At 36.7% G+C, this 48,918-nt stretch carries 52 protein-coding genes, 1 pseudogene and 1 riboswitch; of the genes and pseudogenes, 15 read left to right on the top strand and 38 right to left on the bottom strand.

Annotated elements, in window-relative coordinates; all coding sequences use genetic code 11:
• Nucleotides 1–152 precede the first annotated feature (152 nt).
• The 7 genes from PZE06_RS17355 to ku form a co-directional block, all read right to left on the bottom strand.
• Nucleotides 153–353 (bottom strand): cold-shock protein, encoded by a 201-nt coding sequence (locus tag PZE06_RS17355; protein WP_095306380.1) that lies wholly within the window; start codon nucleotides 351–353, stop codon nucleotides 153–155.
• A gap of 134 nt (nucleotides 354–487) precedes the next feature.
• Complete coding sequence (locus PZE06_RS17350) at nucleotides 488–1,342, bottom strand: bifunctional 5,10-methylenetetrahydrofolate dehydrogenase/5,10-methenyltetrahydrofolate cyclohydrolase (RefSeq protein ID WP_150917089.1); 855 nt, start codon at nucleotides 1,340–1,342, stop codon at nucleotides 488–490.
• Nucleotides 1,343–1,374: 32 nt separating this feature from the next.
• Nucleotides 1,375–1,458, bottom strand: a riboswitch (ZMP/ZTP riboswitch).
• Between the two features lie 490 nt (nucleotides 1,459–1,948).
• Nucleotides 1,949–2,308 carry a DUF4181 domain-containing protein gene (locus PZE06_RS17345; RefSeq protein WP_150917092.1) on the bottom strand — a complete coding sequence of 120 codons (360 nt, stop codon included), beginning with the start codon at nucleotides 2,306–2,308 and terminating at the stop codon, nucleotides 1,949–1,951.
• A 1,499-nt stretch (nucleotides 2,309–3,807) separates the two neighbouring features.
• Entirely contained in the window at nucleotides 3,808–5,472 is a 1,665-nt protein-coding gene (locus tag PZE06_RS17340; protein WP_150917094.1) for a glycerol-3-phosphate dehydrogenase/oxidase, read from the bottom strand.
• Between the two features lie 229 nt (nucleotides 5,473–5,701).
• Nucleotides 5,702–6,250 (bottom strand): glycerol-3-phosphate responsive antiterminator, encoded by a 549-nt coding sequence (locus tag PZE06_RS17335; RefSeq protein ID WP_150917096.1) that lies wholly within the window; start codon nucleotides 6,248–6,250, stop codon nucleotides 5,702–5,704.
• The gene (locus PZE06_RS17330) at nucleotides 6,247–7,176 is read right to left on the bottom strand and encodes a ketopantoate reductase family protein (protein ID WP_150917098.1); all 930 of its coding nucleotides are present in this window, start codon (nucleotides 7,174–7,176) and stop codon (nucleotides 6,247–6,249) included. The genes PZE06_RS17335 and PZE06_RS17330 overlap by 4 nt, the downstream gene beginning before the upstream one ends.
• Before the next feature lie 108 nt (nucleotides 7,177–7,284).
• A complete protein-coding gene (gene ku, locus PZE06_RS17325) occupies nucleotides 7,285–8,115 on the bottom strand; it encodes a non-homologous end joining protein Ku (protein WP_150917100.1) in 831 nt (276 codons plus the stop codon).
• Nucleotides 8,116–8,255: 140 nt separating this feature from the next.
• Here ku and PZE06_RS17320 point away from each other — a divergent pair, with 140 nt between their 5' ends.
• On the top strand, nucleotides 8,256–10,082 hold the full coding sequence (locus PZE06_RS17320) for a DNA ligase D (RefSeq protein ID WP_150917101.1): 1,827 nt from the start codon (nucleotides 8,256–8,258) through the stop codon (nucleotides 10,080–10,082).
• Between the two features lie 228 nt (nucleotides 10,083–10,310).
• Here PZE06_RS17320 and dapF read toward each other — a convergent pair whose 3' ends face one another.
• From dapF to PZE06_RS17290, 6 genes are all read right to left on the bottom strand, one after another.
• A complete protein-coding gene (gene dapF / locus PZE06_RS17315) occupies nucleotides 10,311–11,294 on the bottom strand; it encodes a diaminopimelate epimerase (protein ID WP_150917104.1) in 984 nt (327 codons plus the stop codon).
• 326 nt (nucleotides 11,295–11,620) lie between these two features.
• On the bottom strand, nucleotides 11,621–12,868 hold the full coding sequence (locus tag PZE06_RS17310; protein ID WP_150917106.1) for an EAL and HDOD domain-containing protein: 1,248 nt from the start codon (nucleotides 12,866–12,868) through the stop codon (nucleotides 11,621–11,623).
• Nucleotides 12,869–13,082: 214 nt separating this feature from the next.
• Nucleotides 13,083–13,658: a TlpA disulfide reductase family protein gene (locus PZE06_RS17305; RefSeq protein ID WP_150917108.1), complete on the bottom strand. Its 576-nt coding sequence runs from the start codon at nucleotides 13,656–13,658 to the stop codon at nucleotides 13,083–13,085.
• A gap of 198 nt (nucleotides 13,659–13,856) precedes the next feature.
• Nucleotides 13,857–14,639, bottom strand: a complete 783-nt coding sequence (locus PZE06_RS17300; protein WP_150917110.1) for an LURP-one-related/scramblase family protein — start codon at nucleotides 14,637–14,639, stop codon at nucleotides 13,857–13,859.
• Nucleotides 14,640–14,718: 79 nt separating this feature from the next.
• The gene (locus PZE06_RS17295; RefSeq protein ID WP_151025768.1) at nucleotides 14,719–14,907 is read right to left on the bottom strand and encodes a hypothetical protein; all 189 of its coding nucleotides are present in this window, start codon (nucleotides 14,905–14,907) and stop codon (nucleotides 14,719–14,721) included.
• 157 nt (nucleotides 14,908–15,064) lie between these two features.
• Nucleotides 15,065–15,388 (bottom strand): DUF4870 domain-containing protein, encoded by a 324-nt coding sequence (locus PZE06_RS17290; protein WP_150917112.1) that lies wholly within the window; start codon nucleotides 15,386–15,388, stop codon nucleotides 15,065–15,067.
• A 304-nt stretch (nucleotides 15,389–15,692) separates the two neighbouring features.
• Between PZE06_RS17290 and PZE06_RS17285 the strand changes: the two genes are divergently transcribed.
• From PZE06_RS17285 to PZE06_RS17275, 3 genes are all read left to right on the top strand, one after another.
• Complete coding sequence (locus tag PZE06_RS17285) at nucleotides 15,693–16,472, top strand: undecaprenyl-diphosphate phosphatase (protein ID WP_150917172.1); 780 nt, start codon at nucleotides 15,693–15,695, stop codon at nucleotides 16,470–16,472.
• A 12-nt stretch (nucleotides 16,473–16,484) separates the two neighbouring features.
• Nucleotides 16,485–17,084 (top strand): undecaprenyl phosphate transporter UptA, encoded by a 600-nt coding sequence (gene uptA, locus PZE06_RS17280; RefSeq protein ID WP_150917114.1) that lies wholly within the window; start codon nucleotides 16,485–16,487, stop codon nucleotides 17,082–17,084.
• A gap of 318 nt (nucleotides 17,085–17,402) precedes the next feature.
• Nucleotides 17,403–17,963 carry a GNAT family N-acetyltransferase gene (locus PZE06_RS17275; RefSeq protein ID WP_150917116.1) on the top strand — a complete coding sequence of 187 codons (561 nt, stop codon included), beginning with the start codon at nucleotides 17,403–17,405 and terminating at the stop codon, nucleotides 17,961–17,963.
• 688 nt (nucleotides 17,964–18,651) lie between these two features.
• Here the strand turns inward: PZE06_RS17275 and PZE06_RS17270 are convergent.
• Nucleotides 18,652–18,807 (bottom strand): DUF2639 domain-containing protein, encoded by a 156-nt coding sequence (locus PZE06_RS17270; RefSeq protein WP_306421245.1) that lies wholly within the window; start codon nucleotides 18,805–18,807, stop codon nucleotides 18,652–18,654.
• A 149-nt stretch (nucleotides 18,808–18,956) separates the two neighbouring features.
• On the opposite strand from PZE06_RS17270, the gene PZE06_RS17265 reads away from it, so the two are divergent.
• On the top strand, nucleotides 18,957–20,318 hold the full coding sequence (locus tag PZE06_RS17265) for an MATE family efflux transporter (RefSeq protein WP_150917120.1): 1,362 nt from the start codon (nucleotides 18,957–18,959) through the stop codon (nucleotides 20,316–20,318).
• A gap of 71 nt (nucleotides 20,319–20,389) precedes the next feature.
• A pseudogene (locus PZE06_RS17260) lies at nucleotides 20,390–21,795 on the top strand (IS3 family transposase).
• A gap of 211 nt (nucleotides 21,796–22,006) precedes the next feature.
• Here the strand turns inward: PZE06_RS17260 and PZE06_RS17255 are convergent.
• A complete protein-coding gene (locus PZE06_RS17255) occupies nucleotides 22,007–22,783 on the bottom strand; it encodes an SDR family oxidoreductase (protein ID WP_150917122.1) in 777 nt (258 codons plus the stop codon).
• 248 nt (nucleotides 22,784–23,031) lie between these two features.
• Between PZE06_RS17255 and PZE06_RS17250 the strand changes: the two genes are divergently transcribed.
• A complete protein-coding gene (locus tag PZE06_RS17250; protein ID WP_150917124.1) occupies nucleotides 23,032–23,505 on the top strand; it encodes an Hsp20/alpha crystallin family protein in 474 nt (157 codons plus the stop codon).
• Between the two features lie 57 nt (nucleotides 23,506–23,562).
• On the opposite strand, the gene PZE06_RS17245 is transcribed toward PZE06_RS17250, so the two are convergent.
• Together PZE06_RS17245 and PZE06_RS17240 are read right to left on the bottom strand one after the other, a co-directional pair.
• Entirely contained in the window at nucleotides 23,563–24,051 is a 489-nt protein-coding gene (locus tag PZE06_RS17245) for a FixH family protein (RefSeq protein ID WP_150917126.1), read from the bottom strand.
• A gap of 145 nt (nucleotides 24,052–24,196) precedes the next feature.
• Nucleotides 24,197–24,469, bottom strand: coding sequence for a hypothetical protein (locus tag PZE06_RS17240; protein ID WP_150917128.1), 273 nt, complete (start codon nucleotides 24,467–24,469; stop codon nucleotides 24,197–24,199).
• Between the two features lie 227 nt (nucleotides 24,470–24,696).
• Between PZE06_RS17240 and PZE06_RS17235 the strand changes: the two genes are divergently transcribed.
• Entirely contained in the window at nucleotides 24,697–24,945 is a 249-nt protein-coding gene (locus PZE06_RS17235) for a DNA alkylation repair protein (RefSeq protein ID WP_150917130.1), read from the top strand.
• Between the two features lie 26 nt (nucleotides 24,946–24,971).
• Here PZE06_RS17235 and PZE06_RS17230 read toward each other — a convergent pair whose 3' ends face one another.
• The 5 genes from PZE06_RS17230 to deoD all read right to left on the bottom strand — a co-directional run bounded on the left by PZE06_RS17230 (nucleotide 24,972) and on the right by deoD (nucleotide 29,741).
• The gene (locus PZE06_RS17230) at nucleotides 24,972–25,805 is read right to left on the bottom strand and encodes a hypothetical protein (protein ID WP_150917132.1); all 834 of its coding nucleotides are present in this window, start codon (nucleotides 25,803–25,805) and stop codon (nucleotides 24,972–24,974) included.
• Nucleotides 25,806–25,870: 65 nt separating this feature from the next.
• Complete coding sequence (locus PZE06_RS17225; protein ID WP_150917134.1) at nucleotides 25,871–26,269, bottom strand: hypothetical protein; 399 nt, start codon at nucleotides 26,267–26,269, stop codon at nucleotides 25,871–25,873.
• Between the two features lie 127 nt (nucleotides 26,270–26,396).
• Nucleotides 26,397–27,872 (bottom strand): lmo1851 family serine protease, encoded by a 1,476-nt coding sequence (locus tag PZE06_RS17220; protein ID WP_483314070.1) that lies wholly within the window; start codon nucleotides 27,870–27,872, stop codon nucleotides 26,397–26,399.
• Between the two features lie 189 nt (nucleotides 27,873–28,061).
• The gene (locus PZE06_RS17215; RefSeq protein ID WP_150917136.1) at nucleotides 28,062–28,907 is read right to left on the bottom strand and encodes a M15 family metallopeptidase; all 846 of its coding nucleotides are present in this window, start codon (nucleotides 28,905–28,907) and stop codon (nucleotides 28,062–28,064) included.
• A 132-nt stretch (nucleotides 28,908–29,039) separates the two neighbouring features.
• Nucleotides 29,040–29,741 carry a purine-nucleoside phosphorylase gene (gene deoD / locus PZE06_RS17210; protein ID WP_150917138.1) on the bottom strand — a complete coding sequence of 234 codons (702 nt, stop codon included), beginning with the start codon at nucleotides 29,739–29,741 and terminating at the stop codon, nucleotides 29,040–29,042.
• Nucleotides 29,742–29,908: 167 nt separating this feature from the next.
• On the opposite strand from deoD, the gene PZE06_RS17205 reads away from it, so the two are divergent.
• Both PZE06_RS17205 and PZE06_RS17200 read left to right on the top strand, forming a co-directional pair.
• Nucleotides 29,909–30,037, top strand: a complete 129-nt coding sequence (locus PZE06_RS17205; protein WP_263641567.1) for a hypothetical protein — start codon at nucleotides 29,909–29,911, stop codon at nucleotides 30,035–30,037.
• A 16-nt stretch (nucleotides 30,038–30,053) separates the two neighbouring features.
• Nucleotides 30,054–30,182, top strand: coding sequence for a hypothetical protein (locus PZE06_RS17200; RefSeq protein WP_095306406.1), 129 nt, complete (start codon nucleotides 30,054–30,056; stop codon nucleotides 30,180–30,182).
• A 135-nt stretch (nucleotides 30,183–30,317) separates the two neighbouring features.
• Here the strand turns inward: PZE06_RS17200 and PZE06_RS17195 are convergent, their stop codons facing one another.
• Nucleotides 30,318–30,491, bottom strand: coding sequence for a YozD family protein (locus PZE06_RS17195; RefSeq protein ID WP_150917140.1), 174 nt, complete (start codon nucleotides 30,489–30,491; stop codon nucleotides 30,318–30,320).
• Nucleotides 30,492–30,657: 166 nt separating this feature from the next.
• Between PZE06_RS17195 and PZE06_RS17190 the strand changes: the two genes are divergently transcribed.
• Nucleotides 30,658–30,813: a hypothetical protein gene (locus PZE06_RS17190; protein ID WP_191963268.1), complete on the top strand. Its 156-nt coding sequence runs from the start codon at nucleotides 30,658–30,660 to the stop codon at nucleotides 30,811–30,813.
• On the opposite strand, the gene PZE06_RS17185 is transcribed toward PZE06_RS17190, so the two are convergent.
• Nucleotides 30,814–31,518 (bottom strand): hypothetical protein, encoded by a 705-nt coding sequence (locus PZE06_RS17185; protein ID WP_150917142.1) that lies wholly within the window; start codon nucleotides 31,516–31,518, stop codon nucleotides 30,814–30,816.
• 191 nt (nucleotides 31,519–31,709) lie between these two features.
• Between PZE06_RS17185 and PZE06_RS17180 the strand changes: the two genes are divergently transcribed.
• Nucleotides 31,710–32,117, top strand: coding sequence for a ClpX C4-type zinc finger protein (locus PZE06_RS17180; protein WP_150917143.1), 408 nt, complete (start codon nucleotides 31,710–31,712; stop codon nucleotides 32,115–32,117).
• Nucleotides 32,118–32,161: 44 nt separating this feature from the next.
• On the opposite strand, the gene PZE06_RS17175 is transcribed toward PZE06_RS17180, so the two are convergent.
• Entirely contained in the window at nucleotides 32,162–32,383 is a 222-nt protein-coding gene (locus tag PZE06_RS17175) for a YozE family protein (protein ID WP_150917176.1), read from the bottom strand.
• Between the two features lie 279 nt (nucleotides 32,384–32,662).
• Between PZE06_RS17175 and PZE06_RS17170 the strand changes: the two genes are divergently transcribed.
• The gene (locus tag PZE06_RS17170) at nucleotides 32,663–33,007 is read left to right on the top strand and encodes a hypothetical protein (protein WP_150917144.1); all 345 of its coding nucleotides are present in this window, start codon (nucleotides 32,663–32,665) and stop codon (nucleotides 33,005–33,007) included.
• Nucleotides 33,008–33,435: 428 nt separating this feature from the next.
• Here PZE06_RS17170 and PZE06_RS17165 read toward each other — a convergent pair whose 3' ends face one another.
• The 5 genes from PZE06_RS17165 to PZE06_RS17145 form a co-directional block, all read right to left on the bottom strand.
• On the bottom strand, nucleotides 33,436–33,720 hold the full coding sequence (locus PZE06_RS17165) for a YokU family protein (RefSeq protein ID WP_150917146.1): 285 nt from the start codon (nucleotides 33,718–33,720) through the stop codon (nucleotides 33,436–33,438).
• Nucleotides 33,721–33,722: 2 nt separating this feature from the next.
• Nucleotides 33,723–35,138: a lysine 2,3-aminomutase gene (gene kamA, locus PZE06_RS17160; protein WP_150917148.1), complete on the bottom strand. Its 1,416-nt coding sequence runs from the start codon at nucleotides 35,136–35,138 to the stop codon at nucleotides 33,723–33,725.
• Between the two features lie 336 nt (nucleotides 35,139–35,474).
• Nucleotides 35,475–36,878: a sigma-54 interaction domain-containing protein gene (locus tag PZE06_RS17155; protein ID WP_150917150.1), complete on the bottom strand. Its 1,404-nt coding sequence runs from the start codon at nucleotides 36,876–36,878 to the stop codon at nucleotides 35,475–35,477.
• Nucleotides 36,879–36,984: 106 nt separating this feature from the next.
• A complete protein-coding gene (ablB, locus tag PZE06_RS17150; protein WP_150917152.1) occupies nucleotides 36,985–37,824 on the bottom strand; it encodes a putative beta-lysine N-acetyltransferase in 840 nt (279 codons plus the stop codon).
• A 29-nt stretch (nucleotides 37,825–37,853) separates the two neighbouring features.
• On the bottom strand, nucleotides 37,854–39,284 hold the full coding sequence (locus tag PZE06_RS17145) for an aldehyde dehydrogenase family protein (RefSeq protein WP_150917154.1): 1,431 nt from the start codon (nucleotides 39,282–39,284) through the stop codon (nucleotides 37,854–37,856).
• A 551-nt stretch (nucleotides 39,285–39,835) separates the two neighbouring features.
• Between PZE06_RS17145 and PZE06_RS17140 the strand changes: the two genes are divergently transcribed.
• Nucleotides 39,836–40,171, top strand: a complete 336-nt coding sequence (locus PZE06_RS17140; protein ID WP_150917156.1) for an ArsR/SmtB family transcription factor — start codon at nucleotides 39,836–39,838, stop codon at nucleotides 40,169–40,171.
• A gap of 16 nt (nucleotides 40,172–40,187) precedes the next feature.
• A complete protein-coding gene (locus PZE06_RS17135) occupies nucleotides 40,188–41,141 on the top strand; it encodes a cation diffusion facilitator family transporter (RefSeq protein ID WP_150917158.1) in 954 nt (317 codons plus the stop codon).
• Between the two features lie 846 nt (nucleotides 41,142–41,987).
• On the opposite strand, the gene PZE06_RS17130 is transcribed toward PZE06_RS17135, so the two are convergent.
• The 8 genes from PZE06_RS17130 to PZE06_RS29875 all read right to left on the bottom strand — a co-directional run bounded on the left by PZE06_RS17130 (nucleotide 41,988) and on the right by PZE06_RS29875 (nucleotide 48,741).
• Nucleotides 41,988–43,454 (bottom strand): NAD(P)/FAD-dependent oxidoreductase, encoded by a 1,467-nt coding sequence (locus tag PZE06_RS17130; RefSeq protein WP_150917160.1) that lies wholly within the window; start codon nucleotides 43,452–43,454, stop codon nucleotides 41,988–41,990.
• 289 nt (nucleotides 43,455–43,743) lie between these two features.
• Nucleotides 43,744–43,923 (bottom strand): YjcZ family sporulation protein, encoded by a 180-nt coding sequence (locus PZE06_RS17125; protein ID WP_150917162.1) that lies wholly within the window; start codon nucleotides 43,921–43,923, stop codon nucleotides 43,744–43,746.
• Nucleotides 43,924–44,172: 249 nt separating this feature from the next.
• Nucleotides 44,173–44,604 carry a peptide-methionine (R)-S-oxide reductase MsrB gene (gene msrB, locus PZE06_RS17120; protein ID WP_225310720.1) on the bottom strand — a complete coding sequence of 144 codons (432 nt, stop codon included), beginning with the start codon at nucleotides 44,602–44,604 and terminating at the stop codon, nucleotides 44,173–44,175.
• Nucleotides 44,594–45,139, bottom strand: a complete 546-nt coding sequence (gene msrA, locus PZE06_RS17115) for a peptide-methionine (S)-S-oxide reductase MsrA (protein ID WP_150917164.1) — start codon at nucleotides 45,137–45,139, stop codon at nucleotides 44,594–44,596. The genes msrB and msrA overlap by 11 nt, the downstream gene beginning before the upstream one ends.
• 436 nt (nucleotides 45,140–45,575) lie before the next feature.
• Nucleotides 45,576–46,154 carry a YpmS family protein gene (locus PZE06_RS17110; protein ID WP_150917166.1) on the bottom strand — a complete coding sequence of 193 codons (579 nt, stop codon included), beginning with the start codon at nucleotides 46,152–46,154 and terminating at the stop codon, nucleotides 45,576–45,578.
• On the bottom strand, nucleotides 46,147–46,977 hold the full coding sequence (locus tag PZE06_RS17105) for an SGNH/GDSL hydrolase family protein (protein ID WP_150917168.1): 831 nt from the start codon (nucleotides 46,975–46,977) through the stop codon (nucleotides 46,147–46,149). The genes PZE06_RS17110 and PZE06_RS17105 overlap by 8 nt, the downstream gene beginning before the upstream one ends.
• A gap of 117 nt (nucleotides 46,978–47,094) precedes the next feature.
• Nucleotides 47,095–47,673 (bottom strand): SCO family protein, encoded by a 579-nt coding sequence (locus tag PZE06_RS17100; RefSeq protein WP_150917170.1) that lies wholly within the window; start codon nucleotides 47,671–47,673, stop codon nucleotides 47,095–47,097.
• A gap of 87 nt (nucleotides 47,674–47,760) precedes the next feature.
• Nucleotides 47,761–48,741 carry an ATP-binding protein gene (locus PZE06_RS29875; protein ID WP_225310721.1) on the bottom strand — a complete coding sequence of 327 codons (981 nt, stop codon included), beginning with the start codon at nucleotides 48,739–48,741 and terminating at the stop codon, nucleotides 47,761–47,763.
• Between the last annotated feature and the right edge of the window lie 177 nt (nucleotides 48,742–48,918).

The following is a 48,918-nucleotide window of genomic DNA, read 5'->3' as shown; positions in this document are numbered from 1 at the left end:
AAGAAATGGGAAGGCGGACATATCCAACAATGGGCTATGGTCATGAATCAACTGTTAATTCATGACCACCTGAAGAATCGTGTAAAGAAGTATCTAGAATAACTTACACACTTTTCTTGACAAACCCGTATGGACTCCTCCATATTTAACTGTTAAGCTTTAGTAACGTTAACAGCTTGTGGTCCGCGTTGACCTTCTTCAATGTCGAAAGTAACCTCTTGACCCTCTTCTAGGGTTTTAAACCCTTCGCTTTGGATAGCAGAGTAATGAACGAATACATCTTCTCCACCTTCTACTTCAATAAATCCAAAGCCTTTTTCTGAGTTAAACCATTTTACTTTACCAGTTGCCATTCTAATCCTCCTAAAAATTCAAAAGCATTTGATGATAACTAACGTATCACATCTATAGTTTGCCTAAAAAATAGATTTTAAATCCTTTTTTTATAAATTTTTCAGGATTATTTTTCTCTGCCTTTCTTAAACAGTTAAGATGTGCGACGTTCTATTGAGCGTTCGGCTGCATCAACCGTATGCTTTAACAGCATCGAAATTGTAACAGGGCCCACGCCGCCTGGAACAGGTGTAATCGCTGACGATTTCTGAAAACATGATTCATATTCTACATCGCCAACATTACCTGGGTTATAACCTGCATCCAATACAACCGCGCCCTTTTTTAACCAATCTCCTTTAATAAATTCAGGTTTACCGACGGCAGCAACGACAATATCAGCTTGCTTGACGATTTCCGGCAAATTAACTGTGCGAGAATGACATGTAGTAACCGTTGCGTTCATATTCAGAAGCAACGCAGAAACCGGCTTTCCAAGGATCGGACTTCTTCCAACAACAACGGCATGCTTACCTTCTGCCTCGATATTATAATATTCCATGATTCGAACGATAGCTGCAGGGGTGCAGGATGGATAGAGCCCAAAACCTAATGCAGTTTGTCCGTAACCCCAGCTTGTTACCCCATCTACGTCTTTTTCAAGTGCGATAGCTTCAAACGCTGCTCTTTCATCTATATGGGATGGAACAGGATGCTGCAGCAGAATTCCATGAACAGTCGAATCATTATTTAGTTCATGTATCGTTTGCAGTAATTCATCCGTGGTGGTTTCTTTCGGAAGGTGGATTCTTCGAGAGTGAATACCTAATCGCTCACATGCGTTTCCTTTCATTCTTACATATGTAGCAGAAGACGGATCATCTCCAACTAATATGGTCGCTAAGCTGGGTATAATACCTTCTTCCTTTAATACAGCAATTCTAGGCTTAAGTCCTTCTTTCACATCGTTTGCCACTTTTTGTCCGTCTAAAATCAATTTTTCATCCATGTATATACCTCCTCTGAGATAAAGATTATGTAATTTATTGCCCAGACGACCGGCTATACATAGACGTAGCTCCCTTGTGGTTGATTCCACCTTTGTCGTCAGTCACCACGATTTATAAGAAAAAAACTAGTTCATGAAGATAATTCTCCTAAATCCCCCTTTATTATAGCAGAAAACACATATATTACAATGAGGTTCTTATTACATTGTTCGGTTAATAACATTAACACTCTTAAAATGTTACTAAGTGGAAAAATTTACTCACCTTCTAGGCATAATGTATGCAAATATCATCGAAAAAATTAGAAAATACAACAACGATTCGTTGTTGCCAGACTGAAAGAAAAAAGCTTGTCCTTATGCGGTAATGCTGGATAAAAGTAAACACAAAGACCGATAGCCTTCACCAGCTATCGGTCTTTTTTCTATTTTGAAAGAGGGTTTTTATTCACACTTATGCTGGCGTAATTGTCTTACAAATTATGTATCATGATAATCATCATAAAGACGACCTCAAAGTGGAGCATCTTTTACGCCCCGTTATTTTTTCTATGTTATCCATTTCACCCAGCAACGTTTCCATATGTGCTAACCGCTAAACCCTCGTCAAAAAAAAGGATATCTATTTAAATTAAACACAACTACAAGAACGATGATAAGTAATATCGTTGTACTAATGTATTGCCTTGAGCTCTTTATAAAAATAAATTCCATCACTGCCTGATATCCAAATAATAGCGCCAAATAGGTTGTGAAATAAAACAAACCTTGGATATCTGAACTTTCTATCATAAACCATAGTAGGAATAAAAGGAGGATAAATAAAACCGTTTGACCCAAACGGTTAATACGGCTACCAGAGGTTTCCGATATTTTTTTCTTCTCAATAGAAAGAATCTTATTTGTTATTTTTTCTATCACGAACAACAAAATGAGCAAACCAATCACAGTTGCGATAAATTCCATCTAGGTCACCTCTTATTTAAAAAATCACCTTACTATTTCATCATAAGACCACTATTAGAGCTCGCACAAGTTTTTTTATATTTAATTATAAGAAGGATATGCTGCTATGGTTAGATGGGGATTCCTATTATGGAGGAACTTAAAGGTAAGGGATAAAAAGAAAAAACTATGTATGGGTTTTTAACCTTAGCTCAGTAATAATTGCTCATCACTTTCTCGTCCAACTTCAGACAAGTTCTCTTTTTCAAGCAACTCGTTGTACAGTTGATTTGATGCTTCAATTAAACTCTTGTGATATTCTCAATCGACTTTTTCCACACGAATGCAAATCTAGATACATTCCACTAAGTGATATATGGAAGACAATATTATTTTTAGTAATTTTACTTCTAAATTTAAACGCAAGTTGGATTCTAGCTTTCTGTATGATTTTTGTTTTATAAATGACTTAATTTTATCAAAAATGACCTTTATTTTATTCAAACAATGATCAAAGCCGATGAAAATTTATTTGTCGTAAAAATTTCACCGGCTTTTTATCTCAGAGATAGATTTGTCTCAGTCTCTTGAATGATATATTTAAGGTTCTATCTGACGATCTAGATTAACCTTTTTAATGATAGTTTCTGAATCATCATGTTTATCTGAACTAACTACTTTATGTCTCACAACTAGCAGCCATAGGTTTAACAAAAGCTTTGACCTAAAACAACGAAAGCCCTGCCTCTCTTCCATCAATACGGTTCCTTGACCGCGCCTTTAAGAATTAGGATTTCAAAAGTTCAAGTGCAAAGATAATAGTATTCAATTTCACATCTCCTAAATTTGTCCAATTCTATTTTCTGAACAATGGGTAATATCATAATTCGGAAAAATCTTGTTGTATCCACTTCATAACACTTCAAGTGAAATGACCAGTTTAACAATCAAATAACACTTGACTCAACTTAGTGTAGATAATTTAACGAAAGAAGTGAAGCTTAAAAGAAGGAAGTTTTGAGGGTAACCTTGCAGCCATAGGTTCGATGTTCTTCTTTAAAAACTTGTTGGATAAAATCTCTTACCCACTAAGGGAAATTCCATTTCTAAAGGAATTGTACTTATTCGTATTACCTTTTCACTCAATACCTCAAAATATATCGAAATACCATCATATAATGATATACAATTTTTGTCAACCTTTCATAATGAAGAACTGTTACATGACGATGTTGATTTTCCGTACATTTAGTAGGAAACCATATTTTTTAACAAAATAATAATAATAAAGACTCATATCTGAATGCCCTTTAAGAGGAGAAAACAAAGGATTTTTTCGCAATGTTCTCACCTATTTAATCACACTATATTCTAGTTGCCAAAAGTGCAGCGAAGAGAAGACCGCAGTTAGTCTTTAGAAAGCTTACGATAGGGAAAACTATACGTATAAAAGCATTTCTCTAGAGATTCTCAATAAAAAACAAGACAATTCCGCAAAATTGTCTTGTTTTAAACGGTTGTTATTTTTGTAAATCAACAGGAACTGCTGCATCTATTAAAGCTGCATCCAGTTCACTCTGATAAATTTCCTTTTCCTCATCTGTCCATGTAAAATAATTCGCCATATAATCAATCACATTTTGTTTGTGCGTATGAACTAATGAAATATCGAACAAAATTGCTCCTGTTCTTCGGTTAAAGAAATCGACCGGTGTAAAGATCATTTCTTGTTCAAGAGCATAATGCAGCTTGGCAAAGAGAGTAATAGGTAAACGGTATTCTTGTGCTTTCTCAGCATTCTGCGCAATAATTTCATACAGATATTTCACATTTGAACCGTATTTTGATGCTAAATGCCTTGCTTCTTCCGCAGATAATCCAACTTTTTCTCCTGCTTCAACTTGTTCAGATACAAATTGTTCAAAGCGAGCTGCACCACCTACATCGCCACCAGAAATCGGCAAGTGCTTCGTTTGACAGCTAGCAAAAGCTTGGTTGTATTCATCATGTAACTTCCTCGCAAGTACATCGGTAATCATTTCAGCCATTTTACGATAACCAGTCAGCTTTCCTCCCGCAATTGTAATCAACCCAGATGGAGATTCCCAAATCTCATCCTTTCGAGAAATTTCGGAAGGGTCCTTCCCTTCTTCCCAGATTAAAGGACGAACTCCTGCCCAACTTGACTCAATATCATTTTCAGTAATCTTCACATCAGGAAACATATAGTGAATCGATTTCAAAATATAGTCTCGATCTTCAGAACTCATTTTTGGAATGGCAGCGTCTTGATCATAAAAAGTATCCGTTGTCCCGACATACGCCTTCCCTTCTCTAGGAATCGCAAAAACCATTCTTCCATCTGGTGTATCAAAGTAAACAGCTTGTTTTAATGGGAATTTTGATTGATCGATAACAACGTGGACACCTTTCGTAAGACGCAATACCTTGCCTGTTTTGGATTGGTCTTTTTCGCGAATTTGATCCACCCACGGTCCTGCTGCATTGACGATTTTTTTTGCCATAATTTCATACTCTTCTCCAGTAATTCTATCCTGCACAACAACACCGGAGACTTTACCATCTTTATATAACAAATTTTCCACTTTAGAATAATTAAGCGCCATTGCTCCTTTTTGAATGGCAGCTTTCATAACTTCAATCGTTAATCTCGCATCATCCGTGCGATATTCTACATAAACACCGCCGCCTTTTAAATCTTCCTTCTTAACTAGCGGTTCTTTTTGCAACGTTTCATTTGCGTCCAACATCACTCGACGTTCGCTTCTTTTCACTCCTGCTAAAAAGTCATATACCCTTAGTCCAATTGAAGTTGAAAACTTGCCAAACGTCCCCCCTTTATGAAATGGCAATAACATCCATTCAGGAGTTGTCACATGTGGTCCATTTTCATAAACAACTGCCCTTTCTTTCCCAACTTCAGCTACCATTTTCACTTCAAACTGCTTTAAATAACGCAAGCCACCATGGACAAGTTTGGTAGAACGACTTGAAGTTCCAGCTGCAAAATCCTGCATCTCTACAAGAGCAATTTTCATTCCGCGGGTAGCGGCATCAAGCGCAATACCGGCACCAGTAATTCCCCCACCAATAACGAGAACATCAAACTCCGTATTCTTTAACTGGGCTACCATACTTGCTCTGTTCTTGTTTGAAAAATTCATCACATTATCCCCTTTATGATCGTATTATCGTTCATCATTAATACATTGGCACGCTTTCTATAGTATTAATTCCTGTTAAAAAATTGAAAACTCGAACTTTGGTACAAAAAAAGAGAGACCACAAGCAACACTATCGTAGACGATAATGTTTCGTGGTCTCTCCATTTCTCCTACCGAACTATTAACTTAATCCCATCTTACCATAGATCACTTTTTTTTGCACCTGTTTTTACTTTAGCCAATTTTGCCATAACTCTATTTTTGAAGTTGTAATTGCTGTTGCCCCTGCCTCAAGTGCATTCTCAACCTCTTTCCGTGTACGGATTAATCCTCCAGCAAAAATCGGTGTATTTAATCGCTCTTTTACTTCTTTAATCATCCACGGCATTGCACCAGGTAACACTTCTATGTAGTCTGGCTTCGTCTTTTCAACTAAACGATAGCTCTTTTCGAGGGCATGGGAGTCCAATAAAAATACTCGTTGCACTGCTAAAACACCTTTTTGCTTTGCTTTTAATATCACGTTTGACTTCGTTGAAATAATTCCAAATGGTTTATATTCCTGACAAATATACTCGGTAGCATAATCATCATTTTTAATTCCATGAATCATATCGATATGGTAAATCATCTGCTTCCCTTTTTGCCTTGCCATTTGGCTGATATTTTTCAATTGCGCGATATGAACTTCGAGCATGACCCCAATTTCATAAGGGCTTTTCAAAAATAATTCAAATTCTTTCATACTTGTTGAAGCCGGTAAAATTTTTTGATTCACGATTCTATCCCCAATGCTGCTTTTTCATATACTTTAAGGTTTGCGTAAACGATTTCTAAAATAGGGGTATTAATGTTTTCGGCCTGCGCTCGCTTAAGCAAATACAAAAAGAAATGGTCTGCTTCGGTTTGAAGTCCTTTTTCCATGTCTCTCTGCATGGATGATTTCATTTCATACCCCATTTCTTTAATTCTCGCTAACTGTAATGGTATTTGTTCCTGGCCTATAGGCGCTCCCATTTTTTCCATAATTGCCACTACTTCAGTCACAATTCCTTCCAGCGCGGCTAAGCCACTTTTCGTCGCACGAATAGGCCCAATAGGTGCTCTCATTAATGTTGTTGCCCCAGAAAAAGTAGAAATGAACAAGTATTTTTGCCACATCTCTTTTAAAATTTCCTCACTGTATATAAAATTAGCTTTCGTATTGGAAAAGCTTTGACATAAACGTTGGATTCTCTCTGTATTTTTTCCTGTCCGCTCTCCAAACACTAAATTATGTATTGGACTTGTCTGTATAACTGTGCCTTTTTCATCTAAAGTTGATTCAACAAAACAAAGGCCTCCAAGTACCCGTTCTTCTCCAAATTCGCCAATCAACTGATCAAGGTGAGAAATTCCATTTAATAACGGCAATATCATTGTCTCTTTTTCTACATATGGGCGAATATCCTTAATAACAGCTTGTAAATGATAGGCCTTAGTTGAAACGAGAATCACATCGTATGTTTGTGGTTTTTCACCACTAACGATTAACTTTGGCGATAGATGTACATCTCCATGTACGCTCTGAATTTTCAATCCTGTCTCTTCAAGCTGTTTTTTTCGCTTCTCTCGTACTAGAAAAGTAACATCTTCTCCTTTTTCTAAAAGCCTACCTCCAAAATATCCACCAACTGCACCTGCTCCAACAACTAATATTTTCAATTTCCTCTCCCCTTTTTATAACGCTTCCTTATTTTTAGTTTAACATATCACGCCAAAAAGTCGGTATAGTCAAACGAACTACCTATACCGACTTTTCATTTACAAAATTTAAGCTTCTTTTTTCTTTTTTGCTGTTGCCTTTTTCTTTTTTGCTGTAGTTCCTTTCGGTTTCGTTTTATCAATAGATGCTTGAAGTGCGGCCATCAGATCCGTCACATTAGATTTTTTCTCCTTTTCATTCGGAGTAACAATTTCCTTTCCAGTCCTTTTTGATTCAATAAGCTCTAAAAGGGCTGTGCGGTAGTCATCTGTATATTTTTCCGGTTCAAATTCATTCGTTAATTGATCAATTAATAGGATTGCCGTACTTAATTCTTTATCTGTTACTTTCTCCTCCTGTGGGACATTAGGAACATCTCCAGCAGAGCGGACTTCATCAGGAAAATGGAGCGTTTCCATTACCAATGTATTTTCGTATACACGAATAACAGCCAACTGTTCTTTAGAACGAATAATAATTTTGGCAATTCCCACCTTCTCTGACTCACCTAGCGCTTTCCGAAGAAGGGAATACGCTTTCCCGCCTCCTTCACTCGGGGACATAAAGTAGCTGCGATTATAAAAGATCGGATCAATTTGCTCCATTTTAATAAAATCAATGATTTCAACCGCTTTTTCCTCTTTTTCCTTTTTTAAACTTTCAAGCTCCTCGTCATCAAGTACAACAAATTTTCCTTTTGTATACTCGTAGGCTTTAACAATGTCTTCATTCTTTATTTCTACTTCACAAACTGGACAAACCTTTTCATATTTAATCGGTGAATGACATTCCTTGTGCAAATTTCGGAGCTTAATATCTTTATCTTCTGTTGCAGCATGAAGCTTTATTGGGATATTGACTAAACCAAAGCTTATACTTCCTTTCCATATTGTATGCATTACCATTACTCCATTCTTTTTTGCCATTATTTTATGTCGCAGTAGCATTATCATCCTCATAAAGATTTGGAAAAGAATTTTTGAAATCGAGAAAAATGAGGCAAACTACTGTTACTAAAAACGGAAGGGACGATTTAAGATTGAAACCAATGTTGCCAACCTTAACTTTTGATGTACCGGAAGGAAAAGAATGGAAATATGAAGTGAAATATGATGGGTTTCGGGCGCTGCTGACGTGGAATGGACAACTTGAACTAAACAGTCGAAACGGTAAGCCGCTATTAAGTTTATTTCCTGAAATAAGTGATTTTTTAAAGAAAGAACATAAAATAATAAAACCTTTTTTGCCGATCGTCTTTGATGGCGAAATTGTCTTTTTAGAGAACGATTACAAGTCAAACTTTAACCATGTACAAACACGAGGGAGAATGCGTTCTCAACCGAAAATCTCCGAAAGAGCAGAGCAATTTCCTTGTCACTTACTCTTATTTGATGTCATTGTTCTAAAAGGACAAGATGTTCGTTCAATGCCCTATTCTAACAGAAAACAATTGATGGAATCTTTTTTTCAGGAGGTCGATTTCCCCACCCGCCCGGATCTAAAAAACAAAAAACTCGTTCAAATGGTACCTTATTACGATAGTTACAAAACGATATGGGACAAAGTCACTCTGTATGATGGTGAAGGAATTGTCGCCAAAAAAAGCAATCATGTTTGGGAAGAAGGAAAACGAACGACAACATGGTTAAAACTGAAAAACTGGAAGTATGTATCCTGTTTCATCACCTCCTATGAAAAATCCAATGGATACTTTTCTGTAGGAGTTTATCAACAAAACAAAATCGTCCCAATTGGACAATTTCTATTTGGTATTAAACCAGATGAAAAACAAGCTCTCTATCGGACATTAAAAGAGAATAAAATCAATGAAGATGAACAATTTGTGTACGTGAATCCAGCGATATGTGTTCAAATCAAATACTTAGAGTTCTATGAGCAACAGCTGCGGGAGCCCCATTTTGATCAATTTCGCTTTGACTTACAGCCAACTGACTGTACATATGAACGATTTCTCCTGCAGCAAAAGACGTTTCCAACTGAAATCGAGATTTCTCATCCGGACAAACCGTTATGGGAAACCCCCCCCATTCAAAAACATGATTATATTCATTATTTAAGAGAGATCGCACCTTATTTTTTACCTTTTTTACAAAATCGTTTACTGACTGTAATTCGCTATCCTCACGGTATTTTCGGTGAATCCTTTTACCAAAAAAACACCCCCGACTATGCGCCGCAATTTGTTGAGACGAAATTAGAGGATGGAATTAACTATACAGTATGTAATAATTTACAGATACTACTATGGTTGGGAAATCAATTAGCGTTTGAATTCCATATTCCTTTTCAGACAATCGGAAGTGCGGGACCAAGCGAGATTGTATTTGATCTCGATCCACCGTCAAAAGAGGATTTTCATTTAGCTATTAAAGCAGCTTTAATGATTAAGGAAGTTACTGATCATTTAGATTTAATTAGCTTTATAAAAACTTCTGGAAATAAAGGATTACAAATTTACCTACCTCTCCCAGACAATCGTTATAGTTTCGATGATACAAGATTATTTACGTCTTTTATCGCTGATTATCTTGTCTCTAAAGATCCAGATTCTTTTACAATCGAACGGTTGAAAAAAAATCGCGGAAAGCGACTTTATATTGATTATATACAGCATGCAGAAGGAAAGACGATTATTGCTCCCTATTCACTAAGGGGAAATACAATGGCTACCGTTGCAACCCCATTGTTTTGGGATGAAGTTTCTGAAAAGCTGACAATTGAACAATTTCAAATGCCACAAATCATTCCAAGATTAAAATCAAAAGGAGATCCGTTTCGAGATTTCTTTCAAGCAAAGAAAGAACAGCGCTTCGATGCGGTGCTGCAATTTTTAAAAAGTAAATAGCTTGCTCCTCCTGAGATGAAACTACTTAAGATTTTTATGGTAATAAGGGAAGTACTGAAAATAAGCTAATACGACTAAAGCAAGCGGCTGTCCCCAAAATTTATAATCTCTAAGTCGTACATTGAACATTAAAAAATGGAACTGTGTAGGGATCAACTCCCCTGGCGCAGTCAATCCTTTTCTAAACACTCAAAAAGGAGCCGAACAATCAATTTCGGCTCCTTTCATTTACCATATCGTTTTCAAATACGTAGCTACTTCTTCCTGAAGCTTTGTGTATTGCGCTATTTCTTTTGAGAATTCCTGTTTCGTTGTACTTGTAAATGCAGATGGAGAATGTAAATCGACTTTTATTTTTGTTTCATAAACATACGTTGCGTTACCAATTAAATCAATGGAGTAAGAATCCTCTTTTTGATGGGCGACGCAACGAACTTTTCCACCGTTATTAAAGACCTCAACTGGTTTTTCCAGTTTATTCAACCCATTTAGACAGCTCACCAATGTGGAGGCTGACATCGCTGTTCCGCAGGCGTTAGTAAAACCCACTCCCCTTTCAAATGTACGAACGTAAATTTGATTTGGCTTTATCGATTTTACAAAACTAACGTTGACACCGTCTGGAAAGAATTTATTTGGACCGTTCACATACTCGCTTAAATCCCTCTGTACATTTGAGTGAATCTTATCACTATCGACAATCGCAATTAAATGCGGGTTAGGCACGGCGACAGCGGTAAAAATGAGTTCTTCTGATAATGCTGGAATCGCCTCATTTATTAATGTTGTTTGCTCAATATTTAAAGGTAAATCCTGAACTTGAAAAGAAACAGGTGATATTTCTACTAAATAAGTTGGAATTTCAGGGAAAATATCAGCTTCTTTCCGTACAGCTAAATCCGCTTTCATCGTTTCGATTAAAACAGACTCCTCATTTAGTAGTTCGCAAACATATCTTGCCACACAACGTAGTCCGTTGCCACACATAGATGCTTCTGAACCATCCGCATTGAATACACGCATTCTCCCGTCTGCCCTCTCACTCTTCATGACAAATAGAATTCCATCTGCCCCTAGCTCTGTCTCACGATTACAGAGCGCAACCGCCAAATCTCTCCGCTCCTTTTCCGAAAAGGAATACGGATGCGAAATTTCATCTATTAGTAAAAAATCATTTCCCGAGCCATGACATTTGAGTATTTTTAATTCCACTATGTAAACCCCCACTAAATCAAATTTTTCGAAGAACTTAAACACAAATAGATGAGCGCTGTCATAAAAATGACAATATTTATTCTGTAGCATACATCATTTCAGCACATTTATCTAGCAAGATTAAGGGATTGATTCCACTTCTCATGAATAGTTTAAAACTCTGTTGCACACTTTGATTGATCATGCATTGTTGGTACACTTTAGCTTCGATTCAATGAAAGACATGAGAATCCAAAGTTTCTCACGAAATATCCCAAAAATCAACAGAAGCATGCGAACATAGCCTGTCCAAAAATGAGACGAATCGCCATAAAATATAAGTACTACAAAACCCATTGATTCTCTTTTTCCATTAAATGTTCAGACCATGTTAATGACTCCGCATAAATTTTAAATAAATCCTTTTCTTCTATTTTTAAATCCCTACATTTTTCTCGGATTCCGACCCAGTGTGCTTTCTCCACAGCTGTTACTAGATCAAGAACATCTTTAAGAGGATTTTGAATTCCAGATAACGCATCAGATAAGTCATCATGCAATGGTAAATTTTCAATCATTTTTTCCATCGGTACTCCCGCTAGCTTGTCCATGAGGGAAAACAAACCTAGAGTAAAGTAAGTTGATGGTGCGTTTTTCTTTTTCTTTAGCTTTTCAATTGACTCGCACATTTTTGCCCTCGTCAATGATAAATGAACGACTTCTTTAGCACTGTCATTATTAGCTCTATCTTTTTCCCGAACTGATAAAACATATAGCCATTTTTTTATTTCCATCAGTCCAAGCATCATAACAGCTTGTTTAACAGAATATATATTGTGTTTTGTTCGACTGTATTGTGAGTTTACAAGCTTTAAAAGCTTATAAGATAAGGAGACATCCTTCTCTATAAAATCTGAAATGACGTCCATATCCGTTTCATTTAAAATAATTTCTTGTAGCTGCTCATAATGGGCAAAGAAATACGTTGGAATATCATAAGTCGAAATAATTGATGGTTCAGCAAAGTAATATCCTTGAAAAAGCTCATAATGATATCTTTTTGCTTCTGCAAACGCCTTTGCAGTTTCAATTTTTTCTGCAAGAAGTTTAATCCCTCTTTCCTTCGCCCGTTTCTCAATTTGCCTTCTAGTCCTTTTTGAAGTTAAAAGAAAATCAACTTTAATGATATCTATATATTGAATTAATTGTTCTGAGTATAGATTCCCATTTTTCAATACAACATTATCTAAAGCGATTTTGTAACCTAAACTTTTCAGCTCACTACAAATAGCCAGAATCTCCTCTGTTGGAAAAGTAGCTTCTGACAGTTCAACCACAATTTCTTGAGGTTTAAAATAGGTAGGTAAACCGAGAAGTAAAAGTTTCTTCGTAAAATTAATAAAACAAGGCTTTCCATTAGAGAGCTCCTCAATTCCAATATTTAAAAAGCTATTAATAATGACTTCTGCAGTAGCTCGATCACCATCTATATTAGGAAAAGAGTTTTTCAATCCACTTCGATAAAATAGCTCGTACGCAATATGTTCTCGCTCTTGGTTTAAAATAGGCTGCTTGGCAACAAATACTTCCATTCTTCACCCCTCCGACAATTGGATCTTTGTTGACAATAGTCATTTTAAAGAATGATTTTTGATAATACTGTCGAAGTTTGTACTTCAGAAATATTTTTTCTACTTTTTTTTTGCAAACAGTGCTGCTGAGGAATTGTTGACCAACGAAACTATTCAACCATAAGCGAGAACGACATTTCCTTATAAAGAGCAAAACGAACAGCGAAGCTAACTACTAAGGAAGAAGAATCATTTCTTTGTACATCATTTCTTTACTCATTTCACCAACAATCTTTCCTCTAATAACTCCGTCAGAGTCAATAAAAAATGATGTAGGATATGAAAGGATTTCATATTGCTGAGCCACTTTTCCATTCTCATCCATCAAAATTGGAAAGGATAGTTGATACTGTTCTACAAAACGGGCAACGTCGCTCCGTTTTTTTTCAGTGTTCGTCATATTTACAGCAAGAACGATGAAATCATCGTCATGATTTTCTTCATATAATCGTTGCATATCTGGCATTTCTTTTCTACATGGCGGACACCATGTTGCCCAAAAATTCAAAAGAATCTTTTTCCCCCTGTAATCCTCTAATGTTACATCTTCACCATCAAGGGTTGTTATAGTAATGGAAGGGGCTCTCTCCTCTTTCTTCAGTCCAACAGGCAATGAGTCAGGATCTTCCATTTTTTCATATTGCTCTCTACTTACTTTATCAGAGTCATCATTGCTTTGTTTCAAAATTGTCCGATCGATGATAAACAGTAGTATAACGATCGATGCGATTATGAATAAAAATTTCTTCATTAGATAACTCCTTCTTTTCTAATTCATGGGATCTTAAAATGTTAGTGTAAATGCAAAGCGATTGTCACTCAAAACTTATCCGGCTCGTTTATATTTATAGAAAACGATAAACGTTTTATTAATATTAAAGCATGGCTGTGCACCATTTATCGTTATCTATTCTACTGAATTCGAAAGAAGGAAGCTATCATTTTATCTTCAATGGTTACGGTAGCGATATATTTTCACAAGGAGAGCAAGAACTATCGATCTTTCTTCCTCAGACAAATCATGATCAAAGGATAGAACGGGAGTATTCGCATCTTTAAAAAATACATCCCATTCTAATGGCATCCACCCTTTTCGTACCCGTCCAATCGTTTCTTGATTGAAATTTTTAAATTGAATATCCGTAAATAAACGTTCTGATTGGACAATAATCGAAAAGGCTTGATGAGAAATTTGAATATGATATTTCTCTCGCTCCTGCTCTTCAATCTTCACGCACAAATCTCCATTGCTATCGTATACATTTGCTCGCTTTCTCTTCCATTGAACCTTCATTACTAATTCATTCTTCACATTATATAACCCGTACTCTGCCGGTATAAACCGGTCAAGAAAATATGGAAGAAACCATCTAAGCCTCAGATAGCGAGCATCTCTTAATTCACCTAATATTGCCCCATTAGGGCTGAATAAAAGCATCCGCAAAGATGGCGCAGGCATAAACATGAGTAGATAATTATTTTCACTACATGGGGAAAGATTCTCTTCTTCCAGTACACTCCTCTCAATTTCAAGTGAGCGCTCACGATTTAGAAGATATGATTGATAAGAGACCAAACTATATAAAATAAAGGGAAGTGCGGTCCACACTACTTCTTTTCCATGTGATAAAATTGACAATGGAATGACTATAATCATGACTGGTACAAGTGCAGCAATACTCCCGTTTAAATATGTATTTGCTGCTAAACGATAATATTGTTGTATATTCATTGCAAAATTCCCCTCTTTTAGTCGGTATTCATTTTACCCTGCGTTGTTTTATCAATAATTCTGTGTTAAACAAAGCCTTTTACTTAAGTGAAAACGGCCATTTCCCCTTTTTCTTAAACCACCCTATCAAACTATGAAGAAATCTTTTGATTTTGCCTTCCCATGATGCAGGACCAAGAATAAATCGATTAACAAGGAATTCTACTAACTCCTCGAACAACACTAGTATCAAAAACAAGATCAAGATGACTAGTATCCATGTCCACATTTGAAAGACTCCTCCCTAAATCTAGTTAAAAATCTTCTACTAAATCTATATTCGTTTTCCTTTTATTCATGCTTATTTTCTCTTAAGCCATTTGCTTTTCTTAACTATCATTTTCCATATTCAATAGAAAAAGTCTAGGAATTGCCTAGACTTTTCTCTATCGAATTAATCGGAATACGAATGGAATTTTGTAAATTGTCCCTTCGTATGCTTTGATAGCTGCTACAATCGAAAAAATGAAATACAATACTCCAACAATCCAGATCGTAATAAAGCCAATAAGAACAAGCATCAACATTGTACTTATGAGGGTGTATACTCCATAGGAAATAAAAAAATTAAAATATTCTTTTCCATAATAATCTACATATGTCGAATCTTCCTTTTTCAGCAACCAAATGATTAACGGACCAATAAAAACAGTAAAAAAACTAACAACAAATATGAGTGCTGCAAATAATCGCTCATCTTGATTTGGCATAATAAAACCTCCTTTAAGTTTAGATGAAAACGTTAAAGATACATTATGAATGGCAATCTGCTTTAAAAAAATTGGCGGAAGCTTGAGTGCAAATTTTACATGACGAACACTTTTTCAACGCTCACCTAATTGAATAAAACTGTCTTCAATGAAATAATCCCTATTGATATTGTGACCAAACTAGCCGAAGCTATGTTCATATGATCAGCACTTCCACATTACTTGTTTATCTTTATGTTCTTGAATGGGACATCATGAATACATTTATAAAAGGACAACTTTAAAAAGGATGATGATCATAGTGATGTCAAAACTAGAAGCCTTCATACTCGGCATTATCCAAGGGCTGACCGAATTTATTCCCATTTCCAGTACTGGACATCTTTACTTAGGACGACATTTATTCGGATTAGATGAAGCTGGATTATTCCTCGATACGATGCTTCATGTAGGCACTTTGCTTGCTGTTCTCGTCGTCTACAAGGATGAACTGCTCCATATCCTAAAAAATCCATTTGGAAAACGCTCTTCACTACTATTGATTGGAACGATCCCTGCTGTCATTGTGGGACTTCTTTTAAACGATTTATTTGATTCTATCTCCAAAACGGGTATTACAATTGGCTGGGAGTTTTTATTTACTGGATTTATTCTCTGGATGGCAGATGGAGTCAAAAAAGGAGCCAAAAAAATGGACAACATTACTTATGGAGACGTACTATTTATCGGAACCTTTCAAGCAGCAGCTATTTTTCCAGCGGTTTCCCGGTCGGGCCTAACTATTGCTGCAGGGCTATTTAGAAAGCTTGACCGAGAAACTGCTGCCTATTTCTCCTTTCTCATGTCCATTCCAACGATCTCAGGAGGAATTGTGTTGGAATTGGGTGACCTAGTATCAGGAAACATTGAAGCAGTGACGCTTGGCAGTCTTATCGTTGCAACTATTTCATCAGCACTTTGCGGTTATTTTGCGATCGTTTGGATGATCAATTTCTTGAAGAAACGATCATTAAAGGTTTTCGCCATATATGTATGGATCTTGGGTTTCACCGTATTAATATTTCAGTTGACCGGCTTTTTTTAGGAGTGAGTTTTCATGCATGAAATGATTTTGAATATATTCGATTTCCTCTCTGCCCTTGGCTATTTTGGTATTTTAATTGGTCTTATGATTGAAATTATTCCTAGTGAAATTGTCCTAAGCTATGGTGGTTATTTAATTGGTACCGGACAAATTCATTTTTTCGGAGCCCTTCTTTGCGGAGTAATCGGTGGAACGCTCGCTCAGTTGTTCTTATATTGGTTAGGGGCTTACGGAGGTAGACCTTTTTTAGAAAAGTATGGAAAATATATCTTAATACAAAAAAAACATCTTGATGCAGCCGAATCATGGTTCCATAAATACGGTACTGGAGTGATCTTTTCCGCAAGATTTATTCCAGTTATCCGCCATGCTATCTCTATTCCTGCCGGCGTAGCCAAAATGCCTCTCGCCCATTTTACATTGCTGACGATAGGTGCAATGATTCCGTGGACGATTTTATTTCTCTTGTTGGGCATCGAATTAGGAGAACATTGGCAACAGATTGAGCAATACTCACGTCCTCTTGTTCTCCCGATTATCGGAGTATCCGTTGCCGGAATTGTTCTTTATTTTATGTTTACATTTCTCAAAGAAAAAGGAAAAAAATCTTAAAAATTTTTCATAAAATATCTATTTCCTTTTTCAAAAAAATCTTGTATTATACAGAAAGAATACTGATCATATTAAAATAAAAACTTGTTAATCAATATTGTTGATAACATCAATACCGACATATAACAAAGCTTAAAACAAAAAAGCAATAGGGAAGGCAAATGGTGCGCCACCACTCAAAGATATTCCATGAGCTGGTTCTAGTGGGTTCGATTCCCACCCCGAAATTTTTTAGCTACATTATAAAAAATTTCGAGGGTGGGTCTTAGTCTTTTTATGCGTAGAATAAGACTGTCCTCAATATGGAGGGAATTATTCATGCTTAAAAAACGCGAACTTCAAGACAGTCATGCATTATATGAGTGGATGATACACCCTGATGTCTTCCCTTTTGTCCGTCATAAGGCTAACTCGTTAGATGAATTTTTGTTCCTTACAAAGCAAACTATTGAAGCCGAGGAACGGGGAGAGTTGATATCACGTACAATTCTAGACGAGTGGGGAAATCCGATTGGAACCATTAATTTATTTGACATAAAAAATAACGCTGGTTTTCTTGGAACTTGGCTCGGGAAGCCTTTCCATGGCAAAGGCTATAACAAGCTCGCGAAGGATGCTTTCTTTGAAGAAATTTTTAATAACCTTAACATTGAGACGGTCTACATGCGAATTCGCAAAGAAAATATTCGTTCTCAAAAAGCGGCTGAAAAGCTTCCTTATATCATCTATGCCAATGAAACACGACAAGAAATTTTTGCGCAATTAAATGTTTCAGAGCAGATTTATAATTTATATGAAATTCCAAAGGATCTATATACACTCCATGTATTGCGACATGGCTATGTACAGCAAGATGCAAATCATTTATTAGAAGCATAATAAACCCCAACGTTATTACGGGCGTTTTAGACTATCGACAAAAGGTATTGCGAGACCCCTCTCGGTACCTTTTGTCATTTTTGAATGAAATGGCGGTTAACATCCGTTGAGTTCCGCTCCGGGCACTTGCTTTCCGAGAGGTGGTAGTGAGCTTCCTCCGAAGAGTCGCTCCTGCGGGATCTCACCTGTTCCGCAAATGAGGCACTGAAAAAGTTTTCAGCGGTCTTTTTTGCAGAATTTCTAGTGCTCTGTCTTCTGTTCTGTCGGGATAGAAAGCAAATGTAGTTAGTTCCGATACTTTGCTTTTTGTTCTATTGGCACTATTCATCGGATTGAACTCTTGTAAACCTCATTTGTTCCGGTCAGTCGAATGTGAAGCTTATTCTTACTGGAGTATTTCTCGTTTCTCTCGTTCTGTCCGGATACACCTCTCATACGGACTGGAGTATTTCTCGCTTCACCGTTTCATACGCTGGAATAGAAATCGACATTTTTTACAAATCGGTGAAGCGTTACAGACATGTTTACCGCTCCTCAACTAAGTGGAAGAAACTGCCTGAAGTTAGAACTGTGACTGTAGATTTACTCGTTCGTTAAATGGATTATCCAAATACAAGAAAGCAAGGGAAGAAAAAGAGTCCTTCATCTTCCCTTGCCTATTGTATTAGTCATTTTAGTTAGCCCATTCTTAATCTTTTTTTTCGGTCAACTGAAGATAAATATTACGCAATACATATGCTTTGTATAATTCCAGTTTTTTTCTTTCTACCGGATGATAGTAAACACCAAGCTCTTTTAACTTTTGGACATACCAGCCCTTTGACCCTTGATAAGCCACCTTCATTCTCCTCTCAAAAGCGCATGTCCCTACACTATATGTAAAAAATATCGCAAGTATGTTTAAAAATTGTGTCATTTCCCTTATTTTAATCACCGGTAATATGATATAATCCATTCTTATAACAGAAAATTTCTATTTTACGAGGTATACACATGGAGCAAACTTATAACAAAAGACAGAAAGGAAAACTGCTGCTACAAATTCTTATTCCTATTTTGATCACTCAATTTGGGATGTTTTCCATGAGCTTCTTCGATACGATGATGTCGGGTAGATTTAGCCCCAATGATTTAGCTGGTGTCGCAATCGGTTCTTCGATTTGGGTTGCGGTTTTTTCTGGGCTTAGCGGAATCCTGCTGGCAGTTACCCCCATCGTTTCTCAACTAATTGGAGGTAAAAAAGCAAATGAGGTGGCTTTTAATGTTATTCAAGCAATTTATTTAAGTATTGTTATCGCCTTAACGGTCATTATTAGCGGTCTCTTCTTATTAAATCCACTGCTAAATATGATGAGCCTTGAAGATGAAGTGCGACGCATTGCAATGGATTACTTAACCGCCCTTAGTTTTGGGATCTTGCCATTATTCGTCTATAATGTACTTCGTTCCTTCATCGACGCATTAGGAAAAACAAGAGTCTCGATGCTGATCACATTGTCAGCTCTTCCGATAAACGTATTTTTTAACTACGTTCTTATTTTTGGAAAATTAGGCTTACCAGAGCTTGGTGGTGTTGGTGCTGGATTTGCCTCTACGATAACCTATTGGCTGATTATGGGGATTGCCTTTTTCGTAACTTCCAGACATTATCCATTTTCATCTTTTCAATTATTTAAAACCGTTCATCGCATTTCGTTAAAGAAATGGAAAGAAATTTTACTAATTGGCGTGCCAATAGGTTTTTCAATTTTTTTTGAAACAAGCATTTTCTCGGCTGTCACTTTATTAATGAGTGTATTTGATACGATCACCATCGCCTCCTATCAAGCCGCAGTTAACTTTGCCTCCTTTTTATACATGGTCCCGTTAAGTATCTCAATGGCTTTAACAATCCTAGTTGGTTTTGAAGTAGGGGCAGGGCGATTAAAAGATGCAAAAGAGTATAGTTGGATTGGTGTCTCACTTGGCGTAATGATGGCGATTTTTTGCGGACTGATCTTACTTATTTTCCGCTTTGAAATTGCTAGCTTTTACACAACAGATGCAAGAGTATTGGAATTAACAGCACATTTCTTGTTATTTGCCCTTTTCTTTCAATTATCTGATGCGATTCAAGCCCCTATTCAAGGAGCATTAAGAGGCTATAAAGATGTTAACATGACCTTGATGATGTCATTGATTTCCTACTGGGTTATCGGTCTGCCAGTTGGTTATATGTTAGCGATGCATACATCTCTTGGCCCTGTTGGCTATTGGATTGGACTAATTAGTGGATTGGCTGTTGGGGCACTTACTTTAAGTATGAGACTCATTTATATCCAAAAGCAAAAATTCAAACAGCTTAAACAAATATAAAAAAGAGCAAAGGAAAAAATGTACTGCCCCGTAAATGTTAGACACAATCTAACGTTTACGGAGGTTTTTTTATGTCCAAATTTACTGCAGAAGAAAGAATAAAAATAGTTTTACGGTATGTATATGGGAATGAGCCTATCAATGAGATTGCACGAGAGGTTCAGGTAAACGCAGCTATTGTGAGTGGGTGGATTCGTCTTTACGAACATCAAGGTATTGAAGCTTTTCAAAAAAACTATACAAGTTATTCCGCTCAGTTTAAAATGGATGTACTAAATTTTATGAACGAAACGGGTACATCTTCTATTGATACAGCTGCGATTTTTAATATTTCTTCTCCGGGAATGATACGAAATTGGAGATTAAAGTTGAAGCAAGATGGAATAAATGCCCTACAACCAAAGAAAAAGGGGCGTTTATCCATGAAAAAAGAAATAAAGAAAAGTGGAACAAAGAAAGATACTTCAACAGCAGTTGAAGGTGCAATTGAAGATACAGTAGAAGCATTACAAGTGAAAGTGAAACGATTAGAAATGGAGAATGCCTACTTAAAAAAGTTGAATGCTTTCGTTCAAATGCAGGAAAAATTACAAACAAAATCAAAGCGCAAGTAATTTTTGAACTAAAGGAGCAGTATGAGGTCGTGGAAATAGTTGAAGTCGCAGACATTCCACATAGCACGTATTATTATTGGGAAAAACGATTGCATCAAGTAGATAAATATGGGGAAGTCAAAGAGGAGATCAAAGAGATTTACCATGAACACAAAGGTCGTTATGGGTACCGTCGAATAGCTAAAGAACTAGAGAAAAGAGGATTTCATCATAATCCGAAAACTAGAAATCACCTAATGAATGAAATGGGACTAAAATGTCTGGTACGAATGAAAAAGTATCGAGCTTACAAAGGCAATGTCGGGAAAATCGCTCCGAATCTATTAAATCGTGATTTTTCAGCCCAAAAAATAAACCAAAAATGGGTAACTGACGTTACAGAATTCCACCTTTTTGGAGAGAAACGTTATCACTCTCCCGTACTTGATTTATGTAATGGTGAAATTATCGCTTATACCGTGATGAAACGCCCTGTTTATAAGTTAGTGGGAGATATGTTAGAGCAGGCGATTGAACGAATTCAACCGGAAGATCAAATAATCCTCCATTCAGATCAAGGTTGACATTATCAAATGAATCCATATCAAAAGACATTAGAACAGCATCAGATTACACAGAGCATGTCCCGAAAAGGGAATTATTTGGATAATGCAGTCATAAAGAATTTCTTTCGCTTATTAAAGTCCGAACTCCTTTATTTACAGGAGTTTGACAGTATAGAGCATTTGAAAGGGAATTAGCTGACTATATATACTATTACAATCACAAACTATATATACTATTACAATCACAAACGAATGAAGGCAAAATTAAAAGACCTGAGCCCGGTGGAATACCGAACTCAAGTCTTAAAAGTTGCATAAAAATATTTGTCTAACTTTATTGAGTCAGTTCAAAACGAGTTGTTTTGTTTCATTTGCTTTTTTCGCGTTTAGGTAATAAACGCTTTCTTGTTGTATCAAGGCTAAACCCTGAAACTTTGGCAGACCATCACTTAAAATTTCTAGCTCTTTCCATCAAGCACAGATGTTGACATCATCACCTAGTGTTTACAACACTTTTTACTTCTAACAGTTAAAAGTTGAGACGCTTTACTTTACCAAGAACATCTTTTGCCCCTGTAATCGGGATAATTCCCCCTGTGATAAAACTAGATTCCTCCATTACTAAAAAGGAAATCACCCTTGAAATATCTTGTCCTGTACCGGGGCGTCCAATCGGCGTATCCTTGTCAAATACATCACGGGCATCACCGATCATTCTCTCTTTCCACTCACCTGTTATATCACCTGGGCAAACCATATTTACGGTAATACCATTTTCAGCTTCTTCTAGCGCTATTGTTTTTGTTAATGAAGCAAGCCCCGTTTTAGCAGCTGCAAAAGCGGAGCGATACATCCATCCTGGTGCCGATTCAACTCGGTCAAAACCAACAGTCACGATGCGCCCCCATTTTTGCTCCCTCATTTTCGGAATAAACGATTTTGATAAATAAAATACTGCATTTAAATTCCCATTAATTATGTAATTCCATTCTTCAAAAGTGTAATCAACCATTTCTTTTCGCTTATGCATATAAGGGCCAGCATTATGAATAAGGATATCAATGGTCGGAGAAAAATTCAGAGCGGCTTCCACCAATTTTTTGCAATCTTCTTCTCTCGTAAGATCGCCCTGCACGATAATATTCTTTATTCCGTATGAATGTAGCTCATTTGCAAGCTCCTTCGCCTGTTCTTCACTGCTTCGGAAATTAATAACTAGGTTAACTCCACTTCCGGCGAGCTCTAACGCCGTTCTTTTCCCGATTCCCGTTGCTCCACCGGTTATTAAGGCGGTTTTTTGTTTCAAATGACTAACCTCACAATATGAATATACTTTATATACGTTCCTTTCATGACGTTAAAAATCATGAACTGAACCTACCTCTATACTAAAAAGAAATCGAAAGATATGCAAACAATCCGTCCATTTCTTTGCAACTTTATATACTTTGCGCTGTGAAAAAATAACCCATCCCATTTTTTTGCATACGATGATATTGTACTCTACTGGCAAAAAATGATCTTTATCGCTCTTAAGCGGAAAGGAAGAACCACATGTTTCCATGGAATTTTACTCCGTTTAATAAAGATACAATAAAAAAACTACAGCAAATGCGACCAGAAGAAATTGAAAAATATGTAAATGAAATGCTTGGAAAAATGATGCCAGCAGAAATGCAAGAGACGGATTTTACAAAAGGGAGTAATCCGTTTAATATCTCTGCACAACCAACTACGCAGAAGTTCAATCAACTGGAAGCAAATGTATTTGAGACACATGACGATGTGTATGTCATCATCCAAGTCAAAAATAAAAATGACGTTAGTAATATGCGAATATTCCACACTTCCAATCAACTTATCATTGAGCATTTTCCCGAAGCTGAGGATAAACATACAATCACGCTTCCAGCGATTGTGAAGAGAAAAGGTGCGAGGGCCTCTTACAAAGAAGGGACCCTCGAAATTAAACTGCCAAAATCAATCCATTTACAATACACAGAGATTGATATTCGCGAATATGAATGATAGCTGGGAATGTTCAGTTGCTGACCTAAAAACCGCTAACTATTTTGTATGACTCGATCATTCCCCTTCATGACCATCTTCACCATGATCAGATGAATGCTCATCCTCTGAATGGTTCATATGAGTGGAGGAAGGAGACTCTTCTGGTTCGCTTGCTTCACCGACAACAAATTCTTTTTTCGGCATATTATGCATATCTCTAGCTGTAACATGTGATATAACATAATAGGTTCCCTCTTCTGAAAAAGTTTTTTCGTGACGGTAAATCCCCTTTTCTGCATGTTCTATTTCGACCTTTTCATGCTCTTCGTCATGGGCTCGCCATATCTCAAATGTAACTTCATTAGCATCTGTAACATCCTCATCTCCATAGGTTACTTTTGCTTCAATCGTTACTGCTTCTCCTGGCTCAGCTTTTTCAGGAGTTACGGTGAGCTCAACATCTAATATCGGAAGCTCGTTTTCCTCACTTTTCTCTTCAGAACATGCAGTGAGCATTAGTGCCAACATAAAAATAGCCATGAAACCAATAAATTTTTTTTGCATTATGTATTTCTCCCCTATTCGAAAATTTTCCAACATACTTACTTGAGCGTTCATACCCATTATATCGTTCAAAAAAAAGGAATCTGTGAACGAATAGTGAACTTTTTCAATAAATCAGCAAAATAAATAAAATAGCAACTTATACCTACTTTCCTTCTTGTTCTTCCATCACCTTAATGTGCAGTGCAATAAGTTGTGTTTTTAAGTGTTCAGAGAGAGAAGAACGATTGATTCTTTTTATCGCAAAATAAAATTTTTCGTGAAGCCCTTTACGAATTCGAGGATGCGAATTTTCATCGTTAAGCTCCCTACGAATAGCTTCCAATAAGGTATTCTCACTATCTTTTTCAACTTGTAAAACACGATTGTTCCAAAGGGAACGATATTGTTTTAATAGTTCATCATAATTGAAAACCACTTTCCATCCGCCTTTTTAACAATTTATTACGAAGCAAGAAAGGTTATCGAATGTCTGCATCGATTCTGGGCAAAATAAAATGAAGACATTGCTAAACAGAATTGACATATCGATTTTTGCTCTCCATGAAGTTTACTCATGTCCAAAGTATCATATTTACCAATATCAAGGATAACTCGAACAATAGATATTTAACCATAACATAGCCCAATGAAAGGAGAATGTAAATGAATTCACCTTATTGTTGTCCAAATTGCAAAACAAACCGAAGCCGTTTTAATGTTATTAGACAGGAACCACAGTATGTAAAAATGGACCCACGTACTGGTGACGTAATAGAAGAGTATGGAAGCGAACAGTTAAGCCCCTTCCATATAGCCTATAACGGACCAGACATTCGTGTCCAATGTGCGGCATGCGGCTTAATTGAAGACGAGCTCACCTTTGTTAAATTTGGTGAAAAAAATAACGCTTGAAAAAAACTCAAGCGTTATTTTTTCCTTCATTCTACCATCTCATCTTCAAAAAAATCTTCTACAAAACGCTGCGCATCAATTTTCCAACCTTCTGATGGCAAAAATCTAAATAAATGAATCTCTCCGTGACTATTTTTCCTTCCAACACCTGCTCTATACCAGTCAAGCTCAATTGGCACTGAAAGTTGTGATTGAGAAACCAAGTCTTCATCTGGGAGCTGTGGCATATTTGCAATCATGATCGTTTCTACTGTTGATAAGGATTTTCCCCATGTTAAATTCTGAATCGTCACCATATCAATGATTTCTTCGTCATCTTCTTTCATACCTGCAATAAATGCACTAATTACTTCATAGGGACTTGCCGTTTGCAAATGCTCGTATATTTTCCCCGCCGCTTTAAAAATCATTAATTTGTGAGATATATCCATACTATTTCTTCGGTGCGTCGTACTTCCGTAAAAATGGATGCAAAAATGACCGGGAAAATTATTTTGCAGCGCACCTGCTCCATGCGGCATACCATGCATAGAAGCAGCAATTTGATGACCTTTATATAAAACGAGAATGGCCCTTTGTCTCCAACTCCATTGTCCTTGATAAATCTCTTTCAAGATTTTCGTATCATTTTTCGTTAATGGCTGTACATCTGCATGCCTGCTACCTGCGCGCCTTTGAACATTAAATTCCATTCCCGTTAAGACATCTCGTACTGTGAACTTCGAATACTTTGGAAGTAGCAGATTTACCTGATCCCATGGAATGAATTCAATATCATTCGACATATGTTTGTCAGCCGATACATGATGCTGTCCCGCCAATAGCAAAAGCAACAAAATCAGTACCTTAAAGGTTTTCATAAGCACTCACTCATTATCAAAATTTACATATGGTGAGTTTTCCCCTAATGCACTAAGAGCATGCATCATGAATGACTATCATCAGCTTTCTCCTGCAGCATTTCTTCGATAATTAACATAATTTTACACCTTATTCCTTCGATGTCGAAGTTTGTAAAATACCCGATTTTCTGAAAAAAATCCTTTTTGCAGCGCCAAATTGGAATATAAGCATTTGGATAAAATTCTTCATCTTTTTCAATGCCAACCTCTATAAATGATTGATAACAATCATGATATATCTCCGAAGATTGTGCCACCTTCCCTTTAATTGTCCTAGTAAATTCAATTAACAATTGAAGATCGAAATCCTGAAATTTCCCTTGATATTTCTTTTCAAGGGAAGCACAAACTTTTTCACACTCTCTTTCAAATTCGACAATTTTTTCTTTAAACTGATCATCGAAATTTACTACTTGTTGCAAATCATCACCTACTATTACTTGCTCTTCTCTAAAAAGTCATTTTAGCCTATTTCGTACACGCTTACAAATATTTTACAAAAATGTTTTACCCTAAGTAAAAGAACCCTCCATATTTGGAGGGCTCTGATTATAGTTGCTCTTTTAATAATTCAACTGCCTTCTGGATTTGCGTATCATTTTCGTTAATAAGCTCTCGCAATTTTTCCATAAGCCTTAAAGAAGTTTCACCTGTTAAAACTCCTGTTTCTTCCAATTGTTGTTCCTTTTGGAATTCGATTACAGCATCTTTAGTCTTATCATCGAAGAAGCCATCTTCACGGCCTGGATCATATCCAAGTGCTTTTAACATCGACTGCGCTGATTTCACTTGAGCAGATGAACTAGAAAGCTTCAATTCATCATTTGGATTTAGAATCGTTAATGTAGAGTATTCTGGCAATGCCACTTCATAGTCAGGACTGATCCCTTTTTCATGAATCCAGTTACCCTTTGGCGTTAACCACTTCTCTGTTGTAAATTTAATATTTGAACCATCGGCAAAGTCTTGTGCTCTTTGCACGGTTCCTTTCCCAAAAGATTTTTCTCCAACTAGCGGCACTTCCGCTGATTCACTAACTGCGGCTGCAAGAATTTCGGAAGCACTCGCACTTCCTTTATCAATAACGACAACAAGTGGTACAGAAGCGTTATTTTTATTATTTGACTTTACTTGTTCAATATTGCCATTCCTATCCTCAACTTGGAATAAAATATCACCTTCCGGAACAAAGAGGTTAGAAATTGCGATTGCTTGATCCAATAAGCCACCAGGGTTTTGTCGCAAATCTAAGACCAATCCCTTCATCCCCTGATTTTGCAATTCATTTAAAGTTTCAATCAATTCCTTTGACGTATTTTCAGAGAATGATGTAATTTGAATTTTTGCAATTTCATCATCGATCATTTCACCATATACTGTCTCAATCGGGATCGTATCACGGACAATTGTGATCATTAAATGATCTTCAATGCCAGGTCGCTCTATTTCGAGCTCAACCTTTGAGCCCTTTTCTCCCCTAATTAACATAACGGCCTCAGTAGAACTCATTCCTTGGAGGCTTTCTCCATCTACTGAAAGAACTTTATCCTCTGGACGAATACCAGCTTTTTCTGCTGGGGATCCCTTCAAAGGTGAGACAATGACAATATTGCCATCCCTTTCTTGTATTTCAGCACCGATTCCTTCAAATGATGAAGAAATGCTTTGATGAAAGTTCGCTGCCTCCTCTTCATTCATATAATCAGAGTATGGATCATCCAATGATTCAATCATTCCATTAATCGCGCCATTTACTAATGTATTTTCATCCACTTCTTTATAGTAGCTTTTCTTTATTGTATCGAAGGCTGTATACAGCTTTTCAAATTCTTTTCTCTCACTTATCACCGGTACTGCCTTTTCATCGCCAAAGGCAAGTGCAAATGTTGTGATCCCTGCTGATAAAAACACAACGAAGAACAAGAGCATGACGAAATGAAACTTTTTCATCTGAATGAATCCCGAATGGTTTTCATTCGACTCTTTATTCAATTCTTCATTTTCCAATATTGTCACCACTTTCATTTCCATAGAATCCATGCGTCAAAGGCACTGCACCAATCCAAAAAATCCTTTGCTATTTAGCATAACATTTAAATCAATCATTTTACAAAGAAAAAAGTGGGTAAAATCAAAACGAGCATTGTTTTCATTTTCCCCCTTTTCAGTATCCAATTATTATATAAAGAAAATATGAACAAATTGTGACTTAATTTAAATTTTCTCGACAAGATTAAAATACTCTTCTAGCGTTAAATCCTTTTCGAACATGGTAGTGGCTACTTCAATTCCGACATAGCGAAAATGCCAAGGCTCATATTGATAACCGGTAATTTCTTCTTTTCCTTTTGGGTATCGCAGTATAAAACCAAATTTATGTGCATTTTCAGCTAACCACTTACCTTCCTTTGTTTCCTCAAATTTCTCAATTAACTCAAGATTAATACTTCTACTTGATATATCCATCGCTAATCCAGTCTGATGCTCACTAAACCCTGGTACTGCTACAACAGTTGCTGCTGCTTGTTCACCAACCTGATTCGCCTTAGCAGCAAATACATCCACTTGGCGCTCATAAGAGCGATAGCCTGAGACAGCAAATATTTCGATTCCTGCTTGTTCAGCAGCATTAAACAATAATTCAAGATGGTCCGCTGCTTCTTTTCTCATATAACTTTTTTCAATATCAATATCTCCGAAAGAAAAAGGGACCTTTGGCCGTACTAAATCCTCTGGCGCATAATGATCCGGAAGAGCAAATTCTTTATTAACCAGTGCCAATATATTTAATGGATTTTGAATAACTAATTTCCCGTCAACCTCTTTAATCTCATTAAAAAATTGGGACTCAAGCGTTAGGCTTTCAGTTGCCGCCTCTTCTTCCATTTCCTCTTCCTTCTCTCCCGTGTTTTCTGCCACTTCTTCGTTTTCCTCGACTCGATGTCCCCCATCGCTTTGGTTCATAAACGGAATTTTATTAACGAGAGCATCAAATTGACTGCAGCCACTTATAATTAGAATGCTACATAACATGTATAGTGTTAAAATATTTTTTTTCATAGTAACCACCAATGCTTCAATGACTTAATTCTTTAAACTAAAGACAAATTTATTTTACATGATTGCTCGCTGAATAAAAAGGCAGCTTCACACACATACACAGTGAAGCTGCATCTGAACTTCTAGTATCCGTTACTTAATGGCAGCCTCAAGAGAAACCTCGATCATTTCATTAAAGGTTGTTTGTCTCTCCTGAGCAGTTGTCTCCTCTCCCGTTATTAAATGATCACTAACGGTTAAAACAGAGAGCGCATTTCGGCCAAATTTAGCTGCCAATGTATAAAGTGCAGCTGTTTCCATTTCAATAGCAAGAATTTGATACTGAGCCCATTTTTCATGTTCCGCATTATCATTATAGAACATATCGGCCGTAAAGACATTGCCCACCTTAAGATTTAGTCCCTTTTCAACGCCGACATCATACGCTTTTTTTAAAAGCTCGAAATTCGCAGTCGGAGCATAATCAATTCCACGAAATGTTATGCGATTCATTTGTGAATCAGTTGAAGCTGTCATGGCCAAGATGACATCTCTCACTTTTACATCCTTTTGAATCGCTCCACACGTGCCAACTCTAATTAAATTTTGGACATTATAGCTTTGCATCAGCTCATTAACATAAATGGAAATAGAAGGAACCCCCATACCTGTTCCTTGTACAGATACGCGCTTACCTTTATATGTTCCAGTATATCCAAACATATTACGCACTTCATTATAACAAACAGGATTTTCTAAAAATGTTTCTGCTATGTATTTTGCTCTTAACGGATCACCTGGTAATAAGACAGTCTCTGCAATTTCATTTTCTTTTGCACCAATATGTACACTCATGAAAAATCCTCCTTCACCTTTATGAAAAATAAGTATAACATGTACACTAGCTTTCTTGTCCTATTATAGCGTTAATTTTATTGTTTGTAGAGTCATGATTTTTCATTACGAATGATTCAATTTGATTGGGGAAAAATAAGGCGAACCTTATAAAGGAGGAATGCTACTTGGCTAAAGAAAAAATGAGTAAGAAGCTTAGGCAAGCCGTGCAGCATGCAAATGAAACGAATCCGTCTTCGAGATCAAATACCGAACCTCATACATCCTTAACGATAAAAAAACAGCATAAAAAATAAGCCGAAGGAGGCTATCATGGGTAAAAAACATAGAAGCCGCATTAATCAACCGAAAAAGAACAATCATATTCCTGCTGAGCAGATCGTTGCTGAACAAGAAGCACATGAGAAAGAGTATCGAGCAAAAGACCGCAAAAATACTTAATAAATAATCGAGACTTCCTTTTCGCATTGTGAGCACTTCCCTATTATTTTTCACCTTGAATGTAAAATGAGAAAGGACTGTTAAAAACAGTCCTTTCTCATTTATTGCATATTTTTTCGTCAGATCATTCATCACTCATATGTCTTCTACTTCTTCATCAATAATGCATTTCGCTAACAAATATTCAAAAGTAATATCTGCAAGCTCTTCCACTTCTCCATCCGAAGGAGCGTATCCTCTCCTTAATAATTCTCGGAAGAAAAACTCTGCAATCTCATCAGTATCAATAAATACTTCAATTTCTTTCACAGAATCGCCCCCTTTGTACAAAATGTATGATAACAAATTCCTTTTCATTCTCATTAACTAGAAATTTCACCTTTCTTCGTGTTTGTACAACCTTCCTTTTTAATTTTTGGTCATATTTCAGTATTGGACAAGCATAGAATGATTTAAAAAGGAGGCTTTTTAAAAGATGAATATTTCAGAAGCATTTAAGACGTGGAGAAAAGATTTAAACGAGGAAGACAGCATGACATTGCACTTCTTTGCAAAAATTACCTCATGGCAATTTAAATTCACTATATTGTTAGGTATACCACTTCTCCTTTATTTACTCCTCTTTCTTTAATTATTGCCATGGCTTTTGATGAAGCGAGCGGGAATTGGCTACAATTAGTTCGAGTTTTCTCACTATCATTCTCATGATTTGCTTATATTCCTCGTCTTGAAAGAACTGATAGAGTAGCGCATAATCATTATAGATATCCAGCAATGTATCGATCAGCTGACTTTGCTCTTTTCGCTCCTCTAGAAACTGTTTTTCTCGCTTTCGATATCTTGATGTTGTACTTTGAAACTCTAAAGGTTTCTTTTTATTGGAGAAAAATAAAAGACCTAACTTTTGAATGAACATCTCTGCGTTTTCCGCATCCGCCACTAAAGTCAATTCTTCATCACCTGCCTCAAGCCATTCTCCATCTTTTATTCTTGCCAGCTCATAAATTACATCTTCCCATGCATCTTCTTTATATCTCCAAATTTCCGTTCTAAAGCCAACGATTTTAAACAAATCAGTACCATAACCTTTCACTTGAACAAGATCGCCAATGAAATAGCGATACTCGATATCAATGCGCTCTTTTTCCGTAACATGGCCTTCATATTCTGATAAGTTTTGAAGACTAGATTCCATAAACAAGCCTTCACTCCCATTTATTCCATAGACATGCATGCCATCAAGCCATTTAACATCTGTCACCTTTCCAACCGTACCATAAATCGTGATCACGACTGTATCACCGATCTTAAATTTTGGTTTTTTCCTTTCTTTCATAGCCTCCATCTCCCACATGATGAGTCGTGAATTAGTTACGGTATTATATGCTCAATAAAAGGAATCCGTACTTTAGGTAAATATCATTAAACTAAGAATTTTAAAAAAAAGCAGGATAATTACTTATTTTAAAGAATATATATATATAAATGTATACATATGTGTACATAATATAAAGGAGGTTTTCAGTTTTGGAACAAGATTTTCGCAAAAAAACGTTTCGAGGAGCTAAAGTTGAGGATATTATTTTAGAATTAGAGAAATTAAGTAGTTTATGCGATGAAAAATCTCGAAATAGCGAGGAATTAACTAGACAACGATTTTATGAAGGAATGGCTATAGCCTATACGACGATCGCAGTAAAAATGAAAAATGATTTTGATTATATTGAACCTAAATTAATTGACGAGCTTTATGACGCTTTAGAAAAAAACTCAATGCCCAATAGCAGTAGTGATTTGTCCCATATAGACAATTGTTCATTCTGCGGAAGAAGCAAACTAGAGGTAGGAGAGTTAGCCTTAGGCCCTGGAGTATCTATCTGTAAAGAATGCTTAGAATTTGGTTCAGAAGTCATAAGTTCTACTAAAGAGGGATGAAAATAGGGAACCAGCTTTAAACTGGTTCCCCTTCTTCAGCAATATTATCTTTTTTCCGTAGAAAGATAGATCTCCCATGCCTTATCAAATACGACCATGCTTGTTAAATAATGTCCGTTTAACTCTAAATAATTACTTAATTCATCGTAATCCTCACTGCTTTTAGGAAAACTATGATCTTCATATGCAGCATTGGCAAAAAGGCTGATGTCATTTTGCGGCTTTGGATGACGATATTTCATCAAAAAATGATAGAACGATTTCAACATCAATTTGCTATCTCCTTTTGCTTCGATTTTGTCTATTACTATAACTTATTTGTGAGGAAATCGTCCATAAAAAAAGAAGCAGTTTAAAATTGATCAATAAAACACTTAAACGTAAGGTAATAGCTTCTCCGCATCCCTTCTATATACTTTACAAAATCATATCTTTCATTCTATTCTGATTTAATATAACAAAGTTAAATTTGTTTATTAAAATCACATAATTATTTTGCATAAAGGCAAAAATTATAGAAACTAAAATATTGGAGACTGCCTTTTATGTTATTACTTTCTCTCTTGTTAATGACAAGCGGATTACTAATTATTAATGCTGTTTACGCTTACCATACGAAGCACATTGACTCACATTTTTTATCTACTTTACTATACTATATAAAAATAACTCCCCTCTTCCTTTCCGCAAGCATGATGATAGGTTACGGTGTTAAATTTCTAACAAAAACCGTCCATAATTTAAGCTTTTCCCTAATCGTTTCAAAAGGACTGGAAGTTTTGGTCAGCGTAGCCATTGGTTACATATTTTTAAAAGAGGTTCCCAGTTGGCGTACTGCAATCGGTTTAAGCATCATCTTATTTGGTTTTTGGGTTTTAAAAGGAAAATAAATACTGAACATCCCCCCTTATTTATCAAACGAATGGCTCATTCATCTGTTTTTGTTCAAACTTTTGGTTAAAGTGATACAATGCTCCGATGAAAAAATTTAAAACTGAACAACCGACTGTTTTTCAACCTGTCAATCAGGATAATTCGTTGTATCCATTTTTGGCGCTTGCTTTTGCGGGCATTCGCCATACAACATAGACACTCCTGCAAGGTTAAAGCTCTTCACGTTACTTCCTCAGGAATCAGGAGCTTTCTGCTCCAAAATAGACTACGTAATGGCACTTCTGTTTAACTATCTTTCTTAAAGAAGGCGAAAGGATGGAATTAGTTTTGAAAATTACAACATTATGGTTTCAATTTTTTTAAACGGTAACCTATACAAAAATGGCACCCCTTTTAGAGTGCCAGGACAAATCAAGAAAAGATATTACGAAGTGAAATCAAAGTAATTCTTTTTTAATAATCTTGGTTTTTCCATTAAAGCTTTAAAAGTGATAATATTCTCTAAATTCTTCGTATTAATTAAATAGAGTTGATCCTCTATTTCCTTCACTATTGTTTCATCTTGATAGACCATTCCACAAGCTTTACAAACGATAGTCGGTGTTTCACTAATTTCAATTGCTTTTGATCCATCGGGTAATTCCCAATAAACTGATTGCTCATCTGTACGTACTTCATTGCTTTCACACCAAGCACAGTTTCCCACGATGTTTATGCCTCCTTCGTTTCTACATCCACTTTCTGATACTTATCCTGCTGCGCACGGTACTTTTTCTCCTTTAATAAATCGCGTTTTTCCCTCTGATTCTTTAGCGAAGCATGCGTAGGATCACTTTCATACTGTTCACGGCGGTGCAGTCTTTCAATTCCCTCTGGTATAAGGTTAAATTGCTGATCATTCATTAAGGCAGAGACTCCAATATTTGATCTTTTTTCCTCCATTTCTGGATAAATTTCTTTAAAATAGCCTTCAGCCGTGTCTGGAGTATAGGACTCTGGTTCAGGATAAGTTGTTATCACTCCTTCAAAGTTTCGAAGTACAACCTTATTTGCACTTTGTGAAATTAAATAATTGGGCTGAAGCGCAATCTTTCCACCACCACCAGGAGCATCAACGACAAAGGTTGGAACTGCATACCCGGATGTGTGTCCTCTTAAGCCTTCAATAATTTCTAACCCCTTTGAAATTGGAGCCCTGAAGTGACCAATTCCTTCTGATAAATCACATTGATAAATATAATACGGACGAACGCGAATCTTTACTAGATCGTGCATTAACTTTTTCATAATTGGAACACTGTCATTGATTCCTGCTAAAATCACAGACTGATTTCCAACTGGTACACCAGCATTGGCGAGCATTTCGCATGCACGCTTAGAATCCTCCGTTATTTCAATAGATGTATTGAAATGAGTGTTCAACCAAATCGGGTGATACTTTTTTAAAATATTGCATAAGTTTTCCGTAATTCGCTGAGGAAAAACAACTGGAGCACGGGTTCCAATCCGGATAATCTCCACATGATCAATCTCGCGCAAATTCTTCAAAATATACTCTAAAATCGTATCGTTAATAAGGAGACCATCCCCCCCAGAAATAAGGACATCTCTCACCTCAGTATTATTGCGAATATAATTAATGGCATTGTCAAGCTGCTTCTTTGGGACGCCCATCCCAATTTGCCCGGAGAATCTTCGTCTCGTACAGTAGCGGCAATACATCGAACATTGGTTCGTAACAAGAAAAAGAACGCGATCTGGATATCTATGTGTTAATCCTGGTACAGGAGAATCTTCGTCTTCATGGAGCGGATCCTCTAAATCATATTTCGTCTTATAGATTTCTTTTGAAACTGGTACTGATTGCATGCGAATGGGACAGCGAGGATCATCGGGATTCATCAATGATGCATAATAAGGGGTGATATTTAAGGGAATCGTTTTTGTAGAGATCTTTACTCCCTCTTCTTCTTCCGGTGTTAAATGAATCACCTTTTTTAAATCATCTAGCGTTCGAATTGTATTCGTCAATTGCCACAACCAATCATTCCATTGCTCTTCGGAGACATCCTTCCAGAGCTCTATATCCTGCCAATGCCTTTTCGGCTTATACAATCCATGCTTCACACTTTTTCCCCCTTAAATCAGATTTATTATAATTTATGCAATATTCATGCCAAAGTAATAAAATTAGGGGAAGAAAGGCTCTAGAATGTCTAAATATGCTACCTGCTTATGCTCATACTATGAAAAGTCTCTCAAGCGATGCGGCAGAAACGTTTATTACTATTGTTTGGTAAAAGGAAAACATTTTTCGTTTGTAACCTTGACTTCACACGTCAAATTATACTGAAGAGTTAAGAAAATAAGCCAAATTCAACAGCAGCGCATAAAAAAGCACTAGCCATTGCCAAAGGTTACTTTCTTTATAAGCGAGGTTGAATCAAAGGGACTAGGTGCTGGTTATTCGGCATCTAATTCATATTTTTGAATTTTATACTGCAATGTTTGCCTAGGGAGTCTAAGCATAGATGCTGCTTGCTGAATATTCCCCCCCGTTCTTTGCAGCGCTTCCAATATCATTTCCTGTTCAAACGCTGCAACCCTTTCGCGAAATGACAACGATTCCCCACTTATTCGCTTTGCACCTTTCTTTAAAAATTCCTTTAACATAACCGGCAGATCGTCCCGCTCTAATTGCTCGCCGGTGCAAATATTCATCATATACTCTAGGGCGTGCTTCAATTCCCTTACGTTTCCAGGCCAGGAATAGCTCAGGAGCACCTCTTTCACATCATCCGAAATACGTTGAACCTTTTTGTTTAAGCTTTGATTGAAGTTTTTTATATAAATCTCTGATAAGTATAAAATGTCTTCTTTGCGATTTCGCAATGACGTTAGTTCAAATGTAAAAACGTTCAATCGATAGAATAAATCTGAACGGAGAAGTTTCTGTTCGAGAGCTGCTTTCGGATGAACGTTCATTGCGGCCATCACCCTTACATCAACGACGATATCTTTTGCGCCACCTAGCCGTCTAAAACGGCCGTCTTCAAGAACTCTTAACAGCTTTGCCTGAAGTTCAATCGGCATCGCGTGAATTTCATCAAGAAAAAGGGTTCCCCCATCTGCTAATTCAAATAATCCAGGGCGCTCCACTGCACCAGTATAACTTCCTTTCGCCGTACCAAAGAGGATGCTTTCCAAAAGATTTTCAGGAATAGCTGCGCAATTTTGCGCGATAAAAGGAGCACTGGCACGAGGTGATGCATGATGTATACCTTGAACAAAAAGTTCTTTTCCTGTTCCACTTTCACCAAAGACTAATATAGGTGAATGGGAACGAGCAAGCTTCTCGGCCTCTTTTTTCATTTCAATGAATTGGGGATTTTTTGTCAATAAATCTTGCAGTGTATACGAAGCCGTACTCTTCCTCTTCAAACTATTTTTTTTGGCGAGCAATTGCCTCTGTAAATCTACAAGTTGCTCAGATAATCTTTTCATCGTACTGTGATCCTTTGCTATTTCCATCGCTCCAACAAAATGCTTTTTCACAAAGATCGGAAGCGTCGTATTCATCGTTTCAATCTTTTTGCCATAAACATTCGTATAGCTTTGCGCCTGATTATAAATGGCTTTCTTTGACGTTAAAACCTTTAACAACGTACTTGTATTTTCATTAAGAGATGGAAACACCTGCAGCAGAGGCTTGCCGATCACATCACTAATATTTAATCCATCGTGTCTTGCCGCTACTTCATTGTAATAAATTGTTTTTCCGTTTGTATCGACGACATGAATCCCTTCATCAATCCTGGACAAAATCGCCTTTAGTACCTCATTTGAAATTGCAATTTCTTGCGGCAAACGTCACCACCTACCCATCCACTCATTGTAAAAATGACATGCTGAAAAATCGGCAGTAAAAGACGATTTTCCGGCATGTCGTCATAATAACTAAAACTTTGGTACGCTACTGTGATAAATCCTTTACCCACATATTCATATTCTCTATTTTATCAAAAATATAACAATTATTAGTTAACCTCCCTCGATAACGATAGCTAAGCTGATGTAGAGCTGCATTCATGCCAAATGATTGTGCCCTCGCTATCGAATAAGCACAAAATATCCCTCGAGCCACAAGTTTTTCCTCAAGCTTCGTTAAAAGGATTTTCATAAAGCCGTATTGGCGATGTTCTGGCAAAGTCGCACAGTCAGTCAGCTCTGCATTTTTATAAAAATCATTAATTTCTGCAGACGCTGCACTGACCACTTGATTCCCCTTCATAAAAGCTACATAAATTGTCCCCTCATCAAGTGTTTTTAAAATGTAAGCTGGGTCGTGTAGCGGGGTTGGGTAAAGTTTAAATACCTGCTGATAAAGTGTCGCAAGCAATTCGACTTCTTCCTTTTGAATAAAAATCAACTTGTACTCTTCAGGTGGAGAATTCAACAAAAAATTCCTTTCTAATAATTGCACATCTTTAACGATCTCATCTTCTGATACAAAGGAATCACTATTTCTTCTATTATTATTAAAATACTTACAGCAGAAATAACAATCTGAACCAAGGAAAAAACGGTCGATCATTGCCTCATATTGATAACCTTTTTCTAATAATTGGACAAACTGCTCTTTTCTCCCCTTTACAATCAGTTTTTCTGCTCCAGAGTTGACGGCTAGTTCCTCCGCCTTCGCAATTGCCTCGCTGAAATTGCCCTTTATATCGTCAATGCGAATTCTTTTATTATACGGATCATCAAATACATCCATTACATAGTTAGCGCCTGTAACAACCGTACTTGCCATCTATTTTCTCCCCCTTTGCAGTAAACAAATCACAATTTAAAGCTAATTAGCTTTAACTCTGTCATCTCCTCTAGCGCATATTTAATCCCTTCTCTGCCCATTCCACTTAATTTCACCCCTCCATAAGGCATATGATCAACTCGGAAGGTTGGAAAATCATTGATCATCACACCGCCAACATGTAATTCCCTTGCTGCTTGAAATGCTCTTCCAACATCTTTTGTAAAAACACCCGCCTGTAAGCCATATTTTGAATGATTAACAAGACCAATCGCTTCGTCTAATGATGCTACTTGATTAATATGAACAACTGGTGCAAAAGCTTCTTCACATGAAATTTTTTCCTCTCTAGATACATCCAATAAAACGGTCGGCTGTAAGAGCCCATTTGCCCCACTTCTGCCACCCAAAGCAAGCTTCGCACCATTATTAATAGCACTTTCAATCCAAGCCAACACCCGGTTCCTTTCACTTTTTGAAATCATCACAGAGATGTCCGTTCGCTCATCAAGAGGATCTCCAACCCTTAGTTCCTTTACCTTTTCAAGAAATTGTTCAACAAAAGCGGTAAAAATAGATTCATGGACATATACTCTTTGTACTGATATGCAAACTTGCCCTTGGAATGAAAAGGCGCCTGCGACAATTCTTGGAACCATTTCTTCAAGCTCGATATTTTCATCAACAATGACAGCAGAATTTGAGCCTAACTCCAATGTCACTCGTTTTAAGCCAGCTTTTTCACGAATCTGCTTTCCAACCTCCGGACTTCCCGTAAACGTCACCATTTTGACACGGTCATCTTCGAGAAGCACATCACCGACAGTCCCTCCCCTTCCAGTAACCACATTTAAGGCACCTTTCGGTAAACCGGCTTCGTGAAAAAATTGTGCGATTTTATATGCAGATAAAGGAGTTTGTGTGGCAGGCTTTAATACAACTGTATTTCCAGCTGCGATCGCAGGTCCAACCTTATGCGCAACAAGATTCATCGGAAAGTTAAAAGGCGTAATCGCCGCAATCACACCTAGTGGTTCTTTAACCGTGTAGGCCATTCTCCCCTCTCCTCCCGGAGCAGCATCCATCGGGATTGTTTCTCCATAAATTCTTCTTGCTTCTTGTGCTGCAAATTTATAAGTCATAATCGTTCTATCCACTTCACCTCTAGCAGCCTTTATCGGCTTAGCAGCTTCTTTGGCAATGATCTGCGCACATTCCTCTTTATTTTCTTTAATTAGTTCAACTACTCTTTCAAGAATTTCTGCCCGTTCATGTGCTGACATGGAACGAAACTGTTCTCCGGCGAATGAGGCTGAATCAATTGCCTTGATGACATGTTGACGCTCCGCTACTGCGACTTCCGCAATAAGCGTCTCATCATACGGATTTAATAACTTTGAATACTCCGTTGTCTCCACAAATTCTCCGTTAATCCATAAAGGTTGCTTCACTCTTCCCATCCTCCCTATTTCTTTTGTTGCAGATTGAGATATAAAATCGTTATTTAAATTGTAACGAAATTAACTGTTTCTGAAAAGTAAGAGCATTCAGAAAAAAACAAGAATAGTAGCGATTCGTTCGTTCTATTAGGTATAACCATTTTAACACTCTCTATTATGAGGTTTATTCAAGATAAAACAGCTAACTGATTTGCATGCGTGAAGAAATGAGTCGAACAGGAAAAACAATTTTAATTTTGAGTGGTGAAGTCCTCACACTCTATAAGAGTGTACGGATTGAAATCCATTTGGTAGCTATCTCTTTTCCTCGCATCACCTTATTCCTTCTTAATTTAGCTTTAAATAAAACTCTAAATTGACTCTCATAACATAAAAACCTCTTATAATGAGTTTCTTCCCCCTGTAAATATCATCGAGGTTATTCTCCAGAGAAAGAAAATAATCAAGTGAAAACAATATTTTTGATTGACTTTCAATGAAGAGTATAATAATCTATATATGAAAAGATACTCATATATAAATATAAATTTTATGATAAAGGAGTTCAAAAGATGACTGAAGAGCATAAAAATGAAAAAACATGCAATGACGGAGAACAGCATTTAGATGAAGAGACATTATTTGTCGTTTCGCAAACATTTAAAGCGTTAAGCGATCCAACAAGAATTCGCATATTGAACTTATTATGTACAGGAGAGCATTCCGTCAATGAAATTGCCGAAACGCTAAATTTAAGCCAATCAAGTATTTCACATCAATTGCGTTTCTTGAAAAATTTAAGATTAGTCAAATTCAGAAGAGCAGGACAAACTCTGTTTTATTCAGAAGACGACGTTCATGTTATGAATTTACTGAAGCAAGCCATTGAACATGCTTCACACCATTAATCTAGGAGGAACTTAAATGGGACATAACCATGGACATGATCATACACATGGTGCAAATAAAAAAACATTATTGATCAGTTTTATTATCATTACAGGCTATATGATTGTTGAAGCAATTGGAGGCTTCGTGACTAATAGCCTTGCGTTATTATCTGATGCAGGACATATGTTAAGTGACTCCATTTCATTGGGGATTGCATTATTAGCATTTACACTTGGTGAAAAAGCCGCTAATTATAGTAAAACATATGGATATAAACGATTTGAAATATTAGCGGCTGTTCTTAACGGCGTGACACTTGTATTAATTGCCATATATATTTTTTATGAAGCCATTCAGCGTTTTCAAAATCCACCTGAAGTTGCTTCAACCAGAATGTTAATCATTGCATCAATTGGCTTACTAGTTAATATACTTGTTGCCTGGATCATGATGCGTAGCGGAGATGTAGAAGAGAACTTGAACATGCGTGGAGCATACTTGCATGTAATTAGCGATATGCTTGGTTCCATTGGTGCCATTATCGCTGCACTACTCATCATATTTTTCGGCTGGGGTTGGGCAGATCCACTTGCAAGTGTCATTGTCGCCGCACTCGTGTTACGCAGCGGCTACAATGTTACGAAATCTGGACTTCACGTCTTGATGGAAGGAACACCGCAAAATGTAAATGTGGAAGAAGTAGTACAAACAATCAAAAATACAAAAGGCATTCAAGGTGTTCATGATTTGCATATTTGGTCGATTACAAGTGGCTTAAATTCACTTTCCTGCCATGCAGTTGTCGATGATCAAATGTCCATTGCTGAGAGTGAACAAATGCTTCGTCATATCGAACATAAACTTGAACATAAAAATATTCACCACATGACCATTCAGTTAGAAACATCGGCCCATCTCCATGACGATTCGATTTTATGTAAGGCGAAAGCCGAGTCATCTGGAAATCACCATCATCACCATCACTGATGGAAATGAATTTGAATCCTCTCAATCATTATCAATGATTGAGAGGATTCTTTGTTTTAATGCAAAACAACAAGTATGACCCATCTTTCACAGACAATCAGCCCTTCATGATAGTTAGAAGGGTCATTCGTCAAGTCGCCACAAGCGAATTGAAAACAATACAATAATAATAAGAGTACTTATACATTTAGCTAAAGTGAGAAGGTTAATTAATACAAAAATTCAACGATAAATTAAATCGTTGAATTTGCTTACTTGAACTATTCTTTAGCCATCAAGATATTAAATCCATTCTCTATGTTTGGAAAATGTTAAACTCTTGCTATAATAAGAAAAAAGTTATAATTCTATTTTCTTAGTCACCATATAAGAATAGAAAGTACACAAGTCACCCGCAATTTCAAAAAATACTTGGTGCGAATGTGAAGTTCACATAATTTCCCTAGGAGATTCGCACTTAGGTTCAGGAACAGAGCCTCTATTTTTTGGCACTTTTTAGAAATATAATTGACTTAACAAAAAAGTTCACTTTTTGAAACTTAAAAAAGTGTAATTTTACTTTTTAAGTTTCAAAATTGCTGTCACACTCTACATGAGTGTGTGGATTGAAAAAAAAATGGTTTGATCTTTATAAAAAAGGTAAACAGTCACACTCTACATGAGTGTGTGGATTGAAAATCGCATATTTTTTATGGTTACTTAAGACTTGGCTTGAGGTAGTGACTAAATAATTCAAATTATGATTTTTTATTTTGAAGAGAAAATTGCACACCAAAAAAATAGAGAAAGGCGACTTAGAGCAATGCTCAAGGTCGCCTTTCACTGTGAATTTTGAGATATCCAAAATTATACAGTTACTGATTCTTTTGTTGAAGAGTTTTTACTCTTTTCAACAATATCACGTGCAATCCATACACCACAAGCGCTTGCCTGAGCAAGTCCTCTTGTGACACCTGCACCATCACCGCCAACATAAAGACCGCTAATTTCTGTTTCAAAGCGATCATTTAGCTTTGGACGCGCTGAATAAAATTTCGCTTCTACTCCGTAAAATAAAGTGTGTTCAGAAGCAAGCCCTGGAGAAACAGCGTTTAATGCTTCTGTCATTTCTACTAAGCTCTTTAACGTGTTGTAAGGTAAAACTAAGCCTAAGTCACCAGGAACGGCCTCTTTCAACGTCGGTTCGATAAAACCTTCTTTAATTCGTTTTTCTGTTGATCTTCTTCCCTTTAAAATATCACCATACTTTTGTACAATGATACCGCCATTTGATAATGCATTAGCCAGTTTGGAAATGGCAATGGCATATTCATTCGGTTTATCAAATGGCTCTGAGAAGGTGTGGGAAACAAGCAAGGCAAAGTTCGTATTTGGACTCCCTAGCTTCGGATCTTTATATGCATGTCCGTTCGCTAACATCGTGCCCGAATGATTTTCCACAACGACATGTCCCGAAGGATTGCTGCAAAATGTTCGCACTCTAGTGCCAACAGAAGTATTAAACGTAAATTTCCCTTCATATAAATGCTCATTAATTTCTTCCATCACGATATTCGAAGTCTCAACACGCACCCCTACATCAACTTGATTGCTGATCATCTTTAGTCGCCTTGATTTTAATAGTTTGGCTAACCAAACACTTCCATCTCTTCCCGGTGCAATAACAACTTTTTCTGCAAATATCGATTCACCCGATTTCAATTGCACACCAGTTATTTTATGACCTTCTGAAGTTCGTTCAGTCATTAAATCTTCCACTTCTGTTTTAAAAGCCATATCAATTTTTTCTGTTAAATAACCATAAATATCCTGTAATATTTGCAAATTTTGTTCCGTGCCTAAATGCCTCACTTGAGCGCGAAGTAATTTTAATCCGGCTGCATAAGCTCTTCTCTCAATATCTTTTACTGCGGGCGTCAACGGATCCGTAATACTTTTCGTTGCCCCATGTTTCAGGTTAATCTCATCCACATATTTAATCAGTTCAATCACTTGTGAATCTGACAAATAGTCAGTCATCCAGCCACCAAACTCACTTGTAATATTAAATTTCCCATCAGAATAAGCACCAGCTCCACCAAACCCATTTGTTATTGAACACGCTGGCAAGCATCCAGCGAATTCCTTTTTTCCAGCTGCTGGTGGGCATTTCTCAATTTTCTTTTGCAGAATAGGGCAATTTCTTTTAAAAATATCATGGCCTTTATCTATCAAAATAATTTTTGCTTCTGGCATCTTTAATGTTAGTTCGTAACATGTAAAAATTCCGGCAGGTCCTGCTCCAACAACGATTACATCATAGTTCGTTTTCATCGTTCATCCCCCTGTCGCCGTTCCCTTTTTTCGTGTTTTTCAAACCCTTTAATAATATAACAAAGAAATATAGGAGGGTCAACAACAAAATACGAACTTTTATATAAAATAAACACAAAAACGTTCGTTAATTGATAAACTTCGCTATTTTTCTACTTTGCTTCTTTATCTTAGTTAAAGAAGGAACACAGCCAAGTTCAAGAACAAAATTTGCAGCATTGCTCAAACAAAAAAGGATTATAAAAAAGGAATTACCACAAAAAGGTAATTCCATCTCTCCAATCCAATCTTATTTACAATAGCTAGCACCAATAATAATCAATAGGATGAAGAGAACGACTATTAGCGCAAACCCTCCACGATAACCGCCAACAGCTACTCCTCCTACAGCTGGTGCTGGATAAGCATATCCAGTATAACAAGGGTCATATCCACAACTATCATATCCATACCCATACCCGTAATTCATTCTATCTCCACTCCTTCGTTTTTTTAGTCCATCGATTCTACACATTAAGCAAAAATAAACAGTAAGCTTTCGCCTGTGTACTGCCATTTTTTACTGTAGAATCAATTTAGGTTGTTATCACTGCTAATGTATGTAGTAGGTACTTGACCCGTATGTGTATTTGCCCAAATTGTACAATGTATTGAAAAAGAAATTAAAAAGCAACTCTTAGAAAAAGAAGATCAATCCTTTTTTAAGGGTTGCTTCTATTCAATTTTCATTAAATAATTTTAAATATTCCCCATATCCTTCTTCTTCGAGCTTTTCTTTAGGAATAAACCGAGTTGCTGCAGAATTGATGCAATATCTTAATCCAGTTGGTCCAGGACCGTCATCAAAAACATGGCCAAGATGAGAATCGGCCGTTTTACTTCGAACTTCTGTCCGGATCATAAAATGGCTCCGATCTTCTTTTTCAATAATTTCATCTTCCTCAATCGGCTTTGTAAAACTTGGCCAACCACAGCCTGCATCAAATTTATCCTTTGAACTAAACAAAGGCTTTCCCGATATAATATCTACGTATATGCCATCAGAAAACTCATTCCAATATTCATTTCGAAATGGCGGTTCTGTTCCATTATTTTGCGTAACTTCAAATTGCATGGTAGTTAATTTTTCCCGCAAATCTTTATTTTTCAACTTCCTCACCCCAATGTCTTTTTATAAAATCGACTCTTCCTGAGCCATTGCTGTATGCATGATATCTTGCCGGATTTTTACGATAAAAATGTTGATGATATTCCTCTGCTTCATAAAACGGTTTTGCCGGCAAAATTTTTGTGACAATTGGTTTTTGAAAGCGCCCGCTTTCTTGCAGTCGCCTCTTGGACTCCTCTGCTATTTTCCTTTGTTCTTCGTTATGATAAAATATGGCTGTTTGATATGACTCGCCTCGGTCATAGAACTGGCCGCCGGGATCAGTCGGATCAATTTGTTGCCAATAAATCTCTAACAATTTTTCATAGGGAAACTGCTTGTGATCAAACGTAATCTGAACGGCCTCATAGTGACCTGTCGTCTCACTGCAAACCTCTTCATAGCTTGGATTCTCCTTATGCCCACCCGTGTACCCAGAAACAACTTTTATAATCCCTGGTTGTTCGTCGAAAGGCTTAACCATACACCAAAAACAGCCACCAGCGAAAGTGCCTATGTCAAATTCTTGACTTTCCATCAATTATCACCCTTTCAACTTTGTTTATATATTTATCTTAGTTTTAGATTAAGGAATCACATTAGGAAATGCAAATGACAAGATTTCACTATTAAAGAGGTCAGCTTGAAGAAAACGTCTTTGTTCTTCAAAAGGTGAACAAAAAAACAACATTGCTCCCCAAAGCATTTGCTTTGCGATGAGTTGGTTCAAAAGCTCATTCCTAATGTCAGCTAGCATAAGCAACTAGTTTAACTTTAACCGGGATACATATTTCAGTACACGGCATTACTGACACTCTCTCACTTCCCATTCTTCATATCTCAAAAATTTTTCAATTGATATAAATCTAATGAAAAAAGAACCTATCCATTCTCTTTAAAAAGAAAAGACTATAGATAAACAGAGCGAATCACGTTTGTCTATAGCCTAAAAACAATATCCGGAAATCAGTCTGTTAATTTGTTGGAACCAACAGGGAGAATTGAATATCGTCATGGACTAAATCAAATTTATTCACTTTTACCTTTACATCACTTTTTAAATTCATTCTTTGTAAAGAAACGTAAATAAGTTCATCATTTGGCTGAATATTGACCCACTCAGGAAAATCGTACTGATCACGAATAAACTTTAATACATACGATACAGGCAACTGAATTTGACCAATTGAGATCGACTTTTGCTTCAAGATGATGTCTCCATTTTCAAGTGCTTCCGGTTCAAATGTTAGCTTCATCTCAATATCTTGAGTAAAAACCTTCATCGTCCCATATAATTCCACTTCATCTTTTAGAAGAACCTCATAGGCAATTGGACTTGTTAATCCTTCCTCCTCAATATAATGATTAATAATTTTGTTTAAATCAGCCTTCGTCGCTTGAATGTGAAACTGAACATCTTCTTCAGCTGGCCCGTCCGTTGGTGGTAATGCTTTGTCTTTAATCGGCATATTCACCATAATCACAACCAATAAAACAACGAAGATATTCAATCCTAGCAGGAAAAAAAATATCCATTTCCATTTGTTAGTCATCTTGTTCGTTCTCCTTCTTCACTGCCACAAGCTTTTGACCTACTGCTTCATTTTGTAATACATGAAAAACTTGATTTGCCATTAGCTCGTATCCTTTATCATTAGGATGAAAATAATCGGAATAGAGTAAGTCTTCTACACTATCTTTAAACAGATCGGCGATTTCCACGAAAAGCGTACGATCATATTTTCTTAATACGTTTTCACTAACATGATTCCATTTTTCAATAACCATATCCATTTCTTTCACGTCAGCGAGAAAAAGGAAGAAAGGATTGTACAAGCCTATTAAGCCTATTATCGCCTCTTCATTTTCCTGTTTTATCGTATCCATAACAGAAGTCAATGTTTTCTCATAGTGAATAAGTTCACGATCGAAATCTTTCATATCCAGCCCTGAAAAATTTTCGCGAACCACCTTCATAATATCGTTTCCACCAGTAGTGATTAATACTATGTCTGCTTCTTTCACCGCAGTTCTTATTTCTTTTGTCCTTAACCGATTCAATATTTGCGAAGTGCGATTTCCACTCACTCCAAAATTATGAAATATCGCTTCCTTTATTCCCTTTTGCTCCTCAAGCTGCTCTTGCAGATAAGGTACATAACCGCCCCTTTTTGTACTGTCACCTACACCTTGTGTCAATGAATCACCAACAGATACGATATGATATGTTCTCGGAATAAAATCATATGGAATGTTTTCTTTCGGTGTCAACGATGTCTCTTTAAATGAATTAGGGTTTTCTACTATCTGATGGTTACAGGCAACTAAAAGACTAAAGCTAATACAAAGAATAAAAGAGGTGAATAATCTCTTCATCTTTTCACCTTCCCTATAAAGCTTTTATCATTATATCAAGGATTAAGGGAAACGAAAAGAATCCTCCTCTGACAATATAAAAAAAGTAGACCTTACATTAGAAGGTCTACTTTCCATTTATTGCAATGCTTTTATATCGTTAATAATATCTGCAAATGGCACATCATTTGCTCCAGAATAATACTTCATGATCGTTCCCTCTTGGTCAACTAAATAGAAATAGGTTTGATGAATGACTTGATCCTCGTTCTCAGGTTTCTTCACAAATGTTTTAAAATTTTCACTTGCAAAAGTTTCAATAAACGTCTGGTCATAGCCAGTTAAAAAATGATAATTACTAAAATCCAAATCAAACTTCCCACCGTAATCCTTTAATACTTCAGGTGTATCGACTTCCGGATCGATCGAAAATGAAACAAATTCAATATTTTCGATCTTCTCTTCCTTCGCCATTCTCTGAAGTTTTGTCATATTGTGGGTCATTGGCGGACAAACAGTTGTACAGTTCGTGAAGATGAAGTCCGCTATCCATACCTTTCCTTTTAAATCTTTCTTTCCCAGCTGCTCACCATTGTGATCGGTAAAAGTAAACTCATCCAAAGGCCAATTTAACGGATCGTTAATTCCGCTATTATTACCACAAGCGGATAACAATAAAACAAGCATCATTCCAATTAAACTTATTCGATATTTCATTTTTTCACCTGCTATCCCATTCAACATTCAAGCTTCATTGTAGCAAAGCATTGGCAAATTTGAAAGAAAAATGAATGAATTCCTACATCATTCCACTTCTTCATCTAGTGGAACCGTGATCGTAAATGTCGTCCCTTGCCATTTTTCACTGACCACTTCAATTTTACCTTTCATTCTCTCAATAATTTGATAGCACACCATCAATCCCATCCCAGTGCCCTTTTCCTTCAAGGAATAAAAAGCCGTCCCTAATCGGGCAAGCTCCTCTTCAGTCATGCCGATGCCGTTATCCCTTATTTCAAAAACTCCGTTCCCCTCTTTTTTATATACTTTTAAGCGTAACGTCCCACCGTCCTTCATCGCCTCAATCCCATTTTTTAAAATATTGATTAATACTTGTATCAATTCACTTCTATTACCGATCACCGTTATTTCATCCTCGATAACCGTCTCCAACTCTATATTCTTCGACATCATTGCATATGAATTCATTAAATCCATCGCTTTATGGGCAAGGACGACTGCATCCACTTTTTCTGTATTCTCCATGTCCGGCTTCGCTAATGATAAATAATCATTGATAATGGTCTCCGCCCGATTCATTTCTTCAATCATTAATTTTACAAACATCTGCTCTTCTGCAGAAAGTTCTTTTTTTGACTTAAAAATTTGCAAAAATCCTTTCACAACTGTCATTGGATTGCGAATTTCATGAGCGACCGAAGCGGCGAGCTGACCGATCGCATTCATTTTTTCAGCACGCTGAAGCTCTTTTAAAATCTTTGTCTTTTGAATAATGTTCTCCATTTCACCGATAACGTCCTCAAATTTTGACGTTTGCCGCCCTTCCTGTGATTTTTTGCCTAAATGCTTAGACGTCGTCGTAACCCGATCAAATAACAGCGATAATTGCTCGGTCATATCGTTAAATCGTGCAGTCAATTGGCCTAAATCGGACTGATCCTTTATTGGAAGCTTGACTTGAAAATTGCCATTACTTACTTCATTGATACCATAAATAATTTCATTTACAGGCTCAAGAACTTTGTTTAAGCCTTTTTGAAAAATAAAATAAACAGCAATTGTAATGAAGAGAAAAATAATACATAATGAATAAATTACTCAACTTTCGCACCTTGAAAATCGACCTTGTTTTAGGTCTATTAAAGCTTTAAGAACAATCAACTTTGTTCCTTGACTATTGCCTTTAAACAAGAAAAGGCACCTGCTTCTTTGGTATAGTGG

The sequence above is a fragment of the Robertmurraya sp. DFI.2.37 genome (assembly GCF_029211245.1).
GTDB classification, from domain to species: Bacteria; Bacillota; Bacilli; order Bacillales; family Cytobacillaceae; genus Robertmurraya; species Robertmurraya methanolica_A.
Note: the sequence above shows the minus strand (reverse complement) of the source record. Positions and strands in the feature narration are given on the sequence as shown.

Coding starts and splice junctions, on each gene's coding strand:
- PZE06_RS17105 (WP_150917168.1), bottom strand. CDS start 46,977: ATGAAGAGATTATTCACCTCTTTTATTCTTTGTATTAGCTTTAGTCTT.
- PZE06_RS17190 (WP_191963268.1), top strand. CDS start 30,658: ATGAATATTTCAGAAGCATTTAAGACGTGGAGAAAAGATTTAAACGAG.
- ku (WP_150917100.1), bottom strand. CDS start 8,115: ATGCATACAATATGGAAAGGAAGTATAAGCTTTGGTTTAGTCAATATC.
- PZE06_RS17295 (WP_151025768.1), bottom strand. CDS start 14,907: ATGTGGACATGGATACTAGTCATCTTGATCTTGTTTTTGATACTAGTG.
- PZE06_RS17130 (WP_150917160.1), bottom strand. CDS start 43,454: ATGAAAACGAACTATGATGTAATCGTTGTTGGAGCAGGACCTGCCGGA.
- PZE06_RS17310 (WP_150917106.1), bottom strand. CDS start 12,868: ATGGAAGTATTTGTTGCCAAGCAGCCTATTTTAAACCAAGAGCGAGAA.
- PZE06_RS17110 (WP_150917166.1), bottom strand. CDS start 46,154: ATGACTAACAAATGGAAATGGATATTTTTTTTCCTGCTAGGATTGAAT.
- PZE06_RS17215 (WP_150917136.1), bottom strand. CDS start 28,907: ATGAAAAAAAATATTTTAACACTATACATGTTATGTAGCATTCTAATT.
- PZE06_RS17340 (WP_150917094.1), bottom strand. CDS start 5,472: ATGAATTTTTCAAACAAGAACAGAGCAAGTATGGTAGCCCAGTTAAAG.
- PZE06_RS17140 (WP_150917156.1), top strand. CDS start 39,836: ATGACTGAAGAGCATAAAAATGAAAAAACATGCAATGACGGAGAACAG.
- PZE06_RS17265 (WP_150917120.1), top strand. CDS start 18,957: ATGGAGCAAACTTATAACAAAAGACAGAAAGGAAAACTGCTGCTACAA.
- PZE06_RS17275 (WP_150917116.1), top strand. CDS start 17,403: ATGCTTAAAAAACGCGAACTTCAAGACAGTCATGCATTATATGAGTGG.
- PZE06_RS17270 (WP_306421245.1), bottom strand. CDS start 18,807: ATGAAGGTGGCTTATCAAGGGTCAAAGGGCTGGTATGTCCAAAAGTTA.
- PZE06_RS17355 (WP_095306380.1), bottom strand. CDS start 353: ATGGCAACTGGTAAAGTAAAATGGTTTAACTCAGAAAAAGGCTTTGGA.
- PZE06_RS17200 (WP_095306406.1), top strand. CDS start 30,054: ATGGGTAAAAAACATAGAAGCCGCATTAATCAACCGAAAAAGAACAAT.
- PZE06_RS17285 (WP_150917172.1), top strand. CDS start 15,693: ATGTCAAAACTAGAAGCCTTCATACTCGGCATTATCCAAGGGCTGACC.
- PZE06_RS17250 (WP_150917124.1), top strand. CDS start 23,032: ATGTTTCCATGGAATTTTACTCCGTTTAATAAAGATACAATAAAAAAA.
- uptA (WP_150917114.1), top strand. CDS start 16,485: ATGCATGAAATGATTTTGAATATATTCGATTTCCTCTCTGCCCTTGGC.
- PZE06_RS17145 (WP_150917154.1), bottom strand. CDS start 39,284: ATGGGAAGAGTGAAGCAACCTTTATGGATTAACGGAGAATTTGTGGAG.
- PZE06_RS17350 (WP_150917089.1), bottom strand. CDS start 1,342: ATGGATGAAAAATTGATTTTAGACGGACAAAAAGTGGCAAACGATGTG.
- PZE06_RS17230 (WP_150917132.1), bottom strand. CDS start 25,805: ATGAAAACCTTTAAGGTACTGATTTTGTTGCTTTTGCTATTGGCGGGA.
- ablB (WP_150917152.1), bottom strand. CDS start 37,824: ATGGCAAGTACGGTTGTTACAGGCGCTAACTATGTAATGGATGTATTT.
- PZE06_RS17170 (WP_150917144.1), top strand. CDS start 32,663: ATGTTATTACTTTCTCTCTTGTTAATGACAAGCGGATTACTAATTATT.
- PZE06_RS17100 (WP_150917170.1), bottom strand. CDS start 47,673: ATGAAATATCGAATAAGTTTAATTGGAATGATGCTTGTTTTATTGTTA.
- deoD (WP_150917138.1), bottom strand. CDS start 29,741: ATGAGTGTACATATTGGTGCAAAAGAAAATGAAATTGCAGAGACTGTC.
- PZE06_RS17305 (WP_150917108.1), bottom strand. CDS start 13,658: ATGAAGAAATTTTTATTCATAATCGCATCGATCGTTATACTACTGTTT.
- PZE06_RS17235 (WP_150917130.1), top strand. CDS start 24,697: ATGAATTCACCTTATTGTTGTCCAAATTGCAAAACAAACCGAAGCCGT.
- msrA (WP_150917164.1), bottom strand. CDS start 45,139: ATGGAAAGTCAAGAATTTGACATAGGCACTTTCGCTGGTGGCTGTTTT.
- PZE06_RS17220 (WP_483314070.1), bottom strand. CDS start 27,872: ATGAAAGTGGTGACAATATTGGAAAATGAAGAATTGAATAAAGAGTCG.
- PZE06_RS17125 (WP_150917162.1), bottom strand. CDS start 43,923: ATGAATTACGGGTATGGGTATGGATATGATAGTTGTGGATATGACCCT.
- PZE06_RS17300 (WP_150917110.1), bottom strand. CDS start 14,639: ATGAATATACAACAATATTATCGTTTAGCAGCAAATACATATTTAAAC.
- PZE06_RS17290 (WP_150917112.1), bottom strand. CDS start 15,388: ATGCCAAATCAAGATGAGCGATTATTTGCAGCACTCATATTTGTTGTT.
- PZE06_RS17185 (WP_150917142.1), bottom strand. CDS start 31,518: ATGAAAGAAAGGAAAAAACCAAAATTTAAGATCGGTGATACAGTCGTG.
- PZE06_RS17245 (WP_150917126.1), bottom strand. CDS start 24,051: ATGCAAAAAAAATTTATTGGTTTCATGGCTATTTTTATGTTGGCACTA.
- PZE06_RS17345 (WP_150917092.1), bottom strand. CDS start 2,308: ATGGAATTTATCGCAACTGTGATTGGTTTGCTCATTTTGTTGTTCGTG.
- PZE06_RS17135 (WP_150917158.1), top strand. CDS start 40,188: ATGGGACATAACCATGGACATGATCATACACATGGTGCAAATAAAAAA.